The 56,490-nt window shown below is 73.2% G+C and carries 48 protein-coding genes, 1 tRNA gene and 5 pseudogenes (1 of these 54 only partly in view); 29 read left to right on the top strand and 25 right to left on the bottom strand.

Going from position 1 to position 56,490, the window contains the following annotated elements; genetic code table 11:
• Positions 1-287: the 5' portion of a hemerythrin domain-containing protein gene (locus I3F58_RS09080; RefSeq protein WP_240107763.1), read on the bottom strand. 229 nt of this gene lie to the left of the window's left edge; 287 of the gene's 516 nt are visible here — the first part of the coding sequence; the start codon lies at positions 285-287; its stop codon lies off the left edge, out of view.
• A 119-nt stretch (positions 288-406) separates the two neighbouring features.
• Between I3F58_RS09080 and I3F58_RS09075 the strand changes: the two genes are divergently transcribed.
• The 4 genes and pseudogenes from I3F58_RS09075 (at position 407) to I3F58_RS09060 (ending at position 7,777) form a co-directional block, all read left to right on the top strand.
• Positions 407-2,074, top strand: coding sequence for a cytochrome bc complex cytochrome b subunit (locus I3F58_RS09075; protein WP_374207928.1), 1,668 nt, complete (start codon positions 407-409; stop codon positions 2,072-2,074).
• Positions 2,029-2,478: pseudogene (locus tag I3F58_RS09070) on the top strand (inositol monophosphatase); the annotation flags it as partial. The gene I3F58_RS09075 and the pseudogene I3F58_RS09070, both read left to right, overlap by 46 nt.
• A gap of 37 nt (positions 2,479-2,515) precedes the next feature.
• Positions 2,516-2,758 (top strand): annotated as a pseudogene (locus tag I3F58_RS09065) (transposase); the annotation flags it as partial.
• A 357-nt stretch (positions 2,759-3,115) separates the two neighbouring features.
• Positions 3,116-7,777, top strand: coding sequence for a glycosyl hydrolase family 18 protein (locus I3F58_RS09060; RefSeq protein WP_240107762.1), 4,662 nt, complete (start codon positions 3,116-3,118; stop codon positions 7,775-7,777).
• 83 nt (positions 7,778-7,860) lie between these two features.
• On the opposite strand, the pseudogene I3F58_RS09055 reads toward I3F58_RS09060, so the two are convergent.
• The 3 genes and pseudogenes from I3F58_RS09055 to I3F58_RS09045 all read right to left on the bottom strand — a co-directional run bounded on the left by I3F58_RS09055 (position 7,861) and on the right by I3F58_RS09045 (position 10,712).
• Positions 7,861-8,595 (bottom strand): annotated as a pseudogene (locus I3F58_RS09055) (transposase).
• Positions 8,596-8,680: 85 nt separating this feature from the next.
• The gene (locus tag I3F58_RS09050) at positions 8,681-9,448 is read right to left on the bottom strand and encodes a hypothetical protein (protein WP_240107761.1); all 768 of its coding nucleotides are present in this window, start codon (positions 9,446-9,448) and stop codon (positions 8,681-8,683) included.
• Positions 9,449-9,512: 64 nt separating this feature from the next.
• A complete protein-coding gene (locus tag I3F58_RS09045; protein WP_240107760.1) occupies positions 9,513-10,712 on the bottom strand; it encodes an IS110 family transposase in 1,200 nt (399 codons plus the stop codon).
• A gap of 633 nt (positions 10,713-11,345) precedes the next feature.
• Between I3F58_RS09045 and I3F58_RS09040 the strand changes: the two genes are divergently transcribed.
• Entirely contained in the window at positions 11,346-11,723 is a 378-nt protein-coding gene (locus tag I3F58_RS09040) for a GNAT family N-acetyltransferase (RefSeq protein ID WP_240107759.1), read from the top strand.
• Positions 11,657-12,893: pseudogene (locus tag I3F58_RS09035) on the top strand (IS1380 family transposase); the annotation flags it as partial. The gene I3F58_RS09040 and the pseudogene I3F58_RS09035, both read left to right, overlap by 67 nt.
• A 221-nt stretch (positions 12,894-13,114) precedes the next feature.
• Here I3F58_RS09035 and I3F58_RS09030 read toward each other — a convergent pair.
• The 4 genes from I3F58_RS09030 to I3F58_RS09015 all read right to left on the bottom strand — a co-directional run bounded on the left by I3F58_RS09030 (position 13,115) and on the right by I3F58_RS09015 (position 17,107).
• Positions 13,115-13,567 (bottom strand): cytochrome c oxidase subunit 4, encoded by a 453-nt coding sequence (locus tag I3F58_RS09030; protein ID WP_308354971.1) that lies wholly within the window; start codon positions 13,565-13,567, stop codon positions 13,115-13,117.
• Positions 13,564-15,279, bottom strand: a complete 1,716-nt coding sequence (ctaD, locus tag I3F58_RS09025; RefSeq protein WP_374207927.1) for a cytochrome c oxidase subunit I — start codon at positions 15,277-15,279, stop codon at positions 13,564-13,566. Before ctaD ends, I3F58_RS09030 begins: the two co-directional genes overlap by 4 nt.
• A 139-nt stretch (positions 15,280-15,418) precedes the next feature.
• A complete protein-coding gene (locus I3F58_RS09020; RefSeq protein ID WP_240107758.1) occupies positions 15,419-15,889 on the bottom strand; it encodes a PaaI family thioesterase in 471 nt (156 codons plus the stop codon).
• A gap of 21 nt (positions 15,890-15,910) precedes the next feature.
• Positions 15,911-17,107, bottom strand: coding sequence for a PLP-dependent aminotransferase family protein (locus I3F58_RS09015; protein ID WP_240107757.1), 1,197 nt, complete (start codon positions 17,105-17,107; stop codon positions 15,911-15,913).
• Positions 17,108-17,474: 367 nt separating this feature from the next.
• Here I3F58_RS09015 and I3F58_RS09010 point away from each other — a divergent pair, with 367 nt between their 5' ends.
• From I3F58_RS09010 to I3F58_RS08975, 8 genes are all read left to right on the top strand, one after another.
• Positions 17,475-18,218, top strand: a complete 744-nt coding sequence (locus I3F58_RS09010) for a Phenylacetic acid catabolic protein (RefSeq protein ID WP_240107756.1) — start codon at positions 17,475-17,477, stop codon at positions 18,216-18,218.
• 87 nt (positions 18,219-18,305) lie between these two features.
• Positions 18,306-19,418 carry a radical SAM protein gene (locus tag I3F58_RS09005; protein WP_240107755.1) on the top strand — a complete coding sequence of 371 codons (1,113 nt, stop codon included), beginning with the start codon at positions 18,306-18,308 and terminating at the stop codon, positions 19,416-19,418.
• A gap of 35 nt (positions 19,419-19,453) precedes the next feature.
• Positions 19,454-19,708, top strand: coding sequence for an acyl carrier protein (locus I3F58_RS09000; protein ID WP_240107754.1), 255 nt, complete (start codon positions 19,454-19,456; stop codon positions 19,706-19,708).
• Positions 19,701-20,939 (top strand): beta-ketoacyl synthase, encoded by a 1,239-nt coding sequence (locus I3F58_RS08995; protein ID WP_240107753.1) that lies wholly within the window; start codon positions 19,701-19,703, stop codon positions 20,937-20,939. Before I3F58_RS09000 ends, I3F58_RS08995 begins: the two co-directional genes overlap by 8 nt.
• Positions 20,939-21,748: an enoyl-ACP reductase FabI gene (fabI, locus tag I3F58_RS08990; protein WP_240107752.1), complete on the top strand. Its 810-nt coding sequence runs from the start codon at positions 20,939-20,941 to the stop codon at positions 21,746-21,748. The genes I3F58_RS08995 and fabI overlap by 1 nt, the downstream gene beginning before the upstream one ends.
• Before the next feature lie 2 nt (positions 21,749-21,750).
• Positions 21,751-22,737 (top strand): beta-ketoacyl-ACP synthase 3, encoded by a 987-nt coding sequence (locus tag I3F58_RS08985; RefSeq protein WP_240107751.1) that lies wholly within the window; start codon positions 21,751-21,753, stop codon positions 22,735-22,737.
• On the top strand, positions 22,734-23,663 hold the full coding sequence (locus tag I3F58_RS08980; protein WP_240107750.1) for an alpha/beta fold hydrolase: 930 nt from the start codon (positions 22,734-22,736) through the stop codon (positions 23,661-23,663). Before I3F58_RS08985 ends, I3F58_RS08980 begins: the two co-directional genes overlap by 4 nt.
• Positions 23,660-25,159 (top strand): long-chain fatty acid--CoA ligase, encoded by a 1,500-nt coding sequence (locus tag I3F58_RS08975; RefSeq protein ID WP_240107749.1) that lies wholly within the window; start codon positions 23,660-23,662, stop codon positions 25,157-25,159. Before I3F58_RS08980 ends, I3F58_RS08975 begins: the two co-directional genes overlap by 4 nt.
• A 252-nt stretch (positions 25,160-25,411) precedes the next feature.
• Here the strand turns inward: I3F58_RS08975 and I3F58_RS08970 are convergent, their stop codons facing one another.
• On the bottom strand, positions 25,412-26,587 hold the full coding sequence (locus I3F58_RS08970; RefSeq protein ID WP_240107748.1) for a cytochrome P450: 1,176 nt from the start codon (positions 26,585-26,587) through the stop codon (positions 25,412-25,414).
• Between the two features lie 326 nt (positions 26,588-26,913).
• Here I3F58_RS08970 and I3F58_RS08965 point away from each other — a divergent pair, with 326 nt between their 5' ends.
• Complete coding sequence (locus I3F58_RS08965) at positions 26,914-27,633, top strand: FAD binding domain-containing protein (RefSeq protein ID WP_240107747.1); 720 nt, start codon at positions 26,914-26,916, stop codon at positions 27,631-27,633.
• A gap of 348 nt (positions 27,634-27,981) precedes the next feature.
• On the opposite strand, the gene I3F58_RS08960 is transcribed toward I3F58_RS08965, so the two are convergent.
• Genes I3F58_RS08960 through I3F58_RS08915 form a run of 9 tightly spaced genes read right to left on the bottom strand, consistent with a single transcriptional unit; the run spans position 27,982 to position 35,880 of the window.
• Positions 27,982-28,626 carry a V-type ATP synthase subunit D gene (locus I3F58_RS08960; protein ID WP_240107746.1) on the bottom strand — a complete coding sequence of 215 codons (645 nt, stop codon included), beginning with the start codon at positions 28,624-28,626 and terminating at the stop codon, positions 27,982-27,984.
• Complete coding sequence (locus tag I3F58_RS08955) at positions 28,623-30,020, bottom strand: V-type ATP synthase subunit B (protein WP_240107813.1); 1,398 nt, start codon at positions 30,018-30,020, stop codon at positions 28,623-28,625. The genes I3F58_RS08960 and I3F58_RS08955 overlap by 4 nt, the downstream gene beginning before the upstream one ends.
• Entirely contained in the window at positions 30,017-31,846 is a 1,830-nt protein-coding gene (locus I3F58_RS08945; RefSeq protein WP_275678320.1) for a V-type ATP synthase subunit A, read from the bottom strand. Before I3F58_RS08945 ends, I3F58_RS08955 begins: the two co-directional genes overlap by 4 nt.
• Positions 31,843-32,385 carry a hypothetical protein gene (locus I3F58_RS08940; protein ID WP_240107745.1) on the bottom strand — a complete coding sequence of 181 codons (543 nt, stop codon included), beginning with the start codon at positions 32,383-32,385 and terminating at the stop codon, positions 31,843-31,845. Before I3F58_RS08940 ends, I3F58_RS08945 begins: the two co-directional genes overlap by 4 nt.
• Positions 32,382-32,633 carry a hypothetical protein gene (locus I3F58_RS08935; protein ID WP_240107744.1) on the bottom strand — a complete coding sequence of 84 codons (252 nt, stop codon included), beginning with the start codon at positions 32,631-32,633 and terminating at the stop codon, positions 32,382-32,384. The genes I3F58_RS08940 and I3F58_RS08935 overlap by 4 nt, the downstream gene beginning before the upstream one ends.
• 5 nt (positions 32,634-32,638) lie before the next feature.
• Complete coding sequence (locus tag I3F58_RS08930) at positions 32,639-33,052, bottom strand: ATP synthase subunit C (protein WP_240107743.1); 414 nt, start codon at positions 33,050-33,052, stop codon at positions 32,639-32,641.
• Positions 33,052-34,488: a V-type ATPase 116kDa subunit family protein gene (locus tag I3F58_RS08925; RefSeq protein ID WP_240107742.1), complete on the bottom strand. Its 1,437-nt coding sequence runs from the start codon at positions 34,486-34,488 to the stop codon at positions 33,052-33,054. Before I3F58_RS08925 ends, I3F58_RS08930 begins: the two co-directional genes overlap by 1 nt.
• The gene (locus I3F58_RS08920) at positions 34,475-35,413 is read right to left on the bottom strand and encodes a hypothetical protein (RefSeq protein ID WP_240107741.1); all 939 of its coding nucleotides are present in this window, start codon (positions 35,411-35,413) and stop codon (positions 34,475-34,477) included. Before I3F58_RS08920 ends, I3F58_RS08925 begins: the two co-directional genes overlap by 14 nt.
• Complete coding sequence (locus tag I3F58_RS08915) at positions 35,410-35,880, bottom strand: hypothetical protein (RefSeq protein WP_240107740.1); 471 nt, start codon at positions 35,878-35,880, stop codon at positions 35,410-35,412. The genes I3F58_RS08920 and I3F58_RS08915 overlap by 4 nt, the downstream gene beginning before the upstream one ends.
• A gap of 223 nt (positions 35,881-36,103) precedes the next feature.
• On the opposite strand from I3F58_RS08915, the gene I3F58_RS08910 reads away from it, so the two are divergent.
• The 9 genes and pseudogenes from I3F58_RS08910 to I3F58_RS08875 all read left to right on the top strand — a co-directional run bounded on the left by I3F58_RS08910 (position 36,104) and on the right by I3F58_RS08875 (position 44,668).
• Positions 36,104-37,528 (top strand): MBL fold metallo-hydrolase RNA specificity domain-containing protein, encoded by a 1,425-nt coding sequence (locus I3F58_RS08910; RefSeq protein WP_240107739.1) that lies wholly within the window; start codon positions 36,104-36,106, stop codon positions 37,526-37,528.
• Positions 37,529-37,631: 103 nt separating this feature from the next.
• On the top strand, positions 37,632-38,147 hold the full coding sequence (locus I3F58_RS08905) for a hydrogenase maturation protease (protein ID WP_240107738.1): 516 nt from the start codon (positions 37,632-37,634) through the stop codon (positions 38,145-38,147).
• Positions 38,148-38,601: 454 nt separating this feature from the next.
• Positions 38,602-39,765, top strand: a complete 1,164-nt coding sequence (locus I3F58_RS08900) for a 4Fe-4S dicluster domain-containing protein (protein WP_240107737.1) — start codon at positions 38,602-38,604, stop codon at positions 39,763-39,765.
• Positions 39,762-40,232, top strand: a complete 471-nt coding sequence (locus tag I3F58_RS08895; protein WP_240107736.1) for a Crp/Fnr family transcriptional regulator — start codon at positions 39,762-39,764, stop codon at positions 40,230-40,232. Before I3F58_RS08900 ends, I3F58_RS08895 begins: the two co-directional genes overlap by 4 nt.
• The gene (locus tag I3F58_RS08890; RefSeq protein ID WP_240107735.1) at positions 40,229-41,065 is read left to right on the top strand and encodes an FAD/NAD(P)-binding protein; all 837 of its coding nucleotides are present in this window, start codon (positions 40,229-40,231) and stop codon (positions 41,063-41,065) included. The genes I3F58_RS08895 and I3F58_RS08890 overlap by 4 nt, the downstream gene beginning before the upstream one ends.
• Before the next feature lie 5 nt (positions 41,066-41,070).
• Positions 41,071-41,850 (top strand): oxidoreductase, encoded by a 780-nt coding sequence (locus I3F58_RS08885; RefSeq protein ID WP_240107734.1) that lies wholly within the window; start codon positions 41,071-41,073, stop codon positions 41,848-41,850.
• Positions 41,847-43,193, top strand: a complete 1,347-nt coding sequence (locus I3F58_RS08880; RefSeq protein WP_240107733.1) for a Ni/Fe hydrogenase subunit alpha — start codon at positions 41,847-41,849, stop codon at positions 43,191-43,193. Before I3F58_RS08885 ends, I3F58_RS08880 begins: the two co-directional genes overlap by 4 nt.
• A 215-nt stretch (positions 43,194-43,408) precedes the next feature.
• Positions 43,409-43,708: pseudogene (locus I3F58_RS29755) on the top strand (hypothetical protein); the annotation flags it as partial.
• A gap of 69 nt (positions 43,709-43,777) precedes the next feature.
• Complete coding sequence (locus I3F58_RS08875; protein ID WP_240107732.1) at positions 43,778-44,668, top strand: pyridoxamine 5'-phosphate oxidase family protein; 891 nt, start codon at positions 43,778-43,780, stop codon at positions 44,666-44,668.
• A 525-nt stretch (positions 44,669-45,193) separates the two neighbouring features.
• Here I3F58_RS08875 and I3F58_RS08870 read toward each other — a convergent pair.
• The 3 genes from I3F58_RS08870 to I3F58_RS08860 form a co-directional block, all read right to left on the bottom strand.
• Positions 45,194-45,592, bottom strand: a complete 399-nt coding sequence (locus I3F58_RS08870; RefSeq protein ID WP_240107731.1) for a DUF302 domain-containing protein — start codon at positions 45,590-45,592, stop codon at positions 45,194-45,196.
• Positions 45,593-45,885: 293 nt separating this feature from the next.
• Complete coding sequence (locus I3F58_RS08865) at positions 45,886-46,254, bottom strand: co-chaperone YbbN (protein ID WP_240107730.1); 369 nt, start codon at positions 46,252-46,254, stop codon at positions 45,886-45,888.
• 179 nt (positions 46,255-46,433) lie between these two features.
• Positions 46,434-46,640: a hypothetical protein gene (locus tag I3F58_RS08860; RefSeq protein WP_240107729.1), complete on the bottom strand. Its 207-nt coding sequence runs from the start codon at positions 46,638-46,640 to the stop codon at positions 46,434-46,436.
• Positions 46,641-46,723: 83 nt separating this feature from the next.
• Between I3F58_RS08860 and I3F58_RS08855 the strand changes: the two genes are divergently transcribed.
• The 4 genes from I3F58_RS08855 (at position 46,724) to I3F58_RS08840 (ending at position 50,087) form a co-directional block, all read left to right on the top strand.
• Positions 46,724-48,112 (top strand): MBL fold metallo-hydrolase, encoded by a 1,389-nt coding sequence (locus I3F58_RS08855; protein WP_240107728.1) that lies wholly within the window; start codon positions 46,724-46,726, stop codon positions 48,110-48,112.
• Positions 48,113-48,289: 177 nt separating this feature from the next.
• Complete coding sequence (locus I3F58_RS08850; RefSeq protein ID WP_240107727.1) at positions 48,290-48,874, top strand: rhodanese-like domain-containing protein; 585 nt, start codon at positions 48,290-48,292, stop codon at positions 48,872-48,874.
• Complete coding sequence (locus I3F58_RS08845; protein ID WP_240107726.1) at positions 48,871-49,767, top strand: sulfite exporter TauE/SafE family protein; 897 nt, start codon at positions 48,871-48,873, stop codon at positions 49,765-49,767. The genes I3F58_RS08850 and I3F58_RS08845 overlap by 4 nt, the downstream gene beginning before the upstream one ends.
• Before the next feature lie 53 nt (positions 49,768-49,820).
• Complete coding sequence (locus I3F58_RS08840; protein WP_240107725.1) at positions 49,821-50,087, top strand: metal-sensitive transcriptional regulator; 267 nt, start codon at positions 49,821-49,823, stop codon at positions 50,085-50,087.
• Positions 50,088-50,333: 246 nt separating this feature from the next.
• On the opposite strand, the gene I3F58_RS08835 is transcribed toward I3F58_RS08840, so the two are convergent.
• Both I3F58_RS08835 and I3F58_RS08830 read right to left on the bottom strand, forming a co-directional pair.
• Positions 50,334-50,407 (bottom strand) — tRNA-Pro (locus I3F58_RS08835).
• Positions 50,408-50,459: 52 nt separating this feature from the next.
• Positions 50,460-53,156, bottom strand: a complete 2,697-nt coding sequence (locus I3F58_RS08830; RefSeq protein WP_240107724.1) for an AAA family ATPase — start codon at positions 53,154-53,156, stop codon at positions 50,460-50,462.
• A 135-nt stretch (positions 53,157-53,291) separates the two neighbouring features.
• Here I3F58_RS08830 and I3F58_RS08825 point away from each other — a divergent pair, with 135 nt between their 5' ends.
• A complete protein-coding gene (locus I3F58_RS08825; RefSeq protein WP_240107723.1) occupies positions 53,292-53,837 on the top strand; it encodes a DUF309 domain-containing protein in 546 nt (181 codons plus the stop codon).
• Positions 53,838-53,882: 45 nt separating this feature from the next.
• Here I3F58_RS08825 and I3F58_RS08820 read toward each other — a convergent pair whose 3' ends face one another.
• On the bottom strand, positions 53,883-54,269 hold the full coding sequence (locus tag I3F58_RS08820) for a DUF488 domain-containing protein (RefSeq protein WP_240107722.1): 387 nt from the start codon (positions 54,267-54,269) through the stop codon (positions 53,883-53,885).
• 99 nt (positions 54,270-54,368) lie between these two features.
• Positions 54,369-55,775 (bottom strand): carbohydrate-binding protein, encoded by a 1,407-nt coding sequence (locus I3F58_RS08815; protein WP_240107721.1) that lies wholly within the window; start codon positions 55,773-55,775, stop codon positions 54,369-54,371.
• Positions 55,776-56,490: the final 715 nt, after the last annotated feature.

Below are 56,490 nucleotides of genomic sequence, written 5' to 3'. Positions count from 1 at the left end.
TGCGGCGCCGCCCGCGCCAGCTCCCGCAGCAGCGCCCCCGTCTCACGCCGCTCGGCGGCCAGGCGCTCCGCCCACACGCCCCCGTCGGCGGCGAGCCAGTCCAGCGCGGCGGGGCCCAGCACCCTCCGCTCCCGGTCCAGGTGGGCCGTCAGGAGACGCACCGTCTCGTCCGCCCGTTCCCCGCGGGCCTCGCTGCCCGGTGCGGCCTCCCGCACGCGGTCGAGGAGCCCGTGCAGCCGTACGTGTTCGGAGGTCAGCTCCTGCACAAGGTCGGGCTCATGGGTCACATCGGCCTCCCTGCCGGCCCGGTGATCTTCGGACCTGCCCATGTTCTGCCCAATGCGCGGCCGTGCGCGGCTCCGACCCGCATAGTGGGCCGACGAATGGCACGAGGGGAGCGAGGCGCATGCTGCGGAGCCGGAGGCCGGGGCACGGACCGGGCCGTGGGCGAACCGCCGGATTCACCGGATACGTGGCGCTGGACCGCCGGGCACCGGTCTCCGAGCTGGCGCGGGTGATGCTGCGGAAGGCGTACCCCGACCACTGGTCGTTCCTGCTGGGGGAACTCGCCCTGTACAGCTTCGTCGTGCTGCTGGTCACCGGCAGCTATCTGACCCTGTTCTTCGACCCGAGCATGGCCCTGACCGAGTACGACGGCTCGTACGGGCCGCTGCGGGGGGTGCAGGTCTCCCAGGCGTACGCCACCACGCTGGACATCAGCTTCGATGTGCGGGGCGGGCTGCTGATGCGGCAGATGCACCACTGGGCCGCGCTGGTCTTCGTGGCCGCGCTGGCCGTGCATCTGCTGCGGGTGTTCTTCACGGGGGCGTTCCGCCGTCCGCGTGAACTGAACTGGACGCTCGGGGTGACGCTCTTCATGCTCGCGATGCTGGAGGGGTTCGCGGGCTACTCCCTGCCGGACGACCTGCTGTCCGGGACGGGGCTGCGCACCGCGTACACGATCCTCACCTCGATCCCGGTCGTGGGGACGTATCTGGGCTTCTTCGTCTGGGGCGGTCCCTTCCCCGGCGAGGTGCTGCTGCCCCGGCTGTACATCGTGCATGTGCTGTTCGTGCCGGGGCTGCTGGTCGCGATCATCACCGTGCACATCCTGCTGGTGGTGTACCTGAAGCACACCCACTGGCCGGGCCGGGGGCGGTCCAACCGCGACGCGGTCGGGATGCCGATGTTCCCCCAGTTCACGGCGAAGACCGTGGGGCTGTCGCTGATGGTGTTCGGGATCATGGCGCTGATGGGCGCGGTCGCCCAGATCAACCCGGTCTGGAACTTCGGACCGTACCGGGCCGACCAGATCTCCACCGATGTGCAGCCCGACTGGTACGTCGGGTTCCTGGAGGGGGCCCTGCGGCTGATGCCGCCGTGGGAGACGGTGGTGGCGGGGCACACCTTCATGTGGAACGTGCTGATTCCGGCGGTGGTGCTGCCGGGTGTGCTGTTCACGGGGCTGTTCCTCTACCCGCATCTGGAGCGCTGGCTGACCGGCGGGGACGAGGGGCTGCGGGAGCACCACCTCTGCGACCGGCCGCGCGATCACGCGACCCGCACGGGGCTGGGGGTCGCCGGGGTGGTCGCGTACGCGGTGCTGCTGGCGGCCGGGGGCAACGATGTGATGGCACTGGTCTTCCGGGTGTCGGTGGAGAGCCTGACCTGGACCTTCCGGGTGCTGTTGGTCGTCGGCCCGGTCGTCGCGTTCCTCGTCACGAAGCGGGTGTGCCTGGCGCTCCAGGCACACGACCGGCGGTTGCTGGCGGACGGTGAGGAGACCGGGACGGTCGTCCAGGACCCGGACGGGGGGATGGCCGAGCCGCACGAGCCGGTGGACGCGGAGCGGCGCGGGCGGATGCTGGTGCGGGACATGGCGACTCCGCTCCCCGGCCCCGGGGCGGACGCCCCGCTGCCGCGGCGGCTGCGCGCGCGGCTGAGCGCCTGGTACTGCGGCGGGCGGGTGGAGTTGCCGGCCACGACCGAGGAGCGGCTCCAGGTCACCGGCAGGCTCACGGAGCCGACATGGAGCGGAGCGCGGGCCGGGGCCGCTGCGGGGGAAGGCGACTGAGCGGTCCGCCGCCGCCTGGCTGTCCTGCGCGCATGCTGATCACGAACGGGGAGACCGACGCGTGCGTGGCCGTCACGGCGGCACGGGCGCGCGCGGCCGTCGTACGGGACATGTACGGAGCGTCGACGGCGCGGTACGAGGAGGCGGCGGGCGACTTCGCGACGGCCGCGGACATCGCGTCGGAGCGGGCGGTACTCGACGCGCTACGCGGCGCGCGGCCCGAGGACGCCGTCGCGGGTGAGGAGAGCGGCTGCGCCGGTCCGGACTCCGCACACCGCCGCCGGCTGGTCGACCCCCTGTGCGGCACGCTCAACCACGCGGCGCGCACGGGGCTGACGGCGGTGAACGTGGCGCTGCGGGAGGGGGACGAGGTCACGGCCTCCGTCGACCCGTTCACGGACGAGGTGTTCTGGACCGACGGCACCCGCGCCCGGCTCACGCCGGATCTGGCTGGAGATCGTGCAGATCGCCCTCGACCCGCTGGCCTGGGTGCCGATGCTCGCCCTGACCGGCAAGGCCAGGCTCCGGGAACCCCGCCGACTACGACTCCGCCTGTTCACCGCGGCCGGACAGTTCGTGACCACCGGCCGTCGGCACATCCTCCGCCCGGCCCGGCACCGGCCCTGGACCGGTCACATCACCGAAACCCTCGACCGACTCACCCAACTACCCGACCTTGGCTGACCAGCGGAATCCCCGCCCCTACGACAGCACCACCGGCCCGGAGCAGTGGAACCCGGCGCCACCCCGAGGCGACACTCGGGCCCCCAGCCTCAACCCACGGCACGAAAACGGTCCACCGGCCCGGTCGGCGGGCCGTCACGAAACTTCGAGGTTAACAGCATGTAAGCCGGGCGCTCAACCTGCCCCGACTCTGAGATCATCACCACCGCTCACCACAAAGGCCCCGCCAGTAAGCTGACGGGGCCTCATGAACGATTGAATCCAACTGGTTTCCAACGATTCGGTTGTTCCCGATCTATTGGACATGAGAAATGGGGGGAACTCTTGTTCCGCCGCTTAATATCCACAGTGGCGGTGGTGGCCGGGCTGGCAGCGTCGCTTGTCGTTCCGGCCGCCGCCACCGATTTCCCTGCGGCCACCACGCCCTTGGTCACCTGGAACATGCAGGGGGCCGGAAACTCGGCACAGGACGGCAGCAAGTGGACCAACACGGTCCAGCGGCTGGCGTTGCAGTTTCCGATCCTGATGCTTCAGGAGGTCGGCCCGCAGCCGCCTCAGAACAGCGTCGCACAGCCTGACCAGACCTTCACCACGACCGACAGCCAGGGCAACACGCATCAGTTCACCGTGCTGCACCGGACCTGGACCGTCGACAGCGGTTACCGCAGTGCCATCCCGACCCGGGAGGTCTACTTCCTGCAGTCCGCCGACGACGCGACCAACCCGCGCCGGATCGGCGGCCGGGTCAACAACGCGCTCGTCCTGACCGAGGCGCCCGACGAGCTGATCGTCGTCGGCAACCCGGTCGACGCCGGCCGGAACGCGCTCGGCGCGCGGTTCGGCAACGAGTGGTACTTCACCATGCACGGCCTGTCCGGCGGTGGCGGTGACTCCGGGACGATGCTGGACGCCATTGACGACCAGCTCGAGAGCCTCGGGAGGCAGCGTGGCGTCACCTACCACGCGACGATCGGTGGCGACTTCAACGTCGAGCCGCATGTCCTCGCCGAACGGACGAGTTTCCCACCGACCATGCGGATCCACAGTCCGGGTACGGCGACCCACCAGAGCGGTGGTCAACTGGACTACTTCGTCACCACGCACTTCGACCACGACCTGACGGTCACGGTCCGGTCCGAGGGCAATTCCGATCACCGCCCGGTCCAGTCCGGCCAGCTCAACGCGGCCGGCGCCAGCCCGTCGATCGACGAGCTCCGAGTGATGCCCACCGGCGACGGGATCACGGCCGGTGTGCACAGCACCCACGAGGATGGCTTCCGGGACCCCCTGCACAGCATCCTGAAGGGCCTGACCACCATCGCGGTGGTCGGTGGCACGGTGGCCGGTCTCCTCTTCAAACGCACGGATTTCGTCGGTGAACTGAAGAACGGCAAGCGCGGCGACCCCGACCACATGGGGTTCGACGGCAAGGGCATAGACGACATCAAGGCCGAGGCGATCCCCTCACTGCAGACGCTGCGACCGAACATGATGACCCTGGTCGCGGGCACGGCCGATCTGGCCGGGGGTGCCGACGGTACGGCGACGGCTGGGAAGATGCAGAGCTTCCTGGACGAGATCTACCGGGCCTCGCCGACGACCACGGTCCTGCTCGGGACCCTGCCGCCGTCGACGAACCCGACGTACCAGGCACGAATCGACGCCTACAACAGCGCGCTCCGCACGATGGCCTACGCCAAGATCGAGGGCGGCGCACGGCTGGTGCTGGTCGATCTGGGCTCGGTCACCCCGCAGGACATCACCAACGAGATCTACCCGACCGACGCCGGCTACCAGAAGATCGCGGACGCCTTCGCCGAAGGAGCTCGGATCGCGGTCCTGCAGCGCATGATCAGCGGCCGCTCGTACGTTTGGGAGCCGATCGGCAAGATCCGGGACGCCGCCGCGACCGGCTCGAAGATCGCGTTCCCCGACCTGGACGGCGATGGCAAGGCCGACTACGCGGTGGTCGGTACGGACGGCAAGGTCACCGGCTGGCGCAACGACGACCCGCGCAAGGCCCCGGTCTCCTTGGGCGACATCAGCCCGGCCGACCGCGGGAACAACCCGGCGCTGGTCTACTTCGCCGACCTGGACGATGACGGCAAGGACGACTACATCCGGATCCTGCCGACAGCCGACTCGCCGACTGGAATCCCCGCGATGCGGATGTCGCGGAACACCAGCAGTGGCGACAAGGTCAGCTGGGACAGCGCGACGGTCGTCGCGAACAACCTCGGCTACGAGCCGGAGCTGTACTTCACCGACCTCGACGGTGACGGCCGCGACGACCTGATCACGCTGGACCGGATGGGCCTGCCGACCGCCTGGCAGAACAAGGGCAAGGGAATGCCGACTCCGGGCGGCTGGGACAAGGTCGAGAGTTTCGCCACTCCGGGTGAGGCGCGCGGCGCGCAGGTCGCCTTCGCCGACATCACCGGTGACGGCAAGGCCGACACGGTCCGGGTCGAGTACACCACCGGTGAGGTGCGGGCCTGGCAGAACACCGGCGCTCCGTGGAGCGTCACCGCTGGCTGGAAGTCGCTGGGCGTGGTCCGTGCCGACGATCCGTTCCAGGGCACCTTCGGGACCTTCGCCGACCTGAACGGCGACGGGATCGAGGACTTCGCCCTGACCCGCTCCGGTACGACGGCAACGACGGCGAAGACCGCCGTCATGGCGGCCATGGCGAGCGATGCCGGTGACATCGAGGGCTGGCTGGTGCCGAGCTACGGCGATGGCAGCCGCAGCGACGGCGGTGCCGGTGATCTCGGTGTCAACGGTGGTGTCGGTGACCCGATGGAGTCGCACCCCGGTGGCGACGACGGCGGTCCGCGGCCGACTGCGTCAGGCGACTGCCGGCCGGACGGTCTGGCGACCACGCCGGGCGTGGCGACGCCGTACTGCAAGGTCTATCAGAGTGACGGCCGGGAATGGCTCGGCCAGGGCCGGGGCCGCCGGGTCGTGGGCTACTTCAACGGTGGCCGCACGGGCGCCGACGGCACGCCGCACTACCTGGTGAAGAACATCCCGTGGTCGAAGGTGACCCACCTCAACTACGCGTTCGCGTCGGTGGAGAACAACCAGATCAAGGTCGACTCGAACGCCACCCAGAAGGAGTGGCCCGGCGAGGTCGGCGCCGAGATGGATCCCTCGCTGCCCTACAAGGGGCACTTCAACCAGATGACGAAGTACAAACGCCTGCACCCGCGGGTGAAGACGCTGATCTCGGTCGGTGGCTGGGCCGGTTCCGGCGGCTTCTACGCAATGACCACCAACGCCGACGGCTCGGTCAACCAGGACGGGATCGACACGTTCTCGCGCTCGGTCGTGGACTTCCTGCGGACCTACGGATTCGACGGTGTCGACATCGACTTCGAGTACCCCACGGTCCTCGAGGACACCGGCAATCCGACCGACTGGGCGGTGTCGAACCCGCGTCGCAAGGGTCTGCCCACGACGTACGACGCGCTGATGAAGACGCTGCGGGACTCGCTGAACCGGGCTTCGGTCGCGGACAACAAGTATTACCTGCTCACCTCGGCGTCGACGGCCTCCGGCTACCTGGCCCGCGGGATGGCGAACCAGACCGCGCTGGACTACCAGGACTTCACCAACCTGATGGCCTACGACTACCACGGCACCTGGAACGACGTCGTGGGTCCGAACGCGGCGCTGTTCGACGACGGCAAGGACCCGGAACTGGCCGATCAGTACGCCACTCCGGAGTACGGGAAGATCGGGTACTTCAACACCCACTGGGCGATGACGTACATGCGGGGCGCGATGCAGGCTGGGCGCGTCAACATCGGTGTGCCCTATTACACGCGCGGCTGGCAGAATGTCACCGGCGGTACGAACGGTCTGTGGGGCACGTCGCAGAAGCCGGGCGGCTGCGAGCCGGGTACGGGCCTCAAGCGGCCGTGTGGTGACGGTGCCATCGGCATCGACAACATCTGGCACGACGAGACCAACAACGGCAGCGAGCTCGGCTCCGGGACGAACCCGCTGTGGCACACGAAGAACCTGGAGAAGAACATCACACCGGTCTACGCACGCAGCGTCGGGCTGACGCCGGAGACCGACATCACCGACCGGCGCACGGGCCAGTACACCCGGCACTGGGACGACACCACGAAGACGTCGTGGCTGTGGAACGCCGAGAAGAAGGTGTTCCTGTCGACCGAGGACGAGCAGGGCATCGACGCGGTCACCGATCTGGTCAAGTCGACCGGTGCGGGCGGCGTGATGATGTGGGAGCTCGGCGGCGACTATTCCTGCCCGGCGGACGTCCAGCCGGACACCCCGTGCGGGATGGGGTACACGCTGACCACCCGGCTGAACGAGAAGCTCGGCAATATCGGCGCCTATGACAACAATCTGCGCACCGGCAGCAGTGGTGTCGCGCCGACGGTGACCACCAACCTGAGCGTCGAGATGGTCAACTACCCGACCGCCACGGCAAACCTGTGGCCGTTGCAGCCGACCGTCCGGATCACCAACAACACCGGGCGCACGCTCGGCGGTGGCAAGGACACGAAGCTGTCGTTCGACATTCCAGCCTCGACGTCACCGCTGGTCAAGGACGGCAACTGGCAGACCGGTGCCCAAGGTGGCCAGTGGAAGCTGACGCCCGGTACGACGTTCCACCGGGTCAGCACGACGCTGGACTACTGCCAGATCATCCCGGCCGGGAAGTCGCTCGACCTGCCGATCATCTACTTCCTCCCGATCACCGGTCCGGTGAACACGAGTCTGTCGATCGGCGGTACGGCGTACGCACCGGCGACCGACAACCTCAAGGGACTCGGTATGGCGACCCCGCCGGCCGGTGGTTGTCATGCCGCGAACTGGGACGCGACCAAGATCTACTCCCCGGCCAGCCAGCCGATCGAGCAGACCACGGTCAAGTACAACGGCAAGGTCTGGAAGGCCAAGTGGGAGACGAAGGGCAGCCCCCCGGGCACCGGAGCCGACGCCGACCACGAGCCCTGGAAACTGATCGGCGACGCCAGCTGACCGTTTGGGAGCGCCAAAGGTCTGTCCCGTAAATGATCTTTGCGTCTCCTCGGGCATGGTGGGCTGCCGTACCGCCCGTCGGCCTATCCGGCGAAGGCGAGGTTGTGCATGCGGGCGATGCCGAGCATGGCATGGTGGACGCCGTCGCCTTTCAGGCGGCAGTCGCGGAGGATCTTCCAGGTCTTCATGCGGGCGAAGACGTGCTCGACGCGGGCGCGGACCCGCTTGTGGGACTTGTTGTGTTCTTCTCTCCAGTCCGGGAGTTCGGTCTGGCCGCGCTCGCGGCGGTGCGGGATGACCAGTCCGGTGCCTGGGTATCCGCCGTCGGCGATCGTGAGAGTCTTGCCGACGGCGGCCTTGGCGCCGGACTCCTCCACGCCTTGCAGTCGTTGCGGTTTCCGGCGAGCGGCCGGCCGACCACGACGACCAGGCGGGTGTCGGCGTCGATGACGACCTGGTGGTGGGTGGAGTACCGGTAGTTCTTCGACCGCTCGGCGATGGTGTGGTCGCTGGTGGGGACCAAAGTGCCGTCCACGATGAGCACGGCGTCCTTGGCGAACCGCTTGCGGGGCTGGAGGGCGAGCATCGGCCCGAGGTGGTCGATGATCCGGTCCGTCGCAGACTTCAGCACCCCGAACAGCGGAGCCAGCTGGCGCAACGTCAATTTCCGTTCGCCAGTACGCCGCGACCAGCAGCGCCCGGTCCTCCAACGGAAGGCTCCACGGCCGGCTCTTGCGGACCGCGTCCGCACCCTCACGACGCAGAACCGCCACCAGCTTCCCGAAGGCACGCGGGCTCAGCCCGGTGAACGGGGCCATCCAGACACCTCACGGCGCCAAGCCGTCAAGTCGGGACAGCGGGCACGAGCTCACTGTTCGATTTCGAGGGCCGTGCCGGTGGTCATCAGAGAGCGTCCTTGATGTGGCCTCGGGCGAAGTCCCATGGGGCGGGTGCATTGGCGGCCGCGTACTCGTCGGCGATGCCGAAGACGCTCCCGCATCCTGGGCATTCCGCCTGGCCGAACAGGTGCGTCAGGCCCCAGGCGAGCCGTTGCTGGCCATCCCGTACGGCCGACTCGTGCAACATCCTCCCGGTGCCGGTCAGCTCGTGCGGGACGGCCGGCCGGAGCGGGACCTGGTGGACATCCCCCAGATTCCAGTCCCGGATCGAGGAGTAGCAGCCGTAGTCGCCGACCGCGATCGTCACCGGTGCGTCGCAGTGCGGACAAGCGACAGTGACGAAGGAATCGGTGAAGTCGTCCAGGGCCTGGAACCATAGGGGCTGGCCGTCGAACGCGAGTATGGCCCGCAGCCGGCTCAGGTAGATTTTCCCGTCCAGGCCAGACCGCAGCCGGGCGGTAGCCATGGCGCGAAGCTCGGCCAAGGTCGCCGCACAGCGGGCGACTTCTTCGTCGGCGCCGTGAGGTTGGAGGAGGCCACCCGCTATGGCTCCGGCCAGATCGAGCGCCCAGTCCCCGGCGTCCTCGGTCTTCGCGATGTCCGCCAGCTGCGGCAGTGCGGCGATGCTTGCCGGGGTGATCGTCCCCTGGTGGCACAAGCGCCCCCAAAGCCAGTCGATGGCCTCCTGGTCACGACCGATGGCTCGGTCCAGCAGCCCGGGGATCGCGTGTGCCGGGCCGTAGGCGTCGTGGAGTATGGACCAGTCGATCATCCGGTGATTCAAGCACGTTGCGGAGCGACCTCCGGGGGGGGCGGTGAGTCGTGAGCGGGATCACCTACGCCACCGCCGGTGCTGGGGCTTGCGGCGTCGGGAACGCGGTGTGCTCATCGAACAGCTGGCGGTTCTTGAGGCAGTGGTGGAGCTGGCCCAGCATCCGGTTGAACAGATTGCGCTGTCCAGCGGCGTGCCAGTCTCCGTGGTCGTCACGTCGCCGCCGGTAGTGGGCTTTGGCGCCGGGCGAGGCGGTGATCGCTGAGAACGCCCAGAGGTAGCCGGCGTGGTTGAGCCGGTTGTTCTTCACCCATCGTCTGGTGATGTTGGACTTCTTGCCGGAGGCTCGGGTGACGGGTGAGGCGCCCGCGTAGGCCTTCAGGCCGCGGGCGTCCGCGAAGCGGGTGCGGTCGTCTCCGATTTCGGCCAGCACCCGGGCGGCAAGCTGGATACCGAGGCCGGGGAAGCTGAGGATGATTTCGGAGTCCGGGTGCCGCGGGAGCGCCTCCTCGACGGCCTGGGCGAGGTCGTCGGCGGCGGTGCAGGCGGCCGTGAGCTGTCCGAGTAGAGCGAGCATCTGCTTGCCGAGCGCGTCCTCGACAAGCTCGGGCTGACGGGCCCAGTCAGTGCGGAATGCCTCGCGCAGCCGCTCGACGTCCGACCCGATGCCGCGCTTGCGGCCCGCACGCTTGAGAGCCGCCGTGATCTGGGTGCGAGTCAGGCTCGCGGGCCTCCGGTCGGCACAAGCCGTTGTCCCACTTGGCGAAGGCCTCCAGAGCGGCGGGGTAGTGCGCAGCGGCGAGCGGAGCTGGTTGGCAACCTGCTGCCGGTTCCAGACCGCGTCCTGCTGAGCGCGGGCCAGTACGGCGATGGCGCGGGCCAGGTCGCTGTCGTTCGGCAGCGGCCGGTGGGCATGCATATCCGTGCGCAGGATGTTCGCCAGGACCAGGGCGTCGCCGGGGTCGGACTTCTTGCGGGAGACCGCGTGCCGGTCGCGGTAGCGGGCGGCAGCCATCGGGTTGATCACGAACACCTTCCGCTTGCCTGCCCGCAGCACCGCGACCAGCAGACCGCGGGAGGTCTCGATCGCGACCGGGATCGGGGTCTCCTCCGTGTCGCCGTACTCGGCGAGCAGGTCCATCAGGCTCCTGTAGCCGGCCGCGTCGTCGGTGATGTGTCGCTTCGCAAGCAGCTGGCCGGTGTCGTCGACCAAGGCGACGTCGTGTGTCCTCTCGGCCCAGTCGATGCCGCAGTAGATCAACATTTCCTCCCCAGAGGCGCGGTGTTTGCGCTGGTTGCGAGCACATGGGGGCCACGCAGCGACCTAATTCCAGGACTCGACCATCCGGTCGGTCCGCCACCTCACTAGCCGTTCGTGGCACCAGCGCACCCCACGGGCCCCGGTCTCCTCGGGAGCTCTGACGGCTCTGGAGTATCAGGAGGTCACCGTGCGGCGGGCTCGCACCACCAACACCAACGAGTGATCAAGCAGCCAGTGTTGACGGTGGTGGCGACCTCGAAGACACCGAGCGCCGCCGCTCTGGACAAAGGGATCGAGTGCCCAGACGGCTCCAGGCGTACGTTCGGTGCCCACGAGGCTGCCACCACCTGCACTGTGGAAGGCCGGGATGAGCGAAGGGCATCGACCCCCGGCGCTCGAACGGACTGGTGACACCCCATGGCGTCCACGGCCCGTTACCAAGGAATTAGGACGGCTCCGACGCCGCGATCACGCCAGCCACACGGAGATCATCTCCTGCGGCCCGGGAACTCCGCGTGATGCCGCGCAGAATCCGATGGCGCGGCACGGCTCTGGCGTCAAAAACCACCGGATGCATGAAGTGAAGCTGTCCGACGGGATCATCACTCTGTCCCCCCCCCCCTGCGCCTGGACGATGTGGAGGCGCACCTCGCGGGGGAGGACGAGCTGCTCGTTCGTTGGCTCAACGGCGGTCCCGGCAAGTGGGAGGGCACCGAAGCGTACTTCCGGCACTGCCGGGAGCAGTGGGACACCGCCGGGCCACTCCACGCGTTCGGCATCCGGATGGGTGCCGACAAGGTGCTCGCGGGCACGATCGACTCGCGGTTCGCAGGAGAAGGTCTGGCACCCGGCCAAGTGAATGTCGCCTACGGCCTCTATCCGTCCTGGCGGGGGCGTGGCCCGGCTACCCGCGCGGTCCTGTTGGCGTCCCAGTACGCGGCGAGTGAGGGCGGGGCGGAGGCAGGATCGGGGTTGATCACGCGGTCATGCTTGCCGACGGCGGCGAGGCGATAGCGGACCTGGCCCTGCTGCGCGACCAGGCGGAGGTGTTCGGCCCTGTCGCCTCCACCCCGACCGCCTGGCGCCTGCTGGCCGGCATCGACTCGGCTGCACTCGCCCGCCTGCGCTCGGCCAGGGCCACCGCCCGCGAAATCGCCTGGATGCAGGCCACCGACACCGGCCCCGGGATGCCCGTAGCCCGCGCGGGCGGACGCGACCTTGCGGGCCTGGTCCTGGAAACATCGACGCCACACTCGTCACCTGCCACTCCGAGAAGGAGCAGGCCGCGGCCACCTACAAGCGCGGCTTCGGCTACCACCCGCTGCTCTGCTTCGTGGACAACACCCGGCGAAGCCCTGGCCGGAGTGCTGCGGCCCGGCAACGCCGGGGGCGACACCGCCGCCGACCACATCGCCGTCCTCGATGCGGCCCTGGCCCAGATCCCCGACGCCAACCGCACGGCACTCCCATCCTCATCCGCACCGACAGCGCCGGAGGAACCAAAGCCTTCCTCGCTCACATCCGGGCCCTGCGCTCGCGCGGCATCCACACGTTCTTCTCGGTCGGACACCCCGTCACCGAACCGGCCCGCCGCGCGATCCGCGCCTGCCCGAACACGTCTGGCATTCCGGACCTGAGCAGGACGGCTTCCTGCGCACCGCAGCGGAGGTCGCCGAGCTGACCGGCATGGTGGACCAGGACGGCTATCCCGAAGGCACACGAATCGTCGTGCGGCGTGAGCGCTCGCACCCCGGCGCCCAGCTGTCCCTGTTCGACCTCGACGAGGGCACGCGCCACCAGGTCTTCCTCACCGACACCCCCTACGGCGAAGGCTCATTGCAGCACCTGGAAGTCCGCCACCGGGCGGACTTCCAGCGTCGAGGACCGCATCCGCTGCGGCAAGACCACCGGTTTCGGTCGCTTCCCCTCGCGGCACTTCGCCATCAATCAAGCGTGGCTGGAGTTGTCCCTGACCGCCCTCGACCTGCTCGCCTGGATGCGCGCTCTGCTGCTGGAAGGCGAACTGGCCACCGCCGAACCTAAGAAGCTCCGCTACCGGCTGCTGCACGCATCACCCGAGGCGGTCGCCGTCTGCACCTGCGGATCTCCGCGACCTGGCCCTGGCGAAACGAGCTGACCAGCGCATTCGCCCGCCTCACAGCCCTTCCACGGCCGGCCACCTGATCCACGGCACCGCCCCTGACCACCCACGCCCCGAGGAACCCCGGAGAACCCGACCCACGCATCGAGCCCCGGCCATGCCCACACAGCCACGAACGACCGAAACCACCGCTTCACCCTGATCCGACCAGCAAAGCCACGCGAAGCGAAACAGGGAGGTTAAACCCCTGATCCCCGCCGGAACGGGGCGGCTCCGCCGTCGTCGCGGCCGCGCGGATCCTCCCCTACCGCGGACGAGCCTGTTCCGCCCCCTCGGTGCCGCTGCCCGAGGGGAAGCGATCCGCGATCGACTGCTCCCGCCGCGCGTGCGGGAACACCATCCCGAACACCCCGCCCGCCGTCAGGCCCAGGCCGATCAGGAACAGCCACAGGCCGAAGACGATCCCGACGCCCATGAGGGCGACGCCGGAGGCCGTGAGGACGGGAGTCGCGGCCACGGGCGGGAAGTGGCCGAGCGGACCGCCCCGCTCGTACACCTCGCCGTCCTTGCGGTCCTCCGGGCGGCGGCCCTTGCGCCGGTAGGTCATCGCGCAGAAGAAGGAGATGAGCGCCGACATGCCGGACGCCACGGTGAGGGCCGCCGTCCCGGCGGGTTCGCGGGCGAAGACGATGTAGGCGATGTCCGTGACCAGGAAGAACAGAGCGACGCCCGCGAAGAGGTACGCCTCGGTCTTCATACGCCCCGCCCTTCCAGGGGACGGGGTTCCGTCGGCGGCGGGGGCAGGGGGCCGGGGCGGGTGACCTCCGGGTGGTTCAGGTCGAAGGCGGGCGAGTCGGACCGTACCCGGGGCAGCGCGTGGAAGTTGTGCCGCGGCGGCGGGCAGGTGGTGGCCCACTCCAGGGAACGGCCGTAGCCCCACGGGTCGTCGGTCCCGACGCGCCGCCCGTGGACGGCGGTCCGCCAGACGTTGTACAGGAACGGCAGCGTGGACAGACCGAGCAGGAACGCGCCGATGGTCGAAACCGTGTTGAGGACGGTGAAGCCGTCGGCCGCGAGATAGTCGGCGTAGCGGCGCGGCATGCCCCTCTCGCCCAGCCAGTGGTGGACGAGGAAGGTGGTCTGGAAGCCGACGAACAGAGTCCAGAAATGGATCTTTCCCAGGCGTTCGTCGAGGCGCTTTCCGGTCATCTTGGGCCACCAAAAATAGAATCCGGCGAACGTCGCGAAGACGATCGTGCCGAACAGCACATAGTGCAGATGGGCGACGATGAAGTACGAGTCGGTGAGGTGGAAGTCCAGCGGCGGTGAGGCGATCAGCACCCCGCTGAGCCCGCCGAGCAGGAACGTGACGAGGAATCCGGTCGCCCACAGCATGGGGGTCTCGAAGGAGAGGGAGCCGCGCCACATCGTGCCGATCCAGTTGAAGAACTTCACACCGGTCGGCACGGCGATCAGGAAGGACATGAAGGAGAAGAACGGAAGCAGGACGGCTCCCGTCGCGAACATGTGGTGGGCCCACACGGCCGCCGACAGCATGGTGATGGCGATGGTCGCGCCGACCATGCCCAGATAACCGAAGACAGGTCTGCGGCTGAACACCGCGATGATCTCGGTGACCACCCCGAAGAACGGCAGTGCGACGATATACACCTCGGGATGGCCGAAGAACCAGAAGAGGTGCTGCCAGAGCAGTGCCCCGCCGTTCGCCGGGTCGAAGATGTGGGATCCGAACTTGCGGTCGGACTCCAGGGCGAGCAGCGCGGCGGTCAGCACCGGGAAGGCCAGCAGGGCGAGGATCGAGGTGAAGAGGATGTTCCAGGTGAAGATCGGCATCCGGAACATCGTCATACCGGGCGCCCTCAGGCAGACGATGGTGGCGACGAAGTTGACCGCGCCGAGCGTGGTGCTGAGCCCCGCCACCGCGAGCCCCATGGTCCACAGGTCACCGCCCGGCCCGGGTGAGTAGACGGCACTGTTCAGCGGGGCGTACGCGAACCACCCGAACGAGGCCGCCCCGTCGGGCAGCAGGAACCCGGACATCACGGTGAGCCCGCCGAACAGGAACAACCAGTAGGTGAGCGCGTTCAGACGAGGGAACGCCACATCGGGTGCCCCGATCTGGAGCGGCATGACGACGTTCGCGAACCCCGCGAAGGTGGGCGTCGCGAAGAGCAGCATCATCACCGTGCCGTGGACGGTGAAGAGCTGGTTGTACTGGTAGGCGCTCATCAGCTGGAGGCCCGGGCGGGCCAGCTCGGCCCGCATCAGCAACGCCATCAGCCCGGCGGCGAGGAAGAACCCGAACGCCGTGGCCAGATACATGTTGCCGATCGTCTTGTGATCGGTCGTGGTCACATACGTTCTGATCCTGCTGCCGAGTGCGAGGCCGGAAGGCGGCTCTCCCGGCGCCGGCGGCCGGTGCGGGGCGGCTTGGTCCGCTGGGAGCATGGGTGGTCGTCTCCGGGGGCTGGGTGCCGGTCACGGCAGGTCACGGCCCCACCTCTGTAGCCCGTCCCGCGCCCGGCCAAACCCTGGCGTCCGCCATCCGGCCCGCCGCGGCCCCCGCACGACGGAGCCTCTCAGCCCGTCAGGACGCCACGTACCGGGCCTCCAGGTCCGGGCCCGCCGGGGGGATCGAGTACGTCACCGTCGCGGAGGCGGCCGGTGTGTCCGCCGCGTCCCGCAGCTCCGCCAGCACCACGCACAGCCGTCGCCCGAACTTCGCCATCCGTGCATGGGTGCGCAGCAGACCGGGCCGGGGCCGGTTCAGATAGCTGATCTGCAGCGAGGTCGTGAGCGCCATCGGGGTGGGACGGCCGAGCCGCGCGTTGACCAGGAGGAACGCGGCCAGGTCTACGAGGGCGGCCTGCTCGGGGCCCGCGATGGTGCCGCCCGGCCGGGTGCGCAGCCGCGCCCCGTCGGCCTCCATGACCAGCAGTGTGCCGTCGGTCCCGGTCACCCGGCAGGCTCCGTAGTCGGGGAACTGGCGGTCGATCAGCTCGTTCAGGGCGTCCGGCGTCATGGTGCCGTCCACCAGCGCGGTCGGCTCGGGCAGCATGCCCGTCCTTTCCGTGAGGGCCTACGCGAGCGCGCGGGCCAGGCGGTGCAGCCCCTCGCGGATCTCGTCCGGCGCGTGGGTGGTGAAGGACAGGCGCAGGGCCCCCGGGTCGGGGGTGCCCACGAAGAACGGGGCGCCGGGCACGTACGCCACCTCGTGTGCGACGGCGGACTTGAGCAGCTCAGTGGCGTCGTGTCCCTCGGGCAGGCTCACCCAGACGAACATGCCGCCCTCCGGCCGGTTCCAGTCGCTGCCGACAGGCAGCGCGGCGGCCAGACCTGCCAGGAGGGCGTCCCGGCGCTGCTTGTAGGCGCCGCACATCATCGCCACATGTGCGTCAAGGTCGTTGTCGCGCAGGTAGCGGGCAGCGGCGGCCTGGTCCACGGTCGAGGTGTGCAGGTCGGCCGCCTGCTTGGCGATGACGCACGGGCGGCGCAGCCCGGCCGGGGCGCGCAGGTAGCCGAGCCGCATGCCCGGCGCCATGATCTTGGAGAAGGAGCCGAGCAGGACGGTCCGGTCGGCGGCGATCCGGGCGGAGGCGATCCACGGGACGCGGTCGCCGTCGTAGCGCAGCTCTCCGTACGGGTCGTCCTCGACGAGCCAGAAACCGTGCCGTGCCGCCGCCTCCGCGACGGCTGTCCGGCGTGCCAGGGGGAGGGTCCGGCCTGTGGGGTTCTGGAAGGTGGGGACGAGGTAGAGCAGCTTGACCGGCTCGCGGGCGGCGATCTCCTCCAGGGCCTCGGGGATGATCCCGTCGTCGTCGGTCGGCACCGCGACGACCCGGGCGCCCGCGAACCCGAAGGTCTGGAGTGCGGCCAGGTAGCAGGGGTCCTCGACGAGGACGACGTCACCGGGTTCGATGAGGGCGGTGGTCACGAGCGTGAGGGCCTGCTGCGAGCCGGTGGTGATCAGCAGGTCCTCGGCGCCCGTGGCCAGGCCGCGTGCGGTGAGGCGGGCGGCGATCGCGGTCCGCAGCTCGATGCTGCCCTCGGTGGTGGAGTACTGGAGGGCCTGTTCCGCGCCCTCCGCGAGCACGCTGTCGTAGGCGGCCCTGACGCCCTCGGTGTCGAAGAGCTCCGGGGCGGGCAGGCCGCCCGCGAAGGAGATCACTTCGGGGCGCTCGGTAAGCGCCAGGATCTCCCGTACGGGCGAGGAGGCGACGCCGGCGAGGCGGGCGGCGGTCGCGGGAACGGGGGCTGCGGGCACCGGAGGACGCATGCTCGCCAGCATATAGAGATTCAAGACGCTGTCCAGATCGGTGGATTGACCCCTCCGCACCGCTCCGCACGTGCCCCGAAGCCGCCGGTGGGCAGTTCTCGCCACAATGCCGGGCCACGCGGTTCCGGCCAGTGCGATGCTCCGGCTTCCATTACCGGCCGGGTGCCGGAGCAGACGCGGCCGCGCCTGGTCCGGCAGTGTCCCGGGACCGGAAACGCGCTCGCCGGAACCTCCGGCTCCCTGTCTGAAAAGTCGAATGGGGGACGGTGCGGAAACCCGTGGCCGTTGCCCCCGGCATGGGAGAACAAGCCATTCCGGACAATGGCCTCCATTGAACGGGGGCGCCGCCCTGGATACCGTGCGGCTCATGGCCAATAGCCCTTCCTCTCACGGCTTTTCCTCCATTCCTGATGACGAGTTCGTCGTCGTCCGCACTCCCGACGAGTTCCTGGCGATGCCCGACGATTACCAGGAGATCGCCGTCCGGGGAATGATCGTCAACACGGAGGGTGAACTCTCCGGTGGTGACGACTACATTCAGGTGTTCCTGCCGCTCGCCCCGAACGCCGAGGAGCGGCAGGTGTGCGCCGAGCGGGCTGTCGAGGAGTACGACCACTACAAGATCGGAAAGCGGGTGCTGGCCGATATCGGTGTCGACACCTCCTCCATGGAGAAGCAGACACTGGCGGAGCGCGGGCTGTTCACCGGCCACGAGTTCCATACCTGCACGACCTGGGCGGAGCGCGGGATCTTCTCGTACATCGGGGAGGAGACCGCGATGGTGATGATCTCCGAGTTCGCACAGAGCAGTTACAGGCCCTGGGCGGAGGCGGTGCGCACGATCATCCTCGACGAGAAGATCCATATCGCGCACGGCGCCCGGGTCTGCCGGAACCTGGCCGGGACCGGCGAGGGGCGTGAGGCGCTGCAGGCCGCCCTGGACCGGCTCTGGCCCGGCTTCGTGCGGATCTTCGGCAGTCCGCGCTCCGAGCGGTCGCGGCTCGCCGTCCGGTACGGGCTGCGGCAGACGACCAACGGGCAGGCGCTGGACGTGTGGCGCACCAAGGTCACCCCGAGGATCGAGAACCTGGGGCTGACCGTCCCCGCCTAGGCGGCTTCTTCTCTCCGCACGGCAGTCGAGACCAGCAGTGAGACCCAGCAGTGAGTTCCCGGCAGTGACACCGAGGAGTCCCGCCCGATGGCCACAACGGTCGGCATCACCCCCCGCCCCCTCAGCCGGCGCGAGGCGAAGGAGCGCACCGCCGCGCTGCTCGCCGAACGCCCCGGCCTGGCCGACCGGCTGCACCGATTACGGCGGCTCGGCCGGGCCGTCCGCTCGTGCGAGGTCCATCTGACCAACACCTGCAACATCCGCTGCAAGGGCTGCTGGTACTTCGAGGGCGGCTTCGACACCGCTGTGCGCGAGGTGTCCGACCTCGACAGGATCCGGGCGTTCGCCCGCCGCCTCAAGGACGACGGTGTCAACCAGGCCACGCTGATCGGCGGCGAGCCGACGCTGGTGCCGCGCCGGGTCGAGGTGTTCGTGGAGGAACTGCCGTACATCACGATCTCCACCAACGGGCTGCGCCCGATGCCCAGGCAGGGCTTCGAGCACATCGCCGTCGCCGTCAGCATCTTCGGCGGCGGACCACTGGACGACGACCTGCGGGCGATCCGCGTCAACGGGTCCAAGTTCACAGGCCTGTTCGACACGGCGCTCGGACACTACCGGGACGATCCCCGGGTGCTGTTCATCTTCGCGCTGTCCGAGGACGGACTGCCGTACCTGGAGCCGACCGTGCGGAAGATCGCGGAGAACGGCAACATCGTCACCTTCAACTTCTACAGCGAGCACGGCACCGACACCCCGATCCGGATCGAGAACGAGCGGCGGGTGCTGGAGGAGGCGCTGCGCGTCAGGGAGCGCTACCCGGAGGCGGTGGTGAGCCACCCGTACTTCATCCGGGCGCTCGTCACGGGCGCCTCCCACTGGGGCGCGCGTTTCGGGTACGACGTGTGCCCCAGTCTCAGTGTGGACCATCCCGCGCACGAGGAGCGGGTGCTGAACGGCAACCCGGTGATCCCCGGGTTCGCCGCGTGGGGCGCGGACTTCGAGTCCCTGCAGTTCTGCTGCACCTCCGGCGACTGCGGCGGCTGCCGGGACAGTCAGGCCGTGTACAGCTGGCTGGTGGTCAGCGCACACCGCTTCCTGGACAGCGCGGAACGGCTGGAGGAGTGGGTGGACCTCGCGGAGAGCTACTGGCGCCAGTGGCACTGGTCGCCCTACCACGCCACCCGGACCGCCGCCTGAGCACAGCAGCCCGAGCCCACAGAGGAGACCGGAGTATGAGCAGCACCCTCGACCGCGCCACGATCGAGAAGTTCCTCACCGAGGCACTGGTGGAACTGGGCGTCGAGACGTCCGACGTCGTGCCGGAGGCGGCCCTCGACGACCTGGAGATCGACTCCCTCGACATGGTCGAGCTCGCCCAGGCCGTGAGGAAGGACCTGGGAATCCCCGTACGGATCAAGGACTTCGACGGCCTGGAGACCGTCGGGCAGATCCTCGCGCTGTGCCACGAGAAGGCCGGACTTGCCTAGCGGCCCGGAGGGTCCGGGGTACGGCGGGGGCGCGGCCGTCACCGGAGTCGGCGCCGTGACGCCGCTCGGGGTCGGCGCGGGCGTGCTGTACGAGCGGTCCGTCGCGGGCGCCCGGGGCATCGGCGAGGACGGCTTCGGGCGGTGTGCGGACTTCCGCGCCGACGCACATCTCTCCCGGCAGCTGATGCGCAGGACCGACCGGTTCACCCAGCTCGCGCTGGTCGCGGCGGCCGAGGCACTGGCCCAGGCGGGGTGGCGGGCCGACGCGCCGCCCTACCCGCCGCACCGGATCGCCTGTGTCATCGGCTGCGGGCTCGGCGGCACCGCCAGCTTCGAGGCGGGGAGCGCGGTGTTCGCCCACGAGGGCGCCGAGCACGTGTCCCCGCTGATGGTCCCGCAGATGATGGCCAACGCGGCGGCCTCCCAGCTGTCGATCCTGTACGGATTCGAGGGCGAGGCACTGTGTGTGGCCTCCGCGTGCAGCAGCGGCGCGCAGGCGGTCGGCGCGGGACTGCGGCTGCTGGCGGCGGGCGAGGCGGACGCGGTGGTGGTGGGCGGCGCGGAGGCGTCCACCTCGGACCTGGTCGCGAGCGCGTTCGGCACGGCAGGGGCCCTCTCCCCCACCGGGACGTCACGGCCGTTCGACCGGGACCGGGACGGCTTCGTCATCGGGGAGGGCGCCGGGGTCCTGGTCCTGGAACGCCCGGAGGGCGCGGCCCGGCGCGGGGCCGAGGTGCTGGGCGGTGTCCTGGGGTACGGAGCCACCGCGGACGCGCACCACATCACCGCGCCCGCCCCGGGCGCGGAGGCGGCGGGCCGGGCGGTGACGCTGGCGCTGCGCCGGGCCGGAGCCGCGCCCCGGGAGCTGGCGTACATCAACGCGCACGGGACCGGTACGGCGCGGGGCGACCGGCTGGAGTGCGCGGCCCTGCGCGCGGCGCTGGGCGAGGGCGTGCTGGCGGGGACGCCCGTGTCGTCGAGCAAGGGGGCGCTGGGCCACCTCTTCGGGGCCGCGGGGGCGGTGGAGGCGATCGTGACGCTGCTGGCTCTGCGCCACGGGACGGCGCCGCCGACAGTGGGACTCGGGGTGCCTGATCCGGGGCTGGGCGGGGTGGATCTGGTGCGGTCCGGAGCCCGGGCGATGCGCGGCGGAGTCGTACGGCTCGGGCTGTCGACGTCGTTCGGGTTCGGGGGGCACAACGCGGCGCTGCTACTGAAGGGGCTTGGCTGATGCTGCTCGGGTTCGAGGGGCGCCGGTATCTGGTGACCGGGGTGCTCAACGACGACTCCATCGCCTGGCACACCGCCAGGGCGCTCCAGGAGGCGGGCGCGGACGTGGTGTTGACCGGCTTCGGGCGGACCCGGCGCATCACGGAGGCCGCCGCGTCGGGACTGCCGTATCCGGCGGAGGTCCTGGAGCTGGATGTGACCCGGCCGGAGGATCCGCCGCGGGTGGCTGAGGAGCTGGGGCGGCGGTGGGGCTCCCTCGACGGGGTGCTGCACGCCGTGGCCGCCGCTCCGCGGTCCGCGTTGAGCGGCAACTTCCTGACGGCTTCGGCCGAGGACGCGGCCGGGGCCTTCCACACGGCCGCTTTCTCCCTGCAGTCGCTGACGGCCGCACTGGTCCCGCTGCTGAGCGGGGCACGCGGGAACGGTGGCGGGAGCGTGGTGGGGCTGGACTTCGACGCGTCGGGGGCATGGCCCGGCTACGACTGGATGGGCGTGAGCAAGGCGGCGCTGGGCGCGGTGTGCCGCTATCTCGCGCTGTACGTGGGGGGTGCGGGGATCCGGGTGAACCTGGTCGCGGCCGGTCCCGTGGAGACCGTGGCCGGGCGCGCGATCAGCACCTTCGACGCGATCGCGGGCCGGTGGGAGCGGGACGCGCCGCTGGGCTGGGACCGGGCGGACACGGCCCGGCCGGTCGGCCCCGTGCTGTTCCTGCTGTCGGATCTGTCCGCCGCCGTGACGGGTGAGATCGTGCACGCCGACGGCGGAATGCACGCGGTGCGCATGGGCGCGCGAACTCTGGAGGAGAGCTGATCATGACGGCCGTCATCGTCGGCACCGGTGCCGCCCTGCCCGAGCGGACCGTGCCGAACAGCCACTTCCGCGACATCGGCTCGTCGGACGGGTGGATCGTCAAACGGACCGGGATCCGGGAGCGCCGTTTCCTCCCCGAGAACGGGCACCTCGCGGACCTGGCACTGTCCGCCGCCGGGGACGCGCTGCGCATGGCGGGGCGCTCCCCCGCCGAGGTGCGGCACGTGGTCGTCGCCACCACGACGCCGGACCGGGTCACGCCCGGGCTGGCCGTGGAGGTGGCGGCGCGGCTGGGGACGCCCCGGGCCGCCGCGTTCGATCTGCACGCCGCCTGTGCCGGGTTCGTGTACGCGCTGGACCACGCGTGCGGGCTCGTCGAGTCGGGGCGGGCGGAGACGGTCCTGGTCTGCGGGGCGGAGGCGCTCACCCGGATCACGGACCGCGCGGACCGGTCGACGGCGGTGCTGCTGGGCGACGGGGCGGGAGCGGTGGTCGTGTCGGAGGTGCCGGAGGCCGTGCCCGGGAAGGCCGGGCCTGCTCCCGCGTTCCACCTCGCTTCGGACGGCGGGCAGATCCCCTTCCTGTACGCCGACCGGTACGACCGGAAGCTGCGGATGGACGGGCCGGAGATCTTCGCGCACGCGGTGGAGAAGATGAGCGACGCGACCCGGCGGGTCCTGTCCCTGCGGGAACTCACGCCGGACGACGTCGACTTGTTCGTGGCGCATCAGGCGAACGCCCGGATCGTGCGGGCGGTCGGCAAGGAACTCGGGGTGCCGCCCGAGCGGCTGTTCATGAACGTGGAGCGGGTGGCCAACACCTCGTCCGCCTCCATTCCGATCGCGCTCACGCAGGCGTGCGAGGAGGGACGGCTGGGGTCGTCGGCGCTGCTGGGGATGGCCGCCTTCGGGGCGGGGATCACCTGGGGTGCCGGGGTGATCGGCTGGCGGCCGGGAGCCCGGCCCGGGGGCGGGCGGGAGGCCGCGTGAGACGGCCCCCGTTCCCGCGCCTCGCGGAGGTGACCGCCCCGGACGGGGCGCGGCTGACTGTACGGGCGGAGGCGCGGCCGGAGCCGGAGGCTCCGGTCGTGGTGGTACTGCCCGCGATGGGCACGGCCGCACGGCACTACACGCCGCTGGTGCGGGCCTTGCACGGACAGGGACTGAGCGTGGTGACGACGGACCTGCGCGGCCACGGGGAGAGCGTGCCGGTGCCGGCGCGCGGGGTGCGGTTCGGCTACCGGGAGATCGTCGAGCACGACATCGGGGCCGTGCTGGACGCGGTGGAGCGGGCGTTCCCGGACGCGCCGCGGCTGCTGCTCGGGCACAGTCTGGGCGGGCAGCTCGGGCTGGTCCACTGCGCGGTGTTCCGGCCCCGGGTGGCGGGGGTCGCGCTGGTGGCGGCGGGGTCGGCCTGGTACCGGACGCTGGGGTCCCACGGGCCGCGGTGGCTGGCGCGCAGCCACCTGAGCGTGGCGGGCGCGGGACTGCTGGGCTACTGGCCGGGGGCGCGGCTGGGTTTCGGGGGGCGTGAGTCGGCCCGGCTGATGCGGGACTGGGCGCGGCAGATGCGCACGGGGCGGTACGCCGTCCCGGGGGCGCACCACGACTACGAGTCGGCGCTGCGGTCGCTGGACGTCCCGGTCCTCGCGGTGGACGTCGAGCACGACCCGCTGGCCCCGCCCCGGGCCGTGGACCACCTGTGCGGCAAGCTCCGGTCCGCGCGGGTGGAGCGCTGGACGTACGCCCGCGGGGACGCGGGCGGACGGGAGCTGGACCACTTCCGCTGGATCCGGCACAACCGGGGGCTGGTGGCGCGCCTCGGGGCGTGGGCCTCCGGGCTGACCGCCGGGTCTTCCCCTGTCCGGTCGACTCCGCCTGTCCGGGCAGGCGAAAGGAAGGAGCACGAAGGATGAGTTCCGCACTGCACGGCCTGCTGGACCGGACCGCCGCCGCCTCTCCGGAGCGGACCGCCGTCCGGCTGGGCGACGAGCGGCTGACCTACGCCGAGCTGGACGCGTCGAGCCGGCGCGCGGCCGGGCTGCTGCGCGAGTGGGGTGTGCGGCCCGGTGACCGGGTGGCTCTGCTGCTGCCCAACACACCGGTGTTCGCGGTGCTCTACTACGGGATCCTGCGCGCGGGCGGCATCGTCGTACCGCTGAACCCGCTGCTCAGGGCGCGAGAGGTGGAGCACTGCCTGACGGACTGCGGGGCGGCCCTGCTGCTGGCCTGGCACGCCGCCGGGGACGAGGCCGCGCAGGGGGCCCGGCGCTCGGGAACCCGCCATGTGGCCGTGGAACCGCGGCGGTTGTCGCGGATGCTGGACGGGGCCGCTGCCGTCAGCGGCGAGCGGGACCCGGAGGACACCGCCGTCGTCCTCTACACCTCCGGCACCACGGGCAGGCCCAAGGGCGCCGAGCTGACGCACCGCAACATCCTGCGGAACGTGGCGGAGGGCGTCCGCGTGATGCGGATGTCGGCGGACGACACGGTCTTCGGCGGTCTGCCGCTCTTCCACTCCTTCGGGCAGGTCGTCGGCCTCGGCTGCGCGGTGGCGGTGGGCGCCTGCCTCACCCTCATGGCCCGCTTCGACCCGGCCGGGGCGCTGGAGCTGATCACCCGTGACCGGGTCTCCGTCCTCCTGGGCGTGCCCACGATGTACACGCTGATGCTGGGCCTCCCCGGCCACGCGGGACACGACGTGTCGTCGCTGCGGGTGTGCCTGTGCGGGGGCTCCCCCATGCCCGTGGAGGTGCTCAACGGCTTCCAGGCGGCGTTCGGCTGCGCGGTCCTGGAAGGGTACGGGCTGTCCGAGTCGTCGCCGCTGGCCTGTGTGAACCGGATCGACCGGGAGCGGGTCGCCGGGACCGTCGGCATCCCCGTCGACGGGGTCGAGATGCGGATCGTGGACGGGGACGGAAAGGAGCTGCCGGACGGCGAGGTCGGGGAGATCGTGATCCGGGGCCACAACGTCATGAAGGGCTACTGGCGCCGCCCCGAGGCCACCGCCGAGACGGTACGGGACGGCTGGCTGCACACCGGGGACCTCGGGACCCGGGACGCACGGGGCGACTTCCGGGTCGTCGACCGGGTCAAGGACGTGGTCATCCGGGGCGGGTTCAACGTGTACCCGCGCGAGGTGGAGGAGGTGCTGTACGAGCACCCGGCGGTGGCCGAGGCGGCGGTGCTGGGCGTCCCGCACCCGGAGCACGGTCAGGAGGTGGCCGCCGCGGTGGTGCTGCGTCCGGGCGCCTCGGCCACGCCCGACGAGCTGCGCGCGTTCGTGCGGGCCCGGGTCGCGCCGTACAAGTACCCGCGTCTGGTGTGGACGGCCGACACCCTGCCGAAGGGGCCGACCGGCAAGATCCTCAAGCGGGCCGTCACCGTACCGGGGCCGGACCTGCCGGGCTGAGCGCGCCGGGTGCGCCGCGGGCGGACCGGCGGAGCACGACCGTCCCGTGCAACGCGCCGGGGCAGGACGGCGCCGGGAGGTGCAGTCCTGCCCCTGAGGGGGAGCGGCGCCACAACGGCTCCTGGCGCGTCGGCCGCGCGAGCGGCCCGCACGGACGCCGCGGCGACACCCTCCCGCCGGGGGCAGGACGGCGCCGACGGGGCGGGCAGGAGCCGGCAGGGTGGCCGGATCCGCCCGGCCGGACGCCCGCCCTCAGAGCCGTACCGGCAAGGAGACGAGCCCACGGGCCCGAATGGACGGCCGCCACCTCAGCCGGTCACGCGGCACGTCCAGCTCCAGGGCGGGGAACCGGCGCAGCAGCGTGCCCACGGCGATCCCCGTCTCCAGCCGGGCCAGCGGGGCACCCACGCAGTAGTGGATGCCGTGCCCGAGGGCGAGGTGGGCGCTGTCCCGCCGGTCCAGGTCGAGGCGGTCGGGATCGGGGAAGCGGTCCGGGTCCCGGTTGGCGGAGGCCGGTGACAGCATGACGGTCTCCCCTGCCGGGACGGTCACCCCGCCGATCGTGAGGTCCTCGACAGGGAAGCGGCGGATGGCGAGCAGCGCGGGCCCGTCGTAGCGGGCGAACTCCTCCACCGCGTCGTCGATCCTGCCCGGGTCGGCCACGAGCGCGTCCCGCTGCTCCGGGTGGTCGAGCAGCGCCAGCACGGCCGTTCCGATGAGCTGCACCGTGTTCTCGTATCCGGCGAACAGGATGAGGAAGGCGAGTGAGGTCAGCTCGTCCTCGGTGAGCCGGTCACCGTCGTCACGGACGTCGATCAGGTCGGTCAGCAGATCGTCGCCTGGCCGGCGCCGCTTGTCGGAGACGAGCCGGGGGAAGTAGGCGAGCATGGCCGCGACGGCCTGCCCGGCGGCTCCGGGGTCGTCCGGGTCCGGGGCGACCAGGGCGTCGGTCCAGGCGCGGAAGTCCGGGCGGGAGTCGTGCGGCACGCCCAGCAGGTCGCAGATGACGGTGATCGGCAGCGGCGCGGCGTAGTCGGCCACGAGGTCGGCCCGCCCCCGGTCGGCCAGGTCGTCCAGCAGCCGGTCGGCCAGGGCCTGCACACCCGGGCGCAGCCGCTCCACCCGGCCCGGGGTGAACGCCTTGCTGACGAGCCGCCTGATCCGGGTGTGGTCCGGCGGGTCCATGTTCAGCAGGTTGGCGTCGAGGGCCGGGGGCAGCGAGAAGCCCCGGTAGTTGCCGGGCAGCCGATGCGTCTTGTCCAGGGAGAGCCGCGGATCGGCGAGCAGCCGCCGCACGTCGTCGTAGCGGGTGACGATCCATACGGGAAGCCCGTCCGGCCCGGTGACCCGGTGCACGGGTCCGGCCGCCCGGAGGTGCGCGTAAGCGGCGTGCGGATCGGCGGTCAGGTCAGGGAAGGCGGTCGTCATGTCCTCCAGCCTAGGCGGCTGTCGACGGTCCGCTGCGGTTGGTCCCGCCTCACCCGGGGGCGCTGCGGGCCGGCCGCCACAGCCGGAGCGCCGGGCGGGTCTCCGGTGTCCCGGCCGGGGTGTTCCAGCGAGGCCCGAGCGGACGGGGGACCCGGCGGAGGCGCCGTCCGGCGCCGTCCACGGCCGGACGCCCAGGCCTGCCGCCGGGCCGTTCGGCCCTGGCCCGGTGTGGTGCGGGCGGCAACGATTCCGGGAGACACCGGACATTGGCGGACCCGGGCAGCAGAACGGCCGCGGGCCGCACGGATGAGGGCAGGTGGGCCGTCGTGCTGCTGCGTTTCCCCACATCGCAGGCCGAGGCGCGGGAGTGCGCCGACGCCGGGGCGGTCCCGGTCGGCGGGGCCACCCTGGTGTGGGCGGACTGGCAGGAGCACGGCTTCCCCGGGCTGGCGATGTCGCTGCGGGACCTGCCGGAGGCGAACGCGCTGGGGCCGGACCGGGTCGGCGCGGCCGTCACCCTGGACCGGGTCGGGGCGGCGGTGCCGCACGCGTTGCGGCAGGCCGCCGCGGCGGTCGGGAACCCGATGGTGCGGCGGACGGCCACGGTGGGCGGCAATCTCGCCGGCTCCGGACCGCGCTGCCTGCTGCCCGCGCTGCGGGTGCTCCGGACCCGCGCCCTGGTCCTGGGCCGTCGGGGCCTGGCGGAGACCGACCTGGACCGGAGCCTGGCGGAGCGCCGCCTTCTGGTCGGCCTGCGCTGGACGGAGCCGGTGACCAGCGCCTGCCGCAAACTGCGGGCGCACCCGGACGGCCCGCCCCCGGTCGTCGCGGTCGCGCTGCACGCCCCGCGGGAAGGCTCCGCCCAGGTACGGGTCGCCGTCCGGGTCGGCCGGGAACTGCTGACGGCGGTCACGGACACCGACGGCGGGCCGGTGGCGGTGCTGCGCGCGCTGCGGGAGACGCCGCTGGCCGAACTGCCGCGGGACGTACGGGACGTACTGGCGGATCAGGTGGCGGAGGTGCTCGCGGGCGCGGCGGCCCGCTGAGAGCCGAGCCGTCCGGCGGGCACACCCGTGCCCGCCGGACGGCTCGGCTCTCGCCCCGGGAGGCGGTCGGCACGGCCGGCGGTGCCCTCCCGCGCCCCGCCGCACGGAGAGGCCGGCGCCTCGGCGGAGGTGTCGGCCGCGGGCCTGGTTCCGGCCCCCGGTGCGTCACGGCCAGGTCCCGACGTACCGGCCGGATTCGACGCCGAACCGGCGGTCCGCCGATGCCCGGGGCCGGTGGCGGGCCGGCCGCCCTGCGCACGCTGTCCACCGTCGGGTGGCGGCCGGCGGCTTCGCAGCCGGGGTGCCGGGCCGCCGCCGTGCCCCCCTCCGTCACTTGGTGTCGCCCGTTCAGTGGTGTCCCCCGTTCCCGGGCCGGACGCCTGTGGCACGTGCCGCCCACCGGCGCTGCACCGCCTCCTCGTGAGCCGCCTGCTCCAGACCCGCCAGGGCGACGGACAGCTCCCGCTCCAGCCGGGGAATCCAGTGACGGCGCAGCGCTCGGATCCGCCCACGGGTGGCCCGCACCTCGTCGCCGACGAGCCGGGCCGCCGTCCGCGCCGCCGCGTACGCGGCCGCCGCTCTCAGCGCGGCCCGGTACGCGGCTTCGGCACGCACCAGCGCCGCACTCGGCCGGAACACCTCCGCCTGCGGGCGGGGGAAGCCCACGCGCACGGTCCGGTCGGGATGGCGCACGCCGAGGGTGCTGGTCCAGGGGAGGGCCAGCTCGGCGGGCGCGATCCCGGCCCCCACGGCCAGCAGAGGGTGCTCACCGCCGACGAACACCGCCCGCAGCAGCCAGGACTCGGCTTCACGCGAGCGCTCGCGCCACTGGGCCTCCGCCGAGTCCGCCTCCTCCACCAGCCGCTCGTGCCGGGCCCGGAGGATACGCAGCTTGCGTTCCAGCAGGTCCGCACCCCGCCGCGCCACCGCCAGCCGGTGTTCCAGACGCAGTCGGCCGATGCGTCCGGGCGGGGGCGTGTGGGCCGGGCTCACGCGGACTCCGGGAATCCGTGGTCGTCGAGCAGACGCGCGGGGAGCATCGAGAGCTGGTCCCGGGACAGCACACGCAAGGTCTGCCAGGCACGGGAGAGAGCCTCGTCCAGGGTGCGGCTCTCTCCCGTGCCCTGGTCCATGAAACGGTGCAGACAGGCGTCCTCGAAGTCGAGGTAGCGCAGGTCGCCCTTCTCCAGCGCCGCCCTTCCGACCAGGTCGGCCAGGTCCTTGACCTCACGGGCCCGGGCGAGTGCGGAGACCAGCTGCGCGGCCACGTCCGGATGGTCCACGCGGGTGCGGCCCGGGCCGGCTCCGCGGCGCATCAGCCTGGACAGGGAGGACAGAACGTCCACCGGCGGATAGACGCCCCGGGCGTGCAGCTGCCGTGACAGCACGACCTGCCCCTCGGTGATGTAGCCGGTCAGGTCGGGGACGGGGTGGGTGATGTCGCCCGCGGGCATGGTGAGCACCGGCAGCAGGGTGACCGATCCCTCCGTGTCCCGGACCCGGCCGCAGCGCTCGTACAGGGAGGCGAGGTCGCTGTAGAGGTAGCCGGGGTAGCCCCGGCGGGCGGGGACCTCGCCCCGCGCGGCGGACACCTCGCGCAGTGCTTCGGCGTAGCTGGTCATGTCCGTGAGGACCACGAGCACATGGCGGCCCGTGCCGAACGCCAGATGCTCGGCCACGGTGAGCGCGATGCGCGGGGTCAGCAGCCGTTCGACGGCCGGGTCGTCGGCGGTGTTGAGCAGCAGCACCAGTTCGCCGGCCGCCGACCGCTCCGCCAGTCCCGCGCGTACGAAGGAGGCGTCGGCGTGGGTGAGACCCATGCCCGCGAAGACGACGCTGAACGGCTCCCCGCCCACGGTGGCCTGGGCGGCGACCTGGACGGCGAGGTCCAGGTGCGGGAGCCCCGGGACGGAGAACACGGGCAGCTTCTGGCCGCGGACCAGGGTGGTGAGCGTGTCGATGGCCCCGATGCCGGTGAACACGGGCTCGTACGGCGGTGCGCGGCGCACCGGGTCGAGCGGGCGTCCCGCCACGGCGGCCTGCGACGGGCCGAACACCGGCGGCCCGCCGTCGATAGGGGTGCCCCGCCCGTCGCACACCCGGCCCAGCCAGCCGGGGCCGACGGGGATGCGCAGGGGACGCCCGGTGAACGCGGCCCCGACTCCGGTCGGGGCCATCCCGGAGGTGCCTTCCAGGATCTCCACCACGGCGGTGCCCCGGTCCACCTCCAGGACCAGGCCGTGCCGTACCTCCCCGGACGCCAGTGCGATCCGCGCGAAGACGTCCCAGCCCACACCGGAGACCTCCGAGAGCACCACCAGCGGGCCCCGCAGTTCGTCGACGGTGCCGTACTCGACGCGCCCCCAGTCTCCGCCCTCGGTGGTCACGGCTGCGGCCCCGTCCGGTCCTGTCGGTCCAGTCGGTCCAGTCGGTCCAGTCGGTCCAGTCGGTCCAGTCGGTCCAGCATCGTGTCCCGGCACGCCGTCACGCCCGCGGCGTCGTCCGGGCCGGCCGTGTCCCGGGCGTGCAGCAGGGGGCCGAAGTCCGTGTTCTCCAGCACCTCGGCGGACACGACGGCCGGACTCAGCTCCCGGCACCGGCCGGCGACGGCCAGGACGGCGTCCGCCAGCGCCGCCGTCTTCGCGGGCCCGCTGTAGGCGTCCCGTTCGGACAGCGCGCTCTGCTGGAGCAGGGCCTCGCGCACCAGCCTTCCGATCAGGGCGGTGACCCGCTCCTCGTCGGGAAGGGCGTGGACGCCCATCAGCTCGACCAGACCGCTCAGCCGGTCGGCGGACGCCAGCGCGGCCGCCACGCCGTCGCGGCGGCTGCGCCACTCGGGGTCGCCCGCCCCGGCCTGTGCCGAGGCGACCACGGGCACCTCACGCGAGAACGAGTCGGCCCAGGAGACGGCCGGATAGTGGCGGGCATAGGCCAGGTCGCGGTCCAGCGTCCACAGACCGCGCACGAAGCGTTCGGTGTGGGCCGTCACCGGTTCCGTCAGGTCGCCGCCGGGAGGGGAGAGCGCACCGATCACGGTGACCGAGCCGTACCCGCCGCCGAGCGTCCTGACCGCCCCGGACCTGGCGTAGAAACCGGCGAGCGCGGACGCGAGCCCGGCCGGATAGCCCTCCTCGGCGGGCAGTTCGTCGGTGCGGGAGGCGAACTCGCGCAGGGCCTCCGCCCACCGCGAGGTGGAGTCCGCGACCAGCACCACGTCCAGTCCCATGTCCCGGAAGTACTCCGCCACCGCCGCGCCGGTGTGCACACCGGCCTCGCGGGCCATCATCGGCATGTTCGAGGTGTTGACGACCATGACGGTGCGTTCGGCCAGCCGGCCTCCGGTGCGTGCGTCGGACAGCGCCGCCATGTCCGCGATGACCTCGGCCGTCTCGTTGCCGCGCTCGCCGCAGCCCACGTAGACGATGACATCGGCGTCGCACCACTTGGCGAGCTGCTGCAGCAGCACGGTCTTGCCGGTGCCGAAACCGCCGGGCACGGCGACGGCCGCGCCCCGTGTCACGGGGAACAGCAGGTCGATCACCCGCTGACCGGTGTGCAGGACCCGCGCCGCGTCCAGACGGTCCCGTACGGGGCGCGGGCGGCGCACGGGCCAGTGCTCGGTCAGCCGCACCGGGCTCCCGCCGACGACCGCGACCGTGGCGTCCGCGGGATAGTCCCCCTCGGGCGCCAGGTCCTGGACCCGGCCGCCGGCGCCGGGTGGGACGAGGACGCGCTGGACGACCGCGCCCGGACCCGCGGAGCCGTGCACCTCGCCCAGCGCCGTGCCCTCACCCGCCTGTCCGCCGTCCGGCACGCACGGGCGGAAGTGCCACACACGGTCGTCCGCGGCGGGCGCGGCCCCGGGCGTCAGCCAGAGGTCCCCGCCGGTCAGCGGCCGGAGCAGCCCGTCGAACGTCCCGCCGAGCAGTCCGGGCCCCAGCGGGGCGGTCAGCGGCCGGCCGAGCGGCCGCGCCGGGTCCCCCGGGGTGAGGCCCCCCGTGTACTCGTACGCCTGGACCGTCGCCACGCCGCCCCGGATACCGACGACCTCGCCGAGGAGCGCGGGCTCGCCCAGCGCCACCTGGTCCCGCATGGCCAGATCATGGCCGTCCTCCACCTCGGCCAGCGGGCCGGTCACGCGCATCACCCGCAGCGGGCGCGGGCCGCGACCGGACCGCCGCTCGGGCGGAGGAACGGCGGGGCCGCCGCTCATGGCTCCCACAGCTCCGGCACGCGGAAGCCGAGACGCTCCACCGCGCGATCGGCCAGGGCGTCCAGCGACCAGTCCGCCCACCTGCCCCCGGAGCGGGCCACGACGCCTCCGCACGGCGCCTCCTCGACCGCGGCGTCGGGCCCCAGCAGGCCCCGCGCCCGGCGGGTCAGTCCGGCGGTGAGCCGCGGGTAGCCGGGGTCCTGCCGCAGCGCCCGCACCCGCTCCCGGGTCAGGCGGCGCAGTTCCTCGTAGGCCTCCCGCCGCGCCTCCAGTACCCGAGCGCGCGCGGAGGCCCGTGCGCGGGCCAGGGCGAGCCGGGCCCGGCCGGCGCCGTCCCGCGCACCCGCCCGGCGTGCCTCCAGCCTGATGGCCGCCGCCCGGCGCCCGGCTCGTTCCGTCACCGTGGCGGCTTCACGGTGCGCCTCGGCCAGGCGGCGCTCGGCGTCGGCGTGTGCGGCACGCAGGAGCGCGGCCCGCACGGGGGGCGGTGCCGGCCGGGCGGCCGCCCGGTGGTCCATCACGTCCTCCGCGGCCGTCATGGCGGAAGCACCACGGTCAGGGGGGCGGTGCTCTCACCTGCCTCGCTCCCCAGCGCTTCGGCCGCGAACGGGGTCAGGACGACCAGCGCCACGTCCTCGGGCAGGCCCCGCCAGGCGGCGCGTACCGCCCCGGAGTCCGCCGCCGGGTGGAGCTCGACACCGGCCAGGGCCAGGCCCGCGATCCGCAGGTGCTCCCCGATGGCAGCCGCCCGGCCCGAGGCGGCTCCGGCACGACGGCTCGCGGTCATAGCCGTCACGCCTTCCCGATGAGGATGACGGCGACGACGAGGCCGTAGATGGCGATGCCTTCGGCCAGGCCGACGATGACCATCGCCCGCCCGAACAGCTCGGGCCGCTCGCTCAGGGCCGCGAGCGCGGCGGCGCCCGTGTAGGCGACGGCGATGGCCGCCCCCAGCGACGCCCCGGCGACCGCGATGCCTGCGGCGATCAGCGCGGCGGCCCCGGACCCTCCGTCCTGCGCCTGGACGGAGCCCGCGGCCTGCGCGGTGCCGTCCAGCCCGACGGCCAGCAGCGGCGCGGCGGACAGCAGCAGCAGCGCGTTCGCGGCCAGCACCCAGCGGAGTGCCGCCCGGCCGGATCTGTGCAGCAGTGAGCGCACGGCCGCGAGGGCCAGGGCGATCAGCGGCAGGGCGACGAACCAGACCATCACGACACCACCTCCGAACGGTCCACGGGCAGCCGCCACGGGGAGAACGGCCTGCCCTGTCCATCGAACAGCCGGGAGAACAGCTCGTAGTACTCGAGACGCAGGGCCTGGACACCCGCGACCAGCGCCTCCAGGGCGAAGGCGACGGCGTTGCCGACGGCGAACAGCGCCGCCGCCGCGACCAGTCCGGGCGCTCCCCGCCCGCCCAGTGCGGTCGTACCGTCCCAGATCAGCGCGCCGAGTGCCGCATGGGTCAGGCCGAAGGCGGCCAGCCGGGCGAACGACACGAGGTTGGAGAAGGTACGCATCACGAGGTCCAGCAGCCGTACCCCGGTCTCGGCGGTCCCCGCGGCCCCGCCCGCGCTCTGCGCGTACAGGCCCGCCCCGGCCAGCAGCAGCCCGCCTCCGAGGAGGACGCCGCCGACGGCCGTCAGCAGGGCGGGCCCCAGCCACAGTCCGGCGGCCAGCGCGGGCAGCCCGACGAGCACGGCGGTCCCGGCCACGCCGGTGGGCGCGTAGAGGGCACCGGCCGGACCGCTTCCCCGCCAGCGGTTCACCGTCGCGGCGAGCGAGGTCGCGAGCAGCAGCACCGCACCCGTGACGACCGCCGCGAAAAGCAGCCGCACGGGGTCCTCCACGGGCGACAGCCAGAGCACCGGCAGCACACCGGTCGGCCCGAAGAACTCCCCGTAGGCCAGTCCCGCGAGGGTGGCGGCCGCTCCTGCCCCGGCCAGGAACGGCCACAGCGGCCGCAGCACGGCTGCCTTGCGGGGCACGCCCAGGCGCAGCAACAGCGCGCAGACCACCAGCACGATGCCGTGCCCGGCGTCGCCGAACATCATCCCGAACATGGCGATGAAGGCGAGGCCGGCCGGAACCGTGGGATCGAGATCGGTGTAGGCGACCGTTCCGTAGCCTCCGACCACATAGCGGAACGACCTCCGCAGCGGGCCCGCGGCACGCAGCGCGGTGGGCGGGTCGACACCCTTCGGGGCGGCCAGACCGACCAGGGCCGCCCCCGCCGGGGCAAGCCCTCCCGCGGTCTCCTCGACCCTGGAGGCGGGGCACCAGCCGACGAGCGCCGCCACGGAACCGCGCCGGACCGCGCCCTCCGCGAGCTGTTCCAGCCGGGCCTCTCCCGCCAGGAGGTCGGTGCGGCCCACGGCCTCCAGGGCGTCTAGGCCGGGGAGCCGGGCACTGAGCGCGGCCCGCCCCGGCGCGGTCCTCAGCCGCTGGAGGCGCCGGGCGGCGGGCCCCTGGCCCCCTGCGCCCGGCCCGGGTGTGTCGATCTCGACACTGCCCATCTCGGCGAGCAGCACCAGGGCCTCCCGCAGCGAGGTGTCCGGCACGACGACGGCCACCCGCCGCATCCGGACGGGGACGGCCGGCCCGCGTCCGCCCACCCGCAGCGTGGTCGCGCGGTCAGCCGGGGTCACCGGGGTCCTCCGGGTTCCGGCGTCCTCGCGCGGCCAGGGACAGCGCCCCGCGCACCCTCCAGGCGTCCGCGGACAGCACCGCCACCGCGCCGACGACGGGTTCCACGCCCAGACGGGGGCTGCGCAGCAGCGCGGCGCCCTCCGAGTCGAGCGTCTCCCACCAGCGGGCCTCGGCGCGCCACAGCTCGTCCACCGTGCTCACGCCGTCCAGTGCCCACCGGGCCCGCGCGGGCAGCGACCGCCGGAACCCGTCCAGCGAACCGGCCGTCACCGGGGCCCGCCCCAGTACCCGTTCCGCGCGCCCGACGGCGCCCGGCGGCAACAGGACGCCTGCCACGAACAGCTGACGGGCCACCAGGAGGGCCAGGCGTCCGGCCGCCCACCGCGCTGCCGCGGGTACGCCCCCGGCCACCCGTGCCAGCGCCGAGACCCGCATCCCCACCGCGACCGCCGCCGGGGACTCCGCCCCCGGGTCGCCCCACGGCGAGGACGCCAGCACGGCCCGCAGGTCCCCGGGCGTCGCGGCTCCGGACAGCCGTGGCCACACGACGGCCAGGGAGCCCAGGCGGTACGGCGGGAGGGGCGCTCCACCGGTGCCGTCCGTCCCCGCCATGACCCGCAGCCGGTCCTCGGTGTTGGCGATCTCGAATCCCGCCGCCAGCAGTCTGATCGCCTGTGCCCCCGCTCGCGGCTGCCAGCCGGCGAGAACCCGCAGCTGCCACAGCAGTCCCGCACCGACCGCCCGCTGCGCCTCCACCAGTGCCGGATCAGCGCCGGTCCCCCGCACGTACCAGGTGCCGCGCAGCCCCCGCAGGGCCTCCCCCATGCCGTCTGCCGCCGCGAGTTCACCCGCCGTGGCGGCACCCACACGGCGCACGGCCATGGACTTGGCCCGGGTGACGCCCGCGGCCCACCCGACACTCATCGTCCGCTCCCGGGCCCGCTCTCCGGCCGCGGGCCGTTCCCGGCGGACAGCTCCGCGCGCGCCAGACCGAACGCGTCCTCGACGAGGGCGGGCATGCGTGCGGCGGCCCGGCGGCGCACCCGCACGACGTCCCGGTCCGCGGCGGCCAGCAGCGATGCCGCCTCGGACTCCGCGCGGGCCAGCGCCCGGCGGGCGCTCTCCGCACGGATCCCGGCGGCGTCCCGCCGTGCCCGCGCCACGGCGGCCCGGGCGGACCGCTCCGCCTCACCCCGGATCCGTGCGGCCTCCTCCGCCGCCCGGGCCCGTACGAGCCGGGCCTCCGTCTCCGTCGCCTCCAGGGAGGCGAAGACCGGCTCCAGCTCGGCGGTGATCTGTGCCGTCCGGTCCGCGGGGACACCGCCCGGCACGGCGGGGCCCGGCGTCCCCACCGGACGGAACCGGGTCAGGAAATCGCGGAAGCCCGCCATGGGTACTCCTCAAGCTCGGCCTCTTGTTCACCAGTCTCCGCGCGGACGGTCATGCTGTCGCGGCGGGCCGGTCACGCCCGGGCCCGCGGGGGCGGCCGTGAGCGGGCGCGGGCCTGGCGCGCGGGGACCCCTGGGAACACTCCGGCCGGGCCGTTCGGCCCCGCCCTCCGGGAGCGTCGCGTGCGAGGCTGGACGGACAGCTCTCCGGAGGGAGGCCGCCGTCATGGCTCCGACCGAAGCGCCTTCGCGTCCCCCGTCGCGCCCCGCCCTGCTGAGTTTCCTGGGCGGTGTGCGGACGGTCACCGGCAGCATGTTCCTGGTCGAGAGCGACCACGACCGGATCCTCGTGGACTGCGGGCTGTTCCAGGGCCCGGCGGAGCTCCGCCGACGCAACTGGGAGCGGCCCGCCCGTGACGCGGCCGACGTCCGGGCGGTCGTCCTCACCCATGCCCATCTGGACCACTGCGGGTATCTGCCCCGGCTGGTCCGGCACGGGTTCCGCGGACCGGTCCTGGCCAGCGAGCCAACCGTCCGCCTGGCGGCGATCGTCCTGCGCGACAGCGCCCGTCTCCAGATGGAGGCCGCGCAGCACGCCAACGCCCACGGCTGGTCGAAGCACCGTCCCGCCAAGCCGCTGTACGACGACCGGGACGTGGAGCGCACCCTGTCGTTCTTCGACCCGGTGCCCGTCGGCACGGAGACCGAGGTCACCGGCAGGACGCGGCTGACCCTCCATCACGGCGGTCACATCCTCGGCTCGGCCTGGGCCGTGCTCACCCTGGAGGACGGCCACACGCTCGCCGTCAGCGGCGACCTGGGCCGCCCCGGCCACCCCCTGCTGCTGCCGCCGGAGCCGTTCCGGGGGGCCGACGTGCTGCTGATGGAGTCGACGTACGGGAACCGGCGCCACGGCCCGGAGGGCGGCGAACCGGCCTTCGCGAGCGTCCTGACCCGGACGTTCGCCCGGGGCGGCACCGTCGTCATCCCCGCCTTCGCGCTGGACCGCACCGAGGTGGTGCTGCGCCGGCTGGCGGCGCTGCGCGAGGACGGGGTCCTCCCCCGGAACGTGCCGGTGTACGTGGACAGCCCCATGGCGCTGGCGGCCCTGGACGTGTACCGGGACGCCCTGCGCGCCCGCTCACCGGAGCTGCGGCCGGAGATCCTCGCCCTGGGTGAGCGGGCCCTCAGTCCGGAGCCGTTCCTGGCGGCTCGCACCGTGCAGGAGTCCATCGACATCAACAGCGTCGAAGGACCGGCCGTGATCGTCTCCTCGGCCGGAATGGCCACCGGCGGCCGGGTCCTGCACCACCTGCGCCGGGTCCTGCCCGACCCGCGCAACGCGGTCGTGATCGTGGGCTTCGCCGCCGAGGGCACCCGGGCCCGCGACCTGGTGGACGGGGCGCGGGTGCTGAAGATGTTCGGAGAGTACGTTCCCGTACGCGCCGAGGTGGCGGACATCCCGCACTTCTCCGCCCATGCCGACGCCGACCAGATCGTCGGATGGCTGCGCGGAGCACCCGCCCCGCACACCACGTACCTCGTGCACGGCGAGGAGAGTGCCGCGTTCGCCCTGCGGGACCGCCTCGACGACGAGCTGGGCTGGACGGCGGCCGTCCCCCGGCCCGGGGAGGCCGTCCTCGTCCGCTGACGCCGAGCGGGGGAAGTACCCGCCTCCGGGCGCGGGGCGTGCGACGCGGCGGCGGTGGGCGGGGCGATGATGGGCCGGAATCCGCAGGGAAGGCGGGCGAACGATGGGGCACTCCGCACGCGTCGCGGTCATCGGCGTCGGGAACGAGTTCCGGCGGGACGACGGCGTGGGGTGGGCGGTGATCCGGCTGCTCCGGGACCGGGCGTCCCTGCGGCCCCTCCCACCGGGCACGGTGCTCAGCGTCTCCGACGGGGAACCGGCCCGGCTCATCGGGCTCTGGGAGGACACCGCCCTCACCGTCGTCGTCGACGCCGTGCGCACCGGCCCCGGCCGCCCGGGCAGGGTCCACCGGCTCGCGGCACGGGACACGGAGCTGCCCGGGGCGGGGGCCGCCACCTCCCACGGGCTGGGCTTCGGTGAGGCCGTCGAACTCGCCCGCGCGCTCGGGCGGCTGCCCCGGCATCTGTGCGTCTACGCGGTGGAAGCCGCGGACACCTCGCTGGGCACCGGCCTCACCCCCGCCGTCGAAGCCGCGGTCCGGCCCCTGGCCGAGCGCGTCGAGGACGAGGTGCGCCGCCACCACGGGACCGCCGCCGCGCGGCGGAGCACACGCCGGTGAGCACGGCCGACGGCGCGCGCCGCCCGGTTCGTCGAGGTTCGCGGTCCGTGCGCGGCCCGGTCTCCGTCCGTTCTCCCACCGGGTGGCGACCGGGTGCGGCCCGGAGATCCGGGACAGTGCCGGACCGAGCATGGCCACGGCCGGTTCGGCGGTGTGCGGCGGGCCTCGCCCGCACACCGGAGGCCGGGGCCGGTGCGGTCGTGATCGTCCCTGCGGGTCCCGCCGTCACCACGCTCGACGCGGTGGCGGCGGGCGCGCCCTCGGCGTCCGGCGGGGACGGAGGGCGAACCGCCGCCCACGGCGCCGCCTCCGGAACGGGCCGCGCGGGAGGACGCGAGGACACCGGCGCGGCCCGTGACCGGAGCGGGCCACGCCCCGACCGGACCCTCCCGGCTCGCAGCCGCCGTCACCCGGCATCACCCTGGAGGAGGCCCACGACGCGGAGGTGAGTGCGATGACCGACCCCGGCCCTGCCGCGGCGGTGATCGACCGGGAGGGGCTCGACGCCCTGGTACGGGAACTCCGGGTCCGGGGACACACCGTCGTCGGCCCGAGCCTGGGTGACGGGGCGATCGTCCTGGCCGAGTTGGACTCCGCCGCCGCGCTGCCCTTCGGCTGGGGCGTGGAGCACGAGGCGGGCACGTACCGGCTGCGGCGCCGCGCGGACGAGGCGGCCTTCGCGCACAGCGCGGGTCCGCAGTCGTGGAAGACGTACCTGCATCCCGAGCGCGTACGGCAGTGGACCGCCGACAGGGACGCCGAGGGGCGGCTGTCGGTGTGTGCCGAGGAGCCGGCCCCGGTGTCGTACGCCTTCCTCGGCGTACGGCCCTGCGACCTGCGCGCCATCGGCATTCAGGACCGGGTGCTCAGCGGGGGCCGCCACGCGGACGAGGGGTACCGGGGACGCCGGTCGCGGGCGTTCCTGGTGGTGGCCGAGTGCACTGAGCCCGGTGCCACGTGCTTCTGCGTGTCCATGGGCACGGGGCCGGGAGCGGACAGCGGATTCGACCTGGCCCTCACCGAGATCGTGGACGCCGACGGCCACCGTTTCCTGGTCCGCGCGGGCAGCCCCGGCGGGGAGGACGTGCTGGCCGCCCTGCCCCGCCGGACCGCCGACCTGGGAACCCTCGACGCCGCCCGTGGCACCGTGGCCGGAGCGGCCGCCCGCATGGGGCGGTCGATGCCCGAGGTCGACCTGCGGGACCTGATGGCCGGCAGCCTGGAGGCCGAGCGCTGGAACGACGTGGCCTCCCGCTGCCTCACCTGCGGAAACTGCACCATGGTCTGCCCCACGTGCTTCTGCACCACCAGCGAGGACGTCACCGACCTCACCGGTGATCACGCGGAGCGGTGGCGGCGCTGGGAGTCCTGCTTCGACCTCGACTTCTCCCTCCTGCACGGCGGACCCGTGCGCACCTCGGGGCGCAGCCGGTACCGCCAGTGGCTCACCCACAAGGTCGGGACCTGGCACGACCAGTTCGGCAGCTCGGGCTGTGTCGGCTGCGGGCGCTGCATCGTCTGGTGCCCCGTCGGCATCGACATCACCGAAGAGGTGTGGGCGCTCGACCGGGAACGGTCCGAGAGGCGGGAAGCCGCGGAAGGGACCGGCACACCATGACGGGTGACTCCCTGACGGACCAGGGGTTGTTCGCGTCGCTTCCGCCGCGCGGTACGGCTGCTCTGCTCGCCCTGAGCGATGACGTCTCGTTCGCCCCCGGAAGCCGCCTGTTCGAGGAGGGCCGCCGCGCCGACCGCTTCTGGGTGGTCCGTACGGGCACGGTCGCGCTCGACACGCACATTCCGGGACGGTCCCCGGTCGTGGTGGAGACGGTCGGCGCGGGAGAGCTGGTCGGCTGGTCCTGGCTGGTGCCGCCGCACGTGTGGCGGCTGGGCGCGACGGCGGCCACAGCCGTGCACGCCCGGCAGTTCGGCGCCGCCGAGGTCCTGGAGCTGTGCGCCCGGGACCCGGTGGTGGGCGAGGCGCTCGCCCGGTACGTCGCCGGGGTCGTGGGGCGCCGCCTGGAGGCCACCCGCACCCGGCTCCTGGACCTGTACGCGCCGCACGGCGCCGGAGCGCCCCGGTGAGCGCCCCGGCGGCGGACGCCACCGTGCCGGTCCCGTACCGCGTGGTGCGGAGCCGGAGGCAGACGCATGACACGGCCACGCTGGTGCTGGAGCCGTCGGGCCCGGCGCTGCCGCCCTTCGCGCCGGGACAGTTCGCGATGCTGTACGCGTTCGGGGTGGGCGAGGTTCCCGTGTCCGTCAGCGGGATCACCTCGCCCGGCAGGCGCCTGGAGCACACCGTCCGCGCGGTCGGCCGGGTGTCCGGCGCCCTCCACGGCACCGCGCCGGGCGCCGGGATCGGGGTGCGCGGCCCGTTCGGCACCGCCTGGGACCTGGCCCGGGCCCGGGGCGGGGACGTGCTCGTCGTCGCCGGGGGCATCGGCCTCGCGCCGCTGCGGCCACTGGTGCGCGCGGTGCTCGGCGCCCCGGAGCAGTACGGGCGGCTGAGCGTTCTGGTGGGCGCCCGCGGCCCGGCCGACCTGCCGTTCCGTGACGACGTCGAGGCCTGGGCGGAGGCCCCCGGGGTGCATGTGGCGGTCACCGTGGACCGTCCGGACCGGCGGTGGCGGGGCGAGGTCGGCGTGGTGACGGCCCTGCTGGACCGGGCCCCCTTCACCCCCGCGCGCACGGCCGCGTTCCTGTGCGGGCCCGAGGTGATGATGCGCGCGGCGGCCCGGGACCTGCTGCACCGCGGTGTGCCCGCCACCCGGGTCCAGGTCTCCCTGGAGCGGAACATGCACTGCGCGACGGGACACTGCGGTCACTGTCAGCTCGGCCCGCTGCTGCTGTGCCGCGACGGTCCCGTCGTGGACTACTGCACCGCCGGGCCCCTCCTGGCGTACAGGGAGCTGTGACCGTCATGACCGCTCCAGCGCACAGGCCCCGGCTCGGGGTGTTCAAGTTCGCCTCCTGCGACGGCTGCCAGCTGACCCTGCTGGACTGCGAGGACGAGCTGCTGGCCATCGCCGGGGAGGTGGATATCGCCCACTTCCTCGAAGGCTCCAGCGCCGTCGCGCCCGGCCCGTACGACCTGTCCCTGGTCGAGGGCTCCATCACGACGCCGGACGACGCCGAGCGCATCCGGCGGGTCCGGGCGGAGTCCCGCCGCCTCGTCACCATCGGCGCCTGTGCGACCGCAGGCGGGATCCAGGCGCTGCGGAACTTCGCGGACGTCGAGGAGTTCACACGGACCGTCTACGCCACCCCCCGGTACATCGACGCCCTCGCCACCTCCACCCCCGTCTCGGCGCACGTCACCGTCGACTTCGAGCTGCGCGGCTGCCCCATCGACCGCGGGCAGCTGGTGGAGGTCATCACCGCCTTCCTCCACGGCCGCCGACCCGACGTCCCCGGCCACAGCGTCTGTTTCGCCTGCAAGCGGCGCGGCACGGTCTGCGTCACCGTCGCCCACGGCACCCCCTGCCTCGGCCCCGTGACCCACGCGGGCTGCGGGGCCCTCTGTCCCGCCTACGGACGCGGCTGCTACGGCTGTTTCGGCCCCTCCAGGTCCACGAACCTGCCCGCCTACATCCCCGTCCTGCGCCGCGACGACATGGACGACCGTGATATCGAGCGGGTCCTGCGCACGTACAACGCCGCCGCCTTCGAGGACCCGTCGGTGCGGGAGACGCGGCCGTGACGCACCGCGAGTCCCGTGTCCTGCGCGTCGGTGCCCTCAGCCGGGTCGAGGGCGAGGGCGCCCTGCACCTGCGCGTCCAGGACGGCAGGGTGACCGAGGCGCGGCTGGAGATCTACGAACCGCCGCGGTTCTTCGAGGCGTTCCTGCGCGGACGCGGCCACACCGAGCCGCCCGACATCACCTCGCGGGTGTGCGGCATCTGCCCGGTCGCCTACCAGATGAGCGCCTGCCGCGCCGTCGAGGACGCGTGCGGGGTCACGGTCGACGGCTCACTGGCCGGCCTGCGACGGCTGCTCTACTGCGGCGAGTGGATCGAGAGCCAGGTCCTGCACATCTATCTGCTGCACGCACCCGACTTCCTCGGCTGCGACAGCGCGATCGACCTGGCCCGCACCCACCGGCAGCAGGTCGAGCGGGGTCTGAGGCTGAAGCAGGCCGGCAACGCCGTCATGGAACTCCTCGGCGGGCGGGCGATCCACCCGGTCAACGTGCGGGTCGGCGGTTTCCACCGGACGCCCGCCCGCGCGGAGCTCCGCCCCCTGGCCGACCGGCTGCTGCGGGCGCGTGACGACGCCTGGGAGACCGTGCGGTGGGTGTCCTCGTTCGACTTCCCCGAGGCCCGCACGGACGCCGATCTGCTCGCCCTCACCGAGCCCGGCACCTACGCGATCGAGTCCGGTACACCGACCGTGCTGCCCGCGGGCGCCACCGTCCCGTCCCGGTCCTTCCCGGTGCGGGACTTCACCCGGCATGTGGCGGAGGAGCAGGTGCCGTACTCGACCGCTCTGCAGTCCTGCCTGGACGGCCGCCGCCATCTGACGGGGCCGCTGGCCCGGTACGCCGTCAGCGGCCATCTCATGTCCCCGAACGCCCGTGCGGCGGCCCGCGAGGCCGGGCTGCCCGCGCCGGGGGACGGCGGGGCCGTCTGCCGCAACCCGTTCCGCAGCATCGTGATCAGGGCGGTCGAGGCGCTGTACGCCGTCGACGAGGCGCTCCGCCTCATCGACGCGTACGAACCGCCGGGCCGCCCGTCGGTGGCCGTACCCGCCCGGGCCGGTACCGGGCACGGGGCGACCGAGGCGCCGCGCGGCCTCCTCTACCACCGCTACACCCTGACCGACGACGGCACGGTCACCGACGCCCGGCTCGTGCCGCCCACCGCCCAGAACCAGGGTGCGATCGAGCACGATCTGCGCGGCCTGATCCAGCGCGAACTCGACCGGCACGGACTGCCCGACGACGCCGCCGGACTCGCCCTGCTGTGCGAGCGGGCCGTCCGCAACCACGACCCGTGCATCTCCTGTTCCGCCCACTTCCTCCGGCTGACCGTCGAAGACGCGTGAGCCGCAGGAAAACGCCGCGCGTCCTCCACCGCCGGCCCCTCCCGGACCCGCCACGGCCGACGGGGCACCGGCCCGCCCGGACGTGCTGGACGAGCCGCACACCCCCGTCACCGGTCCGTGACGGCTGACGGAGGTGTGCGGCCGGCAGACCCACACCCTCGTCCGGCAGGGGACGACGAGCGGCTGACGGACGGTACGCGGACGGCCCACGGACCGTGCTGTCGGGTGTGCGGGTCCCCGCCCGAAACCCTGGACCGGGCCATGGACACCGTCGTCGGCCATGTGGAACCTTGACCAGCTTCGGGGACGTGCTCCGCGCCCCCTGGCCCGCACCCGGACCTGCTGTCCCTGTGGGCCGGGGCGCGGACGTACGGGCCGTCCACCCGCCCGTGGGGTCCTTGCGTCCGGCGCGGGAACACCCGAAGCGCGAGGCGGGGTTCCCCGCCGTCGGCTTCGGGACCGGGGCACCGGCCGACGCCGTGGACCGAGGACCGGACACCGCACCGCACCGCCTCAGCCCGTGCGTCGGACACCGGCACGTGGCACGTTGGGTACAGCGGCTCTGTGAGGAAATGGTGACGATCATGCGAGCTCATCTCGGCGATCAACTCGTCATCGAGAACCGGGCGACCGGTGCTCCCCGGCGCGACGGCGAGATCGTCGGACTCCGTCACGCGGACGGATCGCCTCCCTACGAGGTGCGCTGGTCGGACACGGACGAGGTGACGCTCGTGTTCCCCGGCCCCGACGCGCATGTCCGGCACCTGGAGCAGGCGCCCGAGCCGTCCCCGGCCCGGGCCGGGGACGAGAAGGGCGCCGCATACGGGACGTCCGGCCCCGGCGACATCGGCCGTCGCGTGGCCGCCGAACGCGTCGGGCGGCACCTGACCCGGGAGGAGACGGCCCGTCGCGCCGGAATGGCACCGGACTACCTCGCGTACCTGGAGGAACACCCGGCTGATCCGACCCTGGCGAGTCTCGTCCGTCTGGCCGACGCTCTGGGCACCACCGTCACGGCGCTGCGCGGCGGCGGCTCCGATCTGCCGCCCGGACAGGGCATTGCGCTCCCGCACCCGCGGCTCCTGCAACTCGGCCCGGACGAATGCCGCGCCCTGCTGTCCACGCACGGTGTGGGCCGCGTCGCGGTGTCCACTCCCGACGGCCCCGCGGTGGTGCCGGTCAACTACGAGGTCGTCGACCGGTCGGTCACCTTCCGGACCGCGCCCGAGTCGGTGCCTGCGGCGGCTGTCGGGAACGACGTCGCGTTCGAGGTCGACCATGTGGACGACGCCCTGCGCAGCGGCTGGAGCGTCCTGGTCGTCGGCCCCGCCCGGGTCGTCACGGACCCCGGCGCCATACGGCGTCTGACCGAACGGGCCCACACCCGGCCGTGGGCGGGCGGCGCTCGCGAGATGTGGGTCGCGATCGAACCCAGACGCCTCACGGGCCGCCGCATCGTCCCGGCTGGGGAATGACCAGGGGGCGTGCCGGATCACTCCGACACGCCCCCTGGTGGATCGGGATGCACCCGGCGTCCGCCGCGGCCGGGAACCGCACGACCTGCCGGCCGGCGCCGACGTGCCCCTCGTCGTCTGCAGCGGCTCGCCCGGACCGCGGCGCGGCCCCGGCGACATGGTCGAGGCGCTGCCCCGGCTCGACGGTGTCCACGTGGCGTTCATCGTGCCCAGCCCGAAGGCCCCCTGCATCCGGCAGCCCGCGGAGCGGGCCGCCGGACTCGGTGCCGGAGACCGGCTGCACGCTGTGCCGAATGTGCCGCACTGTGCGACTTCGCAGAGCCGTGAGGATCGTGCGTCGCAGCTCGCGGCCGGGTGCCGCAGTCCGTCCCGTACCCGAGTGCGGTACGCCATGTCGCGCATCCCGTCTCGGCGCCGCCGGGCGACTGCGTGGTGCACGGGGACCTCGGCGCCTCCGGCCGGGGCGGGAGAGAGCACGCCGGGGCGCACCGTGCGGCGGCGTCGGCAGCACGGCGTCCCGAAGGCTCACGCGCTGCTCTCCGCGAGGGCGGCGAGTGCGGCGTCGAGGCGGCGTGCGGCCTCGTCCGCGACGGGGGCCATGGCGTCGTTGCCGGTCAGAGTGACCATGGAGGCGGGGTCGATCGCCTGGACGATCACCTGGCCGCCCTCGGTGCGGACCACGACATTGCAGGGCAGCAGCAGTCCGATCGAGCGGTCGGCGTCCAGTGCCTGACGGGCGAGCGGGGGGTTGCAGGCTCCCAGGATCAGGTAGGGCTCCATGTCGTGGTCGAGCTTCGCCTTGAGCGTGGCCTGGACGTCGATCTCGGTCAGGATGCCGAAGCCCTGCTCGGCGAGGGCACGGCGGACGGCCTCCACCGTCTCGTCGAAGGTTCCGGCGGGCTTGACGGTGCGGTCGTAGGGCATGGTCTTCGCCTCACTGTTCGATGACGACCGCGTCGGCACGCGGCCGGCCTCGGTCGCTGCTGCTGACGGCCGGCCCGGGGGTGGGGCCGCGAACAGCAGCATGATGTCCTGACGCATCCGTCCGGATCGCGCGACAGGCCCTGCGGGACCCTTCGAAGTCCTGCGGTTCCCTCCGGCCCCCCGCGGACCGGTTTCGCGGGGCCGGTGTGCGAGACCGAGCGCGGCGGGGGCGCCGCTGCCCGGTGCGTACACCGCGCGGTGTACGTGAGGCCCCGGTGACGCTTCCGGGCGGTTCAGGTCCGCTCAGCCGCGCGGGAGGCCTCTCCGCGCAGGGCGTCCATGTCGACGGACCGGAGCGTGGAGATCAGTTCCTCAAGAGCCTGCGGAGGCAGTGCGCCGGGCTGCGCGTAGAGCACGGTCCGGTCGCGGACGGCCATCAGGGTGGGTATGGAGGAGATCCGGAAGGCGCCCGCGAGTTCCGGCTGCGCCTCGGTGTCGACCTTGCCGAAGACGATGTCCGGGTGGCGTGCGGAGGCCCCCTCGTAGACCGGGCCGAACACGCGGCACGGTCCGCACCACCCCGCCCAGAAATCGATCAGCACGATCTCCGAGCCCTTGACGGTGTCCTCGAAGTTCTCCTTGGTCAGCTCGACGGTCGGCATGGTTTCTCCTCTCCTCTCATATACCCATGGGGGTATATTCCGGGTTCAACCGACATCCGGACGACTTTGTTCCACTTCGTTCCACGCCCGGGCCCCACCGGCCGCCATATACCCAGGGGGGTATTTGACAGGGCCCGGCGATCGCCCCTACGGTCAAGAGCGTAATACCCAGGGGGGTATCAGGAGAGGAACCTCGCCATGGCTCGCGAAGCGGACCTGGAGACCTTTGCCGCCACCTGGAGCGCGAGCGGCAGCCACAGCCGAAGGGCTGCGGCCCGGCCGGCCACGACCACCCGCTCCGCCACCGGCGGAACCCGGGGCCGGACCGGCAGCGGCCACCCGTTCGCGACGGGCCCCCACCCGGGGTCGGCCTGACCCTCTCGCACGCCCGCCCCTTCGGGGGGCGGGCCACATTTTGACCTCTCACATACCCCCCAGGGTATGCGACTCATCTCCTACGGAGGTTCCCGTGTTCTTCGCCCAGTACTACCTCGACTGCCTCTCTCAGGCGTCGTACATGATCGCCGACGAGACCACGGGGCGGGCCGTGGTGGTCGACCCCCGCCGGGACGTGTCCGAGTACCTGGCGGACGCCGAGGCCCACGGCTTCACCGTGGTGGGCGTCATCAACACCCACTTCCACGCGGACTTCGTCGCCGGCCACCTGGAAATGGCGGCCGAGACCGGCGCGTGGATCGGCTACGGCAGCCGCGCCGAGACCGAGTACCCCATCCGCAAGCTCTCCGAAGGGGAGACCATCAGCCTCGGCGGCGTCGCTCTGACGATCATGGAGACGCCCGGTCACACCCCGGAGTCGATCAGCGTGCTGGTCTACGAACACGGCGAGGACACCGTCCCGTACGGCGTGCTCACCGGCGACGCCCTGTTCATCGGGGATGTGGGCCGCCCGGACCTGCTCGCCTCCGTCGGCGTGACCGCGGAGGAGCTGGGCGCCATGCTCCACGACAGTGTGCAGAACAAGCTGATGGGCCTGCCGGACGAGGTCCGGGTCTTCCCCGCCCACGGCGCCGGCTCCGCCTGCGGCAGGAACCTGTCGGCCGAGAAGCAGTCCACCATCGGTGAGCAGCGCGCCACCAACTACGCCTGCGCACCCATGCCGCAGGCCGACTTCGTGGCCCTGGTGACCGCCGGCCAGGCCGCCGCCCCCGGCTACTTCGTCTACGACGCGATCCTCAACCGCAGGGAGCGTCCGCTGTACGACCCCGCCGCCGCCCCCCGGCCGCTGAGCGTCGGGGACTTCGTCGGCCTCCGCGCCTCCGGCGCCGTCGTCGTCGACGCCCGCGACCCGCAGGAGTTCGCAGCCGGACACCTGCGCGGCTCGGTCAACGTTCCGGCCGACGGCCGGTTCGCCGAGCAGGCCGGAACCGTCCTGCCTGCCGACACCGACCTGCTGGTGATCGCCCCGGAGAACCGCGAGGAGGAGATCGTCACCCGCCTCGCCCGGATCGGCTTCGACCGCGTGGCCGGACACCTGCGCTCCCCGGACGACGCCCTGGCCGCCCTGCCCGAGGAGGTCACTCCGGCCGGCCGCCTCACCGCCGCCCAGGTACGTGCCGCACTGACGGGCGACAGCGCGCCGGTCGTCATCGACGTGCGCAACTGCGGCGAGCGCGGCGAACTCGGCTTCATCGACGGAGCCCTGCACATCGCACTCGGCGAGCTGCCCCGCCGCCTGGACGAGATTCCGCGCGACCGGCCCCTGGTCCTGCACTGCGCGAGCGGTCACCGTTCCTCGATCGCCGCGAGCCTCCTGCGTCACCACGGCTTCACCGACGTCTCGGACATCCTCGGTGGCTACGCCGCCTGGGCGCTGCCGCACACGCCCACGGCCGCCTGACCGGCCGCCGCCCAGACCGGCCGGCTCTTCCCGGCCGCGACCGACCGCCGACGCCCCTGCGGGGAGGCCTCTGCCCTGACGGGCTCTCCTCGCGCGGGCGCCGGCCCCCTCCCCCAGACCTTTCGCATACGCCGACCCGTACTTCCGCGCGGGTCACCTCACCACGACGGAGTTCCCATGACGACCGACACCTCCCGCGTCGCCCGACTCGCCCCGGCCGCGCTCCAGAAGCTGACCGAGGACGGACACGGGCCGCGTCTGCTCGACGTGCGCACCCCGGGCGAGTTCCGGACGGTCCACATTCCCGGCGCCTACAACGTCCCGCTGGACACCCTGCGCGAGCACCGCGCCGAACTCCTCGCCCACCTCGACGAGGACGTCGTCCTCGTCTGCCGGTCCGGCGCCCGCGCCTCCCAGGCCGAACAGGCTCTCGCCGAGGCCGGCCTGCCCAACCTGCGTGTCCTCGACGGCGGCATGACGGCCTGGGAGGCCGCCGGCGCCCCGGTCAACCGGGGCGAGGCGCGCTGGGACCTGGAGCGCCAGGTCCGCCTCGTCGCCGGTTCGATCGTGCTCGTCACCGGCGTCGCGGGGCTGTTCGTGCCCGGTGTGCACCTGATCGGCACCGCCGTCGGCGCCGGGCTGGCCTTCGCCGCGCTCAGCAACACCTGCGCCATGGGCGTGCTGCTGTCCAAGCTGCCCTACAACCGCGGCCCGCGTGCCGACATCGGTACGGTCATCGCCTCCCTGCGGGACCGCCCGTGATCACGCTCGTCCTCGCAGCGTCCGTCCTGATCGGCGTCAGCCTGGGCGTCCTGGGCGGCGGCGGGTCCATCCTGACCGTGCCGATCCTGGTCTACCTGGCCGGGATGGACGCAAAGGAGGCCATCGCCACCTCCCTGTTCGTGGTGGGCGCCACCAGCCTGGTGGGGCTCGTCCCGCACGCCCGCGCGGGGCGGGTGCGCTGGCGCACCGGTCTGGTCTTCGGCGCGGTCAGCATGGCGGGCGCCTACGGCGGCGGACGCCTCGCCGAGTACGTTCCCGGCACCGCCCTGCTCGTCGCGTTCGCCCTGATGATGCTCGCCACCGCCGCCGCCATGCTCCGCAAGCCGCGCAGACCGGAGGCGGCCGGGCCCCTCCACCGCGAGCTCCCCGTCACGCACGTGATCGCCGAGGGCCTCGTCGTCGGGGCGGTCACGGGCCTGGTCGGCTCCGGCGGCGGGTTCCTCGTCGTCCCCGCCCTCGCCCTGCTCGGCGGACTGCCCATGAGCGTCGCCGTCGGCACCTCGCTGCTGGTCATCGCCATGAAGTCGTTCTCCGGACTCGCCGGCCACCTCAACGGGGTCCAGATCGACTGGGTCCTGGCCGTGGCCGTCACCGCAGCGGCCGTCGTCGGCAGCCTGATCGGCAGCCGCTTCGCCGGACGCATCCCCCAGGACACCCTCCGCAAGGCGTTCGGCTGGTTCGTCGTCGTCATGGGCGCCTTCGTCCTCGGCGGGCAACTGCCCCACGCCTTCTGGGCCAGCCCCCTGACCTGGGCCGGCGCCGGACTGGCCGTGGCAGCGGCCGCGGCCTGGGCCACCGTACGGGGGCGCCGCCCGCGCACCGGCACGGACACGCCACGGGTGCACCGCCCGGAGCCGGTCGCACGCCCCTGAGTGTCATACCCCAAGGGGTATCCTTGAGTCGACGGTCGACAAGGAGGAACCCGGTGAAGGTAGAAGAAGAAGCGGCGACCGCGGTCCTCAACCGGCTGCGCCGCGCACAGGGTCAGCTCGCGGGCGTCATCGCCATGATCGAGGCCGGCCGCGACTGCAAGGACGTCGTCACCCAGCTCGCCGCGGTCTCCCGCGCCCTCGACCGGGCCGGTTTCAAGATCGTCGCCAGCGGAATGCGCCAGTGTCTCGCCGAGAGCGCGGAAGGCGCACCTCCGATGAGCGAGCAGGAACTGGAGAAGCTCTTCCTCACCCTCGCATGACCCCGTGGCGGCGGTCGGCGGCCTTCCGCCGGCCGCCGTCGCCTCACACCGCGGGATACGTGCCTCGCGGTCACCAGAAGGCGGCCGGTGGTGAGCGTCCTCGCTCCGCACAGCCGTTCCCTCCACAGCCCCGTCACTGTCGCCCACCGACGGTCGAGACAGTCGGCCCCGACGGGCCCCGGAAACGATCAGGGGCTGCTTCAGATTGTTGCTCTGAAACAGCCCCTGATTTGCGACTTCGCAAAGTCGGGACGACAGGATTTGAACCTGCGACCCCTTGACCCCCAGTCAAGTGCGCTACCAAGCTGCGCCACGTCCCGGCGCGCTCGCCCTGAGTGATGTACCCGGTGAGCGCGACGAGAGAACACTACCTCACTCGGGGCGGCGGATGTGCGCGAGGGCCTGTTGCGCCTCGGCGGCCAGGGCGTCGGCGCCGCAGGCCGCGGCCAGGTCGGCGGCGTCGGCCAGTTCGGAGGCCGAGCCGAGGGCCAGTCCGTGCTCGTAGCGGGCGAGGGCGTGTTCGTACGTGGAGGGGGACGCCTCCAGGTGGCGTACCGCCCGGCCGAGGAGCCGTGCGGCCTCGTCGGGGCGGGCCAACAGGGCGGCGCAGCGCAGGGCTTCACCGAGAGCGGTGTCGGTGCCGAAGCGTTCCGCGTGGGTGCGGGCCGACGCGACGGCGCGGGCGGCGCTTTCGGGGTCGCCGGCGGCCAGGTGGGCGCGGGCCAGGTCGCAGGCCCAGGGCGCCCAGATGCCGTTGTGCCGCCCGCGGGACTCCAGGGCGCGCCCGGCGGCCTCCAGTTCGGTGACCGCCTCGCGGACCCGGCCCTCCGCCAGGAGGAGGCGGCCGAGGACCGTGGGCCCGTCGGGCAGGACCATGGCACTGGGCCAGGGCGCCCCGAAGGCGTAGCGGTCGGCCAGCTCGCGGGCCTCGGCGACCCGGCCCCGGGCGAGCAGCGTGTCGACGAGCAGGCACACCGCGTCCCAGTGGACGGCGAGGCCGTCGCCGACCCGGTCGGCCAGGCGCAGCCCCTCGCGCAGGAAGGTCTCCGCGAGCGGCAGGTCGCCGCCGCGCCGGTGCGCGAGACCGAGCAGTGTGTGGGCGAAGGCCAGGTGGGCGCCGCTCCAGCCGGAGATCTCGTAGGCGCGTACGGCCTCCTCGAAGAGGTCGCAGGCACGGTCGGGCCGGTCGGTGAACGCGTAGGCGATACCGACCATGGAGGGGGTCTCGAAGCCCCATTCGGTGTCGGTCCAGCCGACGCCCTGTGCGGGCCTGCCGTCGAGGAGGGCGCGGTCGCACAGGTCGACGACGTGCGCGGCGCTCTCCCCGCGCAGCATCGCGTCGAAGGCGCGCAGGGAGAGCAGGGCGCGCTCGGCACTGTCGGTGCCCTTGAGGTGGTCTGCCAGGGCGGTGAGGCGCCGGGAGCGGCCTTCGGGGTCGTCCTCGGTGGCGCGGAACGACTCGTACATGAAGTGGGCGGCCTGGAGGCGGGTGCGGGCCGGGCCCGCAGGAGTGCGCCGGGCCTCGGCGGCGACGGCCTCGGATGCCTCGCGCATGCGGTTGCTGTGGGCGAGGGCCTGGGCGAGGCGGCAGGTGGCGTCGGTCCGCAGGGCGTCGTCGAGACCGGGCAGGTCGAGCGCCGAGCGCAGATGGCGGACGGTGGCGTCCGGGCAGGTGAGGAGGGCGGCGCAGCCCAGTTCGTACAGCACGTCGGCGTAGGCGTCCGGCGGCGGGGGTTCCTGGAGGGCGCGTTCCAGGCAGCGGCGGGCGGCGTCGGGGGCGCCCACGGCGAGGTGTTCACGGGCGGCGGCCCGCAGCTGGTCGACCACGTCGGGGTCGTCGTCCGGGTGGACCTCCAGCAAGTGCCGGGAGGCGGCTGCCGCACCGTGTCCGGCCTGGGTGACGGCCCAGGCGGCGCGGCCGTGCAGGGCGGTGCGGAAGGCGGGCGGAATGGCCTGGTACACGGCGGTGGCGACCAGCGGGTGGCTGAACTCCAGCCGGTCGGTGCCGGTCAGGACACGGGCCTCGCACAGCCGCCGGGCGCAGTCGGCGGCCTCGTCGCCGTCCAGGCCCGCCAGGTGGGCGGCCAGGTCGGGGGCGATGTCGGTGCCGAGCACGGCGGCGGCCCAGGCGAACCGGGTGGCGTCGCCGCCGAGCTGCTCCAGCCGGGTCACCAGGCCGCTGCCGCGCGCGGAGGCTCCGAGCTCGCGCAGCAGTCCCGCGGTGCGGGCGACGGGTGCGAGCCTGCGGTCCCGTACGGTCGCGAGGAGTTCGACCGTCTCGTACGGGTTGCCTCCGGTGACGGTCCACAGCTCCCGGCAGAACGGGTCCTCGGGCCGCCCGCCCAGCGCGGCGCGCGCCAGGTCGTCGCTGGCGTCCCGGGTGAGGGCGCCCAGGGTGACGGTCAGCCGTGCCTGGTCTCCGAGGCGGCGCAGCAGCGTCGCGGCGGGTTCGGTGCGGGCGTCCTGGCGGGGGCTGCCCGTGCGGGGGTCGGCACAGGCGTCGGACCGGTGGGCGAGCACGATGAGCAGCGGCAGCGCGGGAAGCCGTCCGGCGAAGGCGGCGAGCCAGCCGAGGGACTCCGTGTCCGCCCAGTGGGCGTCGTCGACGAGGACGACGAGGGGTTTGCCGCGCTGCTGTTCCGCGAGGCGGGTGACGACCCGGTCGAGTCCGTCGCGTACGCCCTGGGGGTCCGCGAGCGGTGCGGTGGGCGGGGCGAGGGCGAGGGCGGGCGCGGTGAGGTCGAAGCGGTCCCCGAACAGGCGCCGCAGCCGGTCCTCGGGCTCGGCCAGCAGCGCGGGCAGGAGGAGTTGGCGGACGACGTGGAAGGGGACGGACGTCATGGTCTCGGCGCCCGTGCCGGACAGGACCGTGCAGCGGCCAGAGGCGCGGCGCCCGATCTCGGCGAGGAGCGCGGTCTTGCCGATGCCGGCCTCGCCCCGGTAGATGAGCAGCCCGCCGGACGGAGCGGGGCCGCAGAGCGCGTCGACGGCGCGTATCGCCGCGGCGAGTTCCGGTTCCCGCTCCAGCAGCGGTACGGGGAGCGGTTCTTCCGCCGGGGACGGCAGCATCGGCCTTTCCCTTCCATGTGCGGCCTGGGGGTGGCATGTTGGCGATGTGATCAGCGATCTCCTGTGCAGGGCGAGCGTAGTCGGGCCGCCTGGCCGGGGGTACTGTTCGAGTCGTCGTGGGCGACAATGGCGACTGTGAACCATGGAAGCCGCGAGGATCCGGATCCCCCGGGGGCGGGTGTGCCGAGAGACCGGGACGCGGCGGGCCGGGCCCGCAGTGCGCGTCCGCGCGACGGTCTGGGACGGCCTCTGCCCTACGGCGCGGAGGGGGTGGGGCGCCAGCCGGAGGGCGTGGTGCGCACCCCTCGGGAGACACTGCGGGAGGCGCAGCGGCTGCTGGACGCGGGCCTGCCGTTCCATGCCCACGAGGTCCTGGAGGACGCCTGGAAGGCCTGCCGCGACACGGAACGGGCGGGCGAGGAGCAGTTGTGGCGCGGCCTGGCCCAGCTCGCGGTGGGCCTCACCCACGCGGCCCGGGGCAACGCGGTGGGCGGCGCACGGCTGCTGCTGCGGGGCGCTGAGCGGGTCGGCCCGTACGGCCTGACGGGGGCGCAGGGACCGTACGGGATCCGGGTCGGCGGCCTGGTGCGGTGGGCGGAGCGGCTGGCGGAACGACTGGGAGAGGAGCCGGGACCGGTGGTGGATGCGGCGGCGGAGGCGCCGAGGCTGACCGGGCCCTGATCGCGGCCGACCGGCGCTCCGCCCCGAAGGCCGGACGGGCCGGAGTCAGCCGCCCGCCAGCAGCTCCCGCAGGATCGACGCGTGGCTGCGGTCCGGGCTGCGGGACGAGGTGAGCAGGGTGACAGGCCCTCGGCGGGCGAGCGTCCGCAGCTGGTCCAGCGCCTCCCCCGCCGCGGGTGCGGCCAGTTCCGCCTCGTACCGGTCACGGAACTCCGCGAACACCGCGTCGCCGGGATCCTCCGCACCGTGGTACCAGCGGCGCAGCTCGGTCGAGGGCGTCAGGGACTTGGGCCACTCGTCGATGTGCGCGTCCGCCTTGGCCAGGCCGCGCGGCCAGAGGCGGTCGACCAGGACCCTGGTCCCGTCGTCGGGGTGCGGAGGGTCGTACACGCGGCGGACGCGGACGGGGTGGGGGTGTGCGGTGCGGGACATGGGTTGAGCGGTTCCCCGCACGCGGGGCGGGACAAACGTGGTGAACGGGTCCGAGGCCCGGCGTGTGCGCCGGGCCTCGGTGTGTGGCGTGCCCTCCCCTCAGAGGCGCTGCCACAGGGCGGGGACGTTCGGGGGCTCCCAGCCGGTCTGGGCCTGGTGGCCCTGGATGCAGCGGTAGGTGGCGCCGCCGTACGTGACCTGGTCGCCTGCGCTGTAGACGGTGCCCGCCGCCCACGTGCCGCCCGGCTCACCCGGGTCGCCCGGGTCGCCCGGGTCGCCCGGGTCGCCGGGGTCGGTGGTCGTGGTGAGTGTCAGCCCGTACGCCTGGAGGAGCGGGTTGATGGGCTGGTGGAACGTGGTGCCGCCGGAACGGCAGTCGCCCGAGCCGCCGGAGGTGACGCCCTGGGCCTGGCTGCCGGAGATGTACGAGCCGCCGGAGTCGCCGGGCTCGGCGCACACGGTGGTGCGGGTGACGCCGCTGATGGTGCCCTCGGGGTAGGTGACGCTGGTGTTGTGCTGCTGGATGGTGCCGCAGTGCCACCCGGTGGTGGAGCCCGAGCGGCAGATGGAGGCGCCGACCATGGCCTGGGTGGAGCCGGTGACCTGGACGTTCTGGCCGGCCTGCCCCTTCACGTACGGGGTGGAGCGCCAGTTGCTGTTGGCGGCCACCCAAGCGGTGTCGCGGCCCGGGAAGGTGGACGCCTGGAAGGTGCCCTGGGCGACCTGGTTGTAGCCGCTGGTGGAGGTGCCGACCCGGCCGCAGTGACCGGCGGTGGCGAAGCCTTGCTGGGTGCCGCGGGTGACGGCGAAGCCGACGGAGCAACGGCCGCCGCCGCCCATGTAGTAGGCGTCGCCGCCCCGGATGTCGTACAGCGGGCGGGGCCGCTCGCTCGTGGCCTCGACGCGGATCAGGGAGCGGTCGACGCCTGCGCCGGCGAGGAGGCGCTCGGCGGCGGACCGCTTGACGGCTTCGACGACGACCGTGTTCGTCCGGACGTCGACGTACCAGACGGGCACGTCACGGGTCACCGGCGCGGCGGCCTTGCGTGCCGAGGCACGGGAGGCGGCCCGGTCGAGGGCCTCCTTGGCGGCGTCGAGCCGGTCGAGGCTGTGGCGGACCACGCGTGCGTCGGCCCCGGCGGCGCGGATGGCGGAGGCGTCGGCGGGGTCGGTGGTGGCGACGGTGAGGGTGCCGGCGACCGTGCCGCCCACCCAGGCGCCCGCGAAGTCCGCGCCGAGTGTGCTCTGGAGATGTCCGGCGCGGGCTCCCGCCTCGGCTTCGTTGACGAGGCGCTGCTTGGCCTGGGCGGTGGTGAGCCCCAGGTCCCGCTCCATGGCGGCGAGGACTTCGGGGGCCGGGCGGTCGGCGCCCAGGCTCGCTGCCGCCGAAGGGGTGGCCGGCGGGGCGGGCTCGGCCGCGGCGGCCGCGCCGGGGAGCGCGGTCAGCATGAGCGCGCCTGCGGTGGCGAGGGCGGCACACGCGGCTCGGGCGTGTCTGTGGAGCATCTGGTGTTCTCCTCGGTCTCGGTGGGGGTGCCGAAACCGTAGGTGTTGCCGATGCCCCGTCAGAAGATGTCGGGTTTCCCTCTGTTGGACGTTATGGAGAAGCCGCGAGGCCCTACGGGCAGCGGCGCACCCGGACGGACGGAACACGACCGGACGGCACACACCCGGCGGCGCGCCTCACGCCCGTCACCCCCTGGCGCACACCCACCCCGGCGGCCGACGGCACGCCTCAGCGTCAGGCGCCCCTTCCGCGCCGGCCCCGTCGTCCCCGAGCCGGACTCGGCACGCCCGCGACGAACCCGGCACGCCCGGAGCCGGACCGCGTCCCGCCCGGCGGAAGGCACCACGCACGGCCCGGACGCACCGCGCCCGGCCCGGACGGCGACACCTCCGGCGGACTCCGTCGCGTCCCGGCCGGTGCCGCCGTGCCCGAGTGCCGCGTGCCGTGTCCTGGCGGGCGACGGCAGCCCCAGCGCCCCGGACGCGGACCCTCAGCGGACGGCAGGAGGCCCCTGCCCGGCACGACCACAGCCTCGGCGGACACACCACCGCCGAGCCCGGCGAGACACCAGGGCCGCGCTGCGGAACGGCGCGGGCACACGGCGCTGCCCCCGAGCCCGGCCACGCCCGGTTCAGCCTCGCGCCGTGCCCGGCGAACCGCCACAACCGCAGGCCCACGGGCGGCATCCGGCCGGACAGCCGCACGCCCCGGCCC

Origin of the sequence: Streptomyces sp. MUM 203J (assembly GCF_022414595.1) — a bacterium.
In the GTDB taxonomy this organism is placed as follows: domain Bacteria; phylum Actinomycetota; class Actinomycetes; order Streptomycetales; family Streptomycetaceae; genus Streptomyces.
Note: the sequence above shows the minus strand (reverse complement) of the source record. Positions and strands in the feature narration are given on the sequence as shown.

Bases quoted from the DNA above. Each gene is read 5' to 3' on its own strand.
- I3F58_RS08885 (WP_240107734.1), top strand. From the start codon at position 41,071: ATGACCGCTCCAGCGCACAGGCCCCGGCTCGGGGTGTTCAAGTTCGCC.
- I3F58_RS08915 (WP_240107740.1), bottom strand. From the start codon at position 35,880: ATGGCGGGCTTCCGCGATTTCCTGACCCGGTTCCGTCCGGTGGGGACG.
- I3F58_RS08875 (WP_240107732.1), top strand. From the start codon at position 43,778: ATGCGAGCTCATCTCGGCGATCAACTCGTCATCGAGAACCGGGCGACC.
- I3F58_RS09075 (WP_374207928.1), top strand. From the start codon at position 407: ATGCTGCGGAGCCGGAGGCCGGGGCACGGACCGGGCCGTGGGCGAACC.
- I3F58_RS08850 (WP_240107727.1), top strand. From the start codon at position 48,290: ATGACGACCGACACCTCCCGCGTCGCCCGACTCGCCCCGGCCGCGCTC.
- I3F58_RS08900 (WP_240107737.1), top strand. From the start codon at position 38,602: ATGACCGACCCCGGCCCTGCCGCGGCGGTGATCGACCGGGAGGGGCTC.
- I3F58_RS08820 (WP_240107722.1), bottom strand. From the start codon at position 54,269: ATGTCCCGCACCGCACACCCCCACCCCGTCCGCGTCCGCCGCGTGTAC.
- I3F58_RS09000 (WP_240107754.1), top strand. From the start codon at position 19,454: ATGAGCAGCACCCTCGACCGCGCCACGATCGAGAAGTTCCTCACCGAG.
- I3F58_RS09050 (WP_240107761.1), bottom strand. From the start codon at position 9,448: ATGATCGACTGGTCCATACTCCACGACGCCTACGGCCCGGCACACGCG.
- I3F58_RS08895 (WP_240107736.1), top strand. From the start codon at position 39,762: ATGACGGGTGACTCCCTGACGGACCAGGGGTTGTTCGCGTCGCTTCCG.
- I3F58_RS09045 (WP_240107760.1), bottom strand. From the start codon at position 10,712: ATGTTGATCTACTGCGGCATCGACTGGGCCGAGAGGACACACGACGTC.
- I3F58_RS08865 (WP_240107730.1), bottom strand. From the start codon at position 46,254: ATGCCGACCGTCGAGCTGACCAAGGAGAACTTCGAGGACACCGTCAAG.
- I3F58_RS09015 (WP_240107757.1), bottom strand. From the start codon at position 17,107: ATGCGTCCTCCGGTGCCCGCAGCCCCCGTTCCCGCGACCGCCGCCCGC.
- I3F58_RS08970 (WP_240107748.1), bottom strand. From the start codon at position 26,587: ATGACGACCGCCTTCCCTGACCTGACCGCCGATCCGCACGCCGCTTAC.
- I3F58_RS08920 (WP_240107741.1), bottom strand. From the start codon at position 35,413: ATGAGTGTCGGGTGGGCCGCGGGCGTCACCCGGGCCAAGTCCATGGCC.
- I3F58_RS09030 (WP_308354971.1), bottom strand. From the start codon at position 13,567: ATGAAGACCGAGGCGTACCTCTTCGCGGGCGTCGCTCTGTTCTTCCTG.
- I3F58_RS08935 (WP_240107744.1), bottom strand. From the start codon at position 32,633: ATGACCGCGAGCCGTCGTGCCGGAGCCGCCTCGGGCCGGGCGGCTGCC.
- I3F58_RS08975 (WP_240107749.1), top strand. From the start codon at position 23,660: ATGAGTTCCGCACTGCACGGCCTGCTGGACCGGACCGCCGCCGCCTCT.
- I3F58_RS09005 (WP_240107755.1), top strand. From the start codon at position 18,306: ATGGCCACAACGGTCGGCATCACCCCCCGCCCCCTCAGCCGGCGCGAG.
- I3F58_RS09010 (WP_240107756.1), top strand. From the start codon at position 17,475: ATGGCCAATAGCCCTTCCTCTCACGGCTTTTCCTCCATTCCTGATGAC.
- I3F58_RS08905 (WP_240107738.1), top strand. From the start codon at position 37,632: ATGGGGCACTCCGCACGCGTCGCGGTCATCGGCGTCGGGAACGAGTTC.
- I3F58_RS08940 (WP_240107745.1), bottom strand. From the start codon at position 32,385: ATGACGGCCGCGGAGGACGTGATGGACCACCGGGCGGCCGCCCGGCCG.
- I3F58_RS08815 (WP_240107721.1), bottom strand. From the start codon at position 55,775: ATGCTCCACAGACACGCCCGAGCCGCGTGTGCCGCCCTCGCCACCGCA.
- I3F58_RS08945 (WP_275678320.1), bottom strand. From the start codon at position 31,846: ATGAGCGGCGGCCCCGCCGTTCCTCCGCCCGAGCGGCGGTCCGGTCGC.
- I3F58_RS08930 (WP_240107743.1), bottom strand. From the start codon at position 33,052: ATGGTCTGGTTCGTCGCCCTGCCGCTGATCGCCCTGGCCCTCGCGGCC.
- ctaD (WP_374207927.1), bottom strand. From the start codon at position 15,279: ATGCTCCCAGCGGACCAAGCCGCCCCGCACCGGCCGCCGGCGCCGGGA.
- I3F58_RS08870 (WP_240107731.1), bottom strand. From the start codon at position 45,592: ATGCCCTACGACCGCACCGTCAAGCCCGCCGGAACCTTCGACGAGACG.
- I3F58_RS08910 (WP_240107739.1), top strand. From the start codon at position 36,104: ATGGCTCCGACCGAAGCGCCTTCGCGTCCCCCGTCGCGCCCCGCCCTG.
- I3F58_RS09020 (WP_240107758.1), bottom strand. From the start codon at position 15,889: ATGCTGCCCGAGCCGACCGCGCTGGTGGACGGCACCATGACGCCGGAC.
- I3F58_RS08985 (WP_240107751.1), top strand. From the start codon at position 21,751: ATGACGGCCGTCATCGTCGGCACCGGTGCCGCCCTGCCCGAGCGGACC.
- I3F58_RS08830 (WP_240107724.1), bottom strand. From the start codon at position 53,156: ATGCTGCCGTCCCCGGCGGAAGAACCGCTCCCCGTACCGCTGCTGGAG.
- fabI (WP_240107752.1), top strand. From the start codon at position 20,939: ATGCTGCTCGGGTTCGAGGGGCGCCGGTATCTGGTGACCGGGGTGCTC.